The following is a 56,937-nucleotide window of genomic DNA, read 5'->3' on the forward strand; positions in this document are numbered from 1 at the left end:
GGCGGCAGCGCCTCAGCCGCGCCTGCACCGTATTGGCGGTCGTGCTGTTCTTTGCGGTGGGCTGCGGCCCCGTGCCGTTCTGGCTGATGCGCGGATTGCAAAGTGATTACAGCGCCACGCCGGCGGTGTCATGGGGCGAGCGCAACGCCATCGTGCTGCTCGGCGCCGGCACTTTCCGCGACCCCGCGCATGGCACGGTGGAACCGAGTTTCTTTTCCAACGGCCGCATCCTCGCTGCGGTAGCGCAGTACCAGGCCTGCCATGCCGCCGGCCACGATTGCAAAGTGCTGGCCAGCGGCGGCGACGCGCTGCATAACGGCGTGCCGGAAGCTACCGTCTACCGCGAAGCGATGGTGCGCGCGGGCGTGCCCACGGCCGACGTGATCGTGGAAGACCGCAGCCTCAGCACCTGGCACAACGCCCAGTACAGCAAACCGTTGCTCGATGCCTACGCGCCGCAGCGCGAGCTGCTGGTCACCTCGGGCCTGCATATGCGCCGCAGCCTGCTGTATTTCGCCCACTTCGGCATCGAGCCGACCCCAGTGCGCGGCGACCTGGTGGAGCCGCTGTGGTCGTTCTACCCGCTGTCGTGGAATTTCACGGTGGCCGACGCGGCGCTGCACGAATACGTGGGCGTCGCGCGTTACCACGTGTACAACGCGCTGGGGCTGAATGCGCCGAAAGTAAAACCCTGAGCCGGACACCGCCTGTCGCAGGCATGGCGACAGGCCTGCCGCAGCATGACTGCACCTGCCGCCGGATGCGGCTCCCCTCGGAGAAACGCGGCCCATGACCACTCTCGTTTTCGTCCATGGCTGGAGCGTCACCGATACCTCGACCTACGGCGCCCTGCCTCAGCGCCTGCAGCAGCAGGCCGCGGCGCAAGGCTCGGGCTTGCAGGTAGCCGACCTGTGGCTATCCAAGTACGTCAGTTTCGACGATGCCGTCACCATGGCCGATCTGGTGCGCGCCTTCGACCATGCACTGCGTGACCTGCATCTGAGCGGGCCCAGCTTCGCCTGCATCACCCATTCCACCGGCGGTCCGCTGGTGCGCGAATGGCTGCGCGCGCAGCGCGATCGTCCCGGTGCCTACAGCACCATCCGGCTCACTCATCTGGTCATGCTGGCGCCGGCCAACTTCGGCTCCGCGCTGGCGCAGCTGGGCAAGGGCCTGCTGGGCCGGCTGCGCTCGGCGTTCGACGGCGTCGAACCCGGACGGCGCATCCTCGATTGGCTGGAGCTGGGCAGCCCCGAATCGCTCTCGCTCAATGTCGATCACATCCATGGCGCGGACCCGGCGGCCAAGGGGCAGTTCCTGTTCGTGCTCGCCGGCGATCGGCCGGACCGCAAGCTCTACGACCATATCAACAGCTACACCGGCGAAGACGGCTCCGACGGCGTGGTACGCATCGCCGCGGCCAATCTCAATGCTGCGCACGCGGTGCTGGCGCGCAAGGGCGACGGCGCCGACGCCGACGTGCTGGCGTTGACCCTGGCGCGCGCGCCGCGCACGGCGTTCAAGCTGATCCCCGGCGCATCACACTCCGGCACCGACCAAGGCATCATGACCGCATCGCCACCGGCCACCGTCGATGCGGTGCTGCGCTGCCTGCGCGTCGCCGATGGCGCCGGCTATGCCGCTCTGTGCGACGCCTTCGACGCGGAGAACGCACAGCGCGACGCGAACAAGGTGGAGCTCGAACCGGCCGGCCCATTCTCCCCGCGCGTGCACATCCACGACCCGCGCAGCCTGTTGATCGTGCGCCTGGCCGACGAAGCCGGCGAGCCGCTGCTGGATACGCGCTTTCTGTTCGCCGCCGGCACGCCGCCCAATCCGGACTGGATGCCGCAGGGCTTCATGCAGGACCGGCAGGCCAACAGCCGCACACCCAACGTGATTTCGTTCTTCCTCAATCACGCGCTGCTCGGCGGCGACGATCGCGTCGCAGATCCCAGCAACAGCCGGCGCACCTTGCGCGCGGCGACGGCGGGCCACCGTCCCTATGCCGCGCAGGTGCAGCCCACGGCCATCACCGGCCTGGTGCATCACGCCCTGGCGGCGACCGACCCGGCGGACGACTTGTTCGCGCTGTTCGGCCCGCACCGCACCACGGTGCTGGACGTCGTGCTGCCGCGCAAAGTGCACGAGGGCGTGTTCCGGCTCACGCGCAACCTGGCGCCGGAGGATTTCCGCAAGCCCGACCCAGGCCCGGTGATCGGCTGACGCGGGCAAAGCGCAACCCCGCGCATGCCTCGTCTGCGTTGCATGGACCATGCACGCCGCCCCCGCACCTCGCGTTTACCCCCGCATGGCATTTCGCTTACCCTCGCCCGCCATGGATACCGCGGTGGATGAGGACGCGACGCTGATGCTGGCCTACGCGCAGGGCGACCTGGCCGCGTTCGAGGCCCTGTACGCGCGCCATCGCGGCACGCTGTACCGCTTTCTGTTGCGCACCGGGCGCGACCAGGCCCTCGCCGACGATCTGTTCCAGGAAACCTGGAGCCGCGTGATCGCGGCGCGCGAGCGCTATCAGCCGCAGGCCAAGTTCACCACCTGGCTGCTGCAGATCGCGCACAACCTGCTGGTCGACAGCTTCCGTCGCAAGCGGCCCACGCTCGATGGCGAGGCGGGCGAGCTGGCGCTGGCGCAGGTGGAAGCGCCGGCGCAGGAACAGCCCGAGCACGCCTTGTCGGATTTCGAACAGCGCCGCCGCCTGCAACGCGCCATCGAACAGTTGCCGGACGAGCAGCGCACCGCCGTGCTGCTGAGGCTGGAACAGGAACTGAGCCTGGAGGAAATCGCCGACATCACCGGCGTGGGGCGCGAGACCGTGAAGTCCCGCCTGCGCTACGCCATGAACAAACTGCGCGAGCAGCTGGCCGAATGAATACGCATCGCCCCGACGACGAACATCTGCCTGGCGAGGATGAGCTGGCGGCGCTGTACCGCAAGCTCCCGCGCAAGGAGCCCGGTCCCGCGCTGGATGCCGCCGTGCTGCGCGCCGCTGCGCAGGCGGTGAAAACCGCCGAGCCTGCGGCGACGAAACGCCGGCCGCGCTGGCCGATCGCCCTGAGCAGCGCCGCCGTGCTGGTGCTGGCCGCCGGGCTGGGCTGGCGTATGCGCGACATGCCGGCGAGCACGCCGCCCGTGACGCCCGGCGCTGTCTCGGTGCAGGCCAGCGCACCGGCGGTCGAAGCCGCACCCGCTGCCGACCAGGCCCAACGGGCCGCGCCCGCGCCGCCGCCGCCCACGGAACCGATGCATCCGGCCGCGCCCAAGCTGCAACAGGCTAACGTTCCCATGGCCAAGCCGGCGGCGTCTGCGATGGCCAGGGTCATGCAGCCGCAGGCGAAGCAGGCACCAGCGCTGGCCGCGAAGCGGGCCGTTACCGACCAGGCCACGCCTGTCGCGGCGAACGAGCCGTCGACATTCGCTCAGCAGCGTACGGAAGCCACGGCCGGAAACCAGCCGCTCGAGGAAAAGGCCGCGCCCACGGCCCCCGCGCCACGCCTGATGGCGGCACCGACGATCGCCCCCGCCCCTCCCGCACCGCCCGCCGATACCGCGCGCGACGCGCATGACACGCCCGCACAGGAGCTGGACAAGATCCGCCTTCTGTTCGCGACGCAGCGCCGCGATGAAGCGCGTCAGCGTCTGGCCGATTTCCATCGCGACCATCCGGACTATCCCCTGCCCGACGATCTGCGCGAGCAACTGCTCACGCCATGAGCGCACCGGCCTACACCCTCGCGGGGCCGTGCCAGCATGTCGAGGAGATCAAGAAAAGCCGCTTCCTCGCGCACGCCGCCCCGGTCGAATCGCCCGAACAGGCGCTGGCTTTCGTGCGGCAGGTGGCCGATCCGACCGCCACGCACAATTGCTGGGCCTATCGCATCGGCCAGGACTATCGCTTCAACGACGACGGCGAACCCGGCGGCACCGCGGGCCGGCCGATCCTGCAGGCAATCGAGGGCCAAGGCATCGACCGCGCGGTGGTGGTGGTCACGCGCTGGTTCGGCGGTGTGAAGCTCGGCGCCGGCGGCCTGGTGCGCGCCTATGGCGGCGCGGCGGCCGAGTGCCTGCGCGTAGCCGCACGCGTGCCGATCATCGCGATGGCACGGCTGGCTCTGCATTGCGAGTTCGCGGAGTTGGCGCTGCTGAAGGCCCGGCTCAAGGAGTTCGACGCGCAACTGGACGACGAGCACTTCGGCGCCGACGGTGTCGAGCTCGTGCTGCGCCTGCCCGAAAGCCGCGTCGTGGAGGCGCAGGCGCGCATCGTCGACATCACACGCGGCCGCACTGAAGCACGCCGGCTGGACTGAGCCCGCTTCGCCACCCCGCGCGCACGGCTCGCCGACTGCCCGCGAAACGCCAGCAAAACCTGCTTGCGGCAGCCATGACGCCTACCGAGAATCGCGCGCTTGCGCTACCGCGCCATCTCGCCAAGGACGCACCCATGCATCGCCTGCCCGGCCTCGACCTGCTGCGCGCCATCGCCATCGTATGGGTGATGCTGTTCCACTCCTTCATCGTCGGCGGACTGGGCGAATCATGGCGCTGGCTGCAAGACAATGGCTGGGCCGGCGTGGACCTGTTCTTCGTGCTCAGCGGTTATCTGATCGGCTCGCAATGGCTCAAGCCGCTGAGCGAAGGCCGGCCCCCGGCGTTCGGCCGCTTCTACGCGCGGCGCCTGCTGCGCACCGTGCCGGCCTTCCTCGCGGTGCTCGCGGTGTATTTCGCCCTGCCGTCGGCGCGCGAGGCGCCGGGCATCCAGCCGCTGTGGCAGTTCCTCACCTATACGGTCAACTTCCTGATCGACTACCAGCACAACCAGGCGTTCTCGCACGTGTGGTCGCTATGCGTGGAAGAACACTTCTATCTGCTGTTCCCGCTGCTGGCCTGGTGGGTGGCACGGTACGGCTCGGCACGCGCGTTCGCCGTGCTGTGCCTGGTCGTGATCGTCGGCGGCATGGCGCTGCGCGGCTGGCTGACGCTGCACATGGATGGTCGGCCGTTCGTCGAGGTGATCTATTACCCGACCTGGAACCGCCTCGATGGTCTGCTTGCCGGCGTCGTGCTGGCCGCGACGCAGGCCTATCGGCCGGCCATGTGGACCTGGTTGCAGGCGCGAGCGAATGCCATGCTGGCGATGGGCCTCGCACTCACCGCCATCGCACTGTCGGTCTTCCAGGATCGCGCCGGCCTGATCGCCTCGGTGTTCGGCTACCCGATGCTGTCGTGGGGATTGGCGCTGGTCGTGGCAGCCGCCACCAGCCCGGCCTGCTGGCTGGGCCGGCACCGCGTGCCGGGCGCGGGCTGGCTGGCGCTGATCTCCTATAGCCTCTATCTCGATCACAAGCTGGTCTTTCACGCCGTGCAGACATGGCTCGCCGAGCATCCGCAGATCCAAGGGGTGGCAGCGTTCGCGCTGTACGCGGCCTGCACGCTGGCCGGCGGCGCGCTGCTTCACTACACGGTGGAAGCGCCATTCCTGCGCCTGCGCGACCGCCTGCAGGGCGGCCGCGCGCGTAGGCCGGCGCTGGCGCCCACCTCCGCCGGCGCATGAGCGTCACTCTTTTCGCCATCGCCATGTGATTGAATCGCCGGTTTAGACCCCAATGTCCCACGGGTCCCGACCGCGGCGAACCTCATGAGCTCACCCCAGGCGAACGAATCCTCTCCCAAGCGCCGCCTCGGTGCGCTGCGCCAGCTCTGGCCTTTCCTGAAACCGCATCGCGCCCTGGCGATCGGCTGGCTGATCTTCCTGGCCATCTCTTCCGGTTCCACCCTGGTGCTGCCGATGGCAGTACGGCACATGATCGACCAGGGTTTCGGCGCCGCCAGCGCGGCGACCATCAACCTCACCTTCCTCGGCCTGTTCGGCGTGGCGCTGGTGCTGGCCGCTTCCACCGCCGCGCGCTATTTCTGCATCACGCTGCTGGGCGAGCGGGCGCTGGCCTCGATGCGCGCCAAGCTGTATGCACACGTGATCCGTCTGGACGTCGGCTTTTTTGAGCGCAGCCGCGTGGGCGAGCTGATTTCCCGCCTGGGCACCGACACCGAAGTGGTGCAGGCGCTGATCGGTTCGGGCATCTCGGTGGCACTGCGCAGTACGGTCACACTGATCGGCGCAGTGGTGGCCATGGTCTGGACCATTCCGCGCCTGGCTGGTTTCACCGCGCTGGTGATTCCCGCGATGATGCTGCCGATCCTCGTGTTCGGCCGCCGCGTGCGGAAGCTCTCGCGCGCCAGCCAGGACCGCCTGGCCGACGCGGCCGCGATCGCCAACGAGACGCTCAACGCCGCCCCCGCCGTGAAGGCGTATGCGCGCGAGGACATCGAGAGCACGCGCTACGGCAGCGCCATCACCCGCGCGCTGGCCACCGCGCGCAAGCGCATCGGCACCCGTTCCCTGCTCACCGCGGCGGTCATCGTGCTGATGTTCGGCGCGATCACGCTGGTGCTGTGGATCGGCGCGCGCGACGTGCTGGCGGGCCATCTCACGCCAGGTCTGCTCAGCCAGTTCGTGCTTTACGCGATCTTCGCCGCCGGCTCGGTCGCGGGCCTGTCCGAAGTGTGGGGCGACGTGCTGCGCGCAGCCGGCGCGATGGAACGCATCGGCGAACTGTTCGCCGAACGCGCCGACGTGGCGAGCCCGTCCCAGCCTGCGCCGCTGCCCAAGCCGGTGAGCGGCGCGCTGCGCTTCGAGAATGTCGCCTTCCACTACCCGACACGCCCCGATGCTCCCGCGCTGCACGATTTCGACCTGCGCATCGAACCGGGCGAGACGGTCGCCCTGGTCGGACCCTCCGGTGCCGGCAAGAGCACCGTGTTCGCGCTGCTATTGCGTTTCTACGATCCGCAGCGCGGCCGCATCACGCTCGACGGCATCGACCTGCGCACGCTGGCACTGCCCGACCTGCGCGGCGCCATCGCGCTAGTGCCACAGGAGACCGTGATCTTCAGTGGCACCGCGGCGGACAACATCCGCTTCGGCCGCCAGGATGCCAGCGATGACGAAGTGCACGACGCCGCGCGCGCGGCCGAAGCGCACGAATTCATCGGCGCCCTGGACGGCGGCTACGGCGCTGAACTGGGCGAACGCGGCGTCCGCCTCTCCGGCGGCCAGCGCCAGCGCGTAGCCATTGCCCGCGCGATCCTGCGCGATGCGCCGCTGCTGCTGCTTGACGAAGCGACCTCGGCGCTCGACGCGCAGTCGGAGGCGGCGATCCAGCAGGCGCTGGAGCGGCTGGAAAAGGGCCGCACTACCCTGGTCATCGCCCATCGCCTGGCGACCGTACAACGCGCCGACCGCATTGTCGTGATGGACGGCGGGCGGATCGTGGCGCAAGGAACGCACGAGAGCTTGCTGGCCGAGGGCGGGCTGTATGCAGAACTGGCGCGGTTGCAGTTTGTCGCGTAGCCGCCGGGTTCGAACCTTTCTCTTCTCGGGGAAGTACGCGGGGAAAGCTCAGGCACGTGCTGTGCTTTCCTCGCTCATCGGAGCCAGGCACATCTCCGTGCCTTCTTCGCGTGAGCTGCCGGGCTCTCGCTTCTACGCTCCTTAAGCCCCACACACCCCAGCACTCCCCCGAAGAGGATAGATAGAAAGCTGGTGGCGCTAAAGCTGCAGTGCTGCGATCAGCGCCCGCACCTGCTCCACGTCGCTGCGGATTTCGCCGCCTTCCATGTCATGCAGCTCCGGACGACGATGCCGCATGCCGGACGGCAACGATCGCTTGGCCGACGCATGCAGCTCGGTCGCACCAGTCGCTTCGGCCAGGGCGGCGATGTTCTGCGGCGTGACGCCGGCACCGGGCATCACCACGATGCATCCGTCCGACCGTTCGACCAGCCGCCGGATCAACGGCGCGCCGTCCATCGCACTGGCTCGCGCGCCCGAAGTGAGCACGCGCTCGCAACCGAGCGCGATCACATCCTCCAGCGCCTGTTCGGGATCGACGGTGAGATCGAAGGCACGATGGAAGGTCACGCCCATGCCGCCGGCCGCGCGCACCAGCGGCTTGCAGCGCTCGCTGTCCACGCGTCCCTCGGCGTCGAGCACGCCGATCACCACGCCGTCGCATCCCAACGCGGCACAGGTTTCGATATCCCGCTGCATCGTTTCGCATTCGAGATCGCTATACAGAAAATCGCCGGCGCGCGGACGCACCAGCACGTACAACGGGATGTGCAGGCGTTCGCGCACCATCGCGATCAACGCCGCCGATGGCGTGAGACCGCCCAGTTCGAGGCCAGTGCAAAGCTCTACGCGACCGGCACCGCCATCCTGCGCAGCCTGCGCGGAGGCTACGGAGTTGGCCGCCACTTCGAGCAGATAGCGGCTACTCATCCATACACGCTCTTGGAGGGGAACAGACCGTCCTGCTTTGCGCCGTCGCATACCGCGTAGCTGAAACCGGATTGGATCGCGAACGCACCGATGTCGCCTTCGCGATTGATGGCGAGAAAGCCGACTTGCAGATCCTTCGATGCCTGCGGCCGCTTCTTGACGATGCGCATCACCGCCTCTTCGCAGGCCTGCTGCGGCGAGCGTCCCTGCCGCATCAGCTCGACCACCAGAAAGCTGCCAGCGTTGCGGATCACTTCCTCGCCCACGCCGGTGGAGGTGGCGCCGCCGACATCGCCGTCGACGTACAGACCCGCGCCGATGATCGGACTGTCGCCTACGCGGCCACGCAGCTTCCATGCCATGCCGCTGGTGGTGCATGCGCCGGCCAGCCGGCCTTGCGCGTCGATGGCGAGCATGCCGATGGTGTCGTGGTTGTCCTTGCCGCCCGCACCCTTGCCGTAATCGCGCACCTCGCTGTTGGCGCTGGGCTGGTAATGGGCGGTCTTCAACCACTCGTGCCAGGCTTTTTCCGACTCCGGCGTCAGCAGCTTCTCTTTCTTGAAGCCCTGCTCGAGCGCGAACTGCTGGGCGCCCTCGCCCACCAGCAGCACATGGGGGGTGCGCTCCATGACGCGGCGCGCGACCTGGATGGGATGGGCGATGTTTTCCAGCGCGGCGACCGCGCCGCAGCTGCCATCGCCGTCCATGATGCTGGCGTCCAGGCTGACGTGGCCGTCGCGGTCGGGATAACCCGCGCGGCCTACGCTGTGATTCTTCAGATCCGCTTCCGGGATCATCACGCCGGCCTCTACCGCGTCCAGCGCACGGCCGCCCTTGGCGAGGATGGCCCAGGCCGCGATATTGGCGGGCACGCCGAAGTCCCAGGTGGAAATGACGCGCGGCTTGCGTCCGCCGGACGGCGCGGCGTTCTTGCCCTCGGCCCACGCCGGCGCGAGGCGGGAGGAAAGCGCCGCGGCGGTCACGCCCAGTGCGGCGGTCTTGAGAAAGCGACGGCGATCGGCCATCGGGCGTCTCCTGGCAGGTAGGTGGGAACGGCGTTCGCCCGAGAGTACAGGCGAACGCCCGCGGCCGGCATGGGCCGACCGCGGGCAAGGGCGGATCAGAAGTCGTAGCTGACGCCGAAGCGCACGTAGCGCGGCGACTCCATCACCTTCACCGTGTCGTACAGGTCGTTGAGCTTGTCCGGCGTGTTGGTGCTGTTGTAGCGGGTGTACAGCACCAGCGGCCGCTGCTGATTGAGCACATTGAACACGCTCAGGTTGAAGGCCAGCTTGTGGTCCGCGAAGGCCGGGCGGTAGGTCAGGTTGAGGTCCACGCGGTAGGTCCACGGCAGGTCACCCTTCGAGCCGGGCACCGATGGCTTGCCGTTGCACCAGTGGTAATACGAGCCGTAGCCGTCGGGCTGGGTCTGGTCCGGGCCGAAGAAGCCCAGGCAGTTATGCGGCCCGCCCGAGGCCAGGTTGGCCACGCCGGAGACCATCCATTCCGGCGATATGCGGTAAACGCCGTAGGCCTTGATCTGGTGCGTGCGGTTGTTGCCGAGCACGCCGTTGGCGCGGTCCATCACATACGCGTTGTCCCAGTCCTGCGTCACACCCACCGAATCGTTGCCGCGCGACACCTGCAGCAGGCCCTCGGAGTTGCCGTAGCTGCGCGAGTACGCGTAGCTCACGCGGCCGCCCCAGTCATCCTTGCCCAGCGGATGTTCCAGGAACATCTCCAGCGCGTAGTACTTGCGCTTGGGTCCCTGCGCGAAGCCCCAGTCGGCGTTGCTCATCGGCACGCGCAGGTAGCCCTGGGTGGTGAGCACGTCGAAGTTGTTGGTCTTGCCCGGGTTGAAGATGTAGCAGGCGCCGCGGTTGGCGGTGATCTGGTCGTCGGTGAGGTTGTACATCGCCTTGGTCTTGGCGATGAGCAGGTTGGCGCTGTCGCACACGTCGTCGGAGATCTGCCGCAGCACGCGGAAGGTGCCTTTCACCCCGGCGATCCACTCCGGCGTGATCGCCTTGGTGGCGCCCAGGATGAACTCGTCCTGGTATTCCGCGCCCAGGTTCTTGGAGGCCACCGTGCGCGGATCGGGCGCCTGGCCGGTATGGCCGTTGACGTCGTAATAGCCGAAGGGCGTCAGGCCGGTGGGCATGCCGTTGGCATCGATGCCGGTGTAGGTGTAGTAGGTGCGGTTCCAGGCGTAGCCGGTGGCGCCGTCATAGGCCGTATTGTTGTTGATCGCCAGGTAGTAGCGGCCGGCGTTGCCGTACACCTTCAGGCTGGCGTCGCCGTACACATCCCAGCTGAAGCCCAGGCGCGGCGACCAGTTGTGGTTCTGCGAAGTGAATTTCTGCCCGCTGTTGTTGTAATTGGCGAAAGCATCGTTGCGCAGGCCGACGTTGAGCAGGAAACGATCGCTCACCTGCCAGGTGTCTTCGATGTACTGCGCATGCTCCACGGTTTTCACGCCCGCCGCACCGGTCACCACTTCCTTCATCACGTAGTAGCCGTTGCCGCCCGGCGCGCCGATGCCGTTGTCCGGATCGACCGGCGCGGTGGCGTCGTTGTTGTGCGCATAGGTCCAGGTCAGGCTGTTGCTGCCCTGGTCGATGGTGCGCGGCGTCTGGTCGTCGATGCCGAGGTTGATCTTGTGATCGCCCAGGCGCCATTCCAGATCGATGCGCAGATTGGTGTTCTGCGAACCCTGCGTCGGCGCCGGCACCGAAAAGGTGGATTGGCTGTTGCCGATCGGCCGGCCACCGGTGAGCGCGAGGTTCTGGTCCTGGATGTTCTGCAGGTACGGCAGGTTCGGGTCGTAGCTGACCGGCGCCGAGTAATCGTGCAGGCGCATCTTGCCGTACATCGCACTCAACGTGATGTTGTCGGTGAGATAGCCGGTGTACTTGACGATGTAAGCATCGCCTCCGGTCTTGGTCCGGTCGGAATACGACTGGAACGCACCGGCGCGGCGAGTGGTGTAATCGAACGCGTAGTTGCTGCCCGAACCGTGCTGCTCGCTCTGGATGCCGGTGAGTTCGAGCAGGTGGTTGTCGGTAATGTTCCAGTTGAGCTTGGCGTACCACTTAGGCGTGGTGTAGGTGTAGTTGTTGCGCGAGGGGCTGCTGGCGTCGCTCTTGGAGGTCTCCGTGCCCTGCTCCTTGTCCGCCTCGGCGGCGACGAAGAAGTACAGGCGATCCTTGATCAGCGGGCCGCCGACATAAGCGCTATAGGTGGTGCGCCACGACTTGTCGTCCTGGCGGTACTGGTACAGCTTGCCCGCATAACGGTTGCGCGCGTAGACGATGTCGTCCGGCGAGGACATCAGCGAGCGCGGCGTCCACTGCGCCTGCGCGCCGAAATGCCATTCGTTGGTGCCGCTCTTGCCTACCTGGCTGATCACGCCGCCATCGGAGCGGCCATACATCGAGCTATAGCCGCCGGTGAGCACTTCCTGCTGGTCGATCGCGCCGTACGGCAGTTGCAGCGCGCCCTGCCCCTTGTACGGATCGGTCGTGTTGAAGCCGTTGATGTAGTACGCGTTCTCCGCACCGGACGCGCCGCCGAAGGAGACCAGGTCGCCACCGCCGCCGATACGGCTGGTGAAGTTGGAGCCGGAGGTGACCGTGCCCGGCGCGAGCAGCGCGATGTCTTCGGCGGTGCGTGCCAGCGGCAGCGCGTCGAGTTGCTGCGCGGTGATCACCGTGCGCGAATCCACGCTGCTGACGTCGATCGGCGGCAACGCGCTGGCGGTCACCTGCACGCCCTGCAGGTTGGTGGCACCGGCGCTCGCGCCCGTGCCGGCGAAATCGATCTGGGTGCCGCTGCTGACGCGCAGCGAGACCTGCTCGCGCGTCGCCACCACCGCGCCCTGCCGCTCCAGCATCACCTTGTACACACCCACCGGCAGCGCACCGGCCTGGTAACGACCGTCGGCGCCGACAGGGATGCGGCGCGACACGCCATTGTCGCCCTGCACCAGCACGGTAGTGCCGGCGGCGTCGCCGCTCACGGTGCCGAAGATCGAGCCGGTGGTCGCCTGCGCGAATACGGCACCGCTCAGCGACAACCCCAGGACGACCGCCAATGCCTTGCGGGACAGCTCAGGCCCGCACTGTTTCGTTGCCCACATGTCTGCTCACCTCGCCAATGGATGTGTTGTCATGCCCCTCTCCAACGATCCGCCTGCACCGTCTCGGCGCCTGGCCGCTCGCTCGTCCGGATTGGTACCGGTCCTTCTGCGTGGATGGCGCCTGACGGCACCATTGCGTTGCTTCATGCGTACTCGAGCGCCAGCAGCCCCGCCGCGCCGAGCAGGCCGAGCTGGCCGTGCTCGATCAGGCGCACGGGGATGCCCGCGAGAAATTCGCGCATCACGCCTTTATTGAAGAAGCGCTCGCGGAACTCGCTGCGAGGCAGGAAATCGCGCAGCTGCGGCAAGATCCCGCCGGCGAGATAGACGCCGCCGGACGCCTTGAACAACACCGCCAGGTCGCCGACGAAACCACCGAGCATCGCGCAGAACACACGCAGCGTTTCCAGCGCCAGCGGATCGTTGCCGCTCAACGCGGCCGCGCTGATCTGTTCGGGCTTCGCATGGACTGCCGGCAAGCCGTCCAGCTCGCCTAGCGCGCGGTAGAGATTCACCAGGCCCGGCCCGGATAGCACATGGCCGGTATGCACGTAATCGCGGCCACGCGAGAGCAGCCGCAGCAGATCCATTTCGCGCTCGTCGCCCGGTGCCAGCGCGACATGACCGCCTTCGCTGGGCAGCACGATCGCGCTGGTGTCGCCGGGCAGCAGCAAGGCGCAGCCCAGGCCGGTACCGGGGCCGACCACCGCGACCGGGCCGGCCGCGATGGGCGCTTCGATCACCGCGAGACTTTCGTACTCGCTCAGGTACTGGGTAGCGAAAGCCAGGGCTTCGAAGTCATTGACTACGCTCAGCTGCGCAAGCCCGAGCCGGTCGCGCAGTTCGGCCAGGCGCACCGGCCAGCGCAGGTTCTCGGCTACCAGTTCGCCATCGCGTACGTAGCCGGCTACGGCGAGCGCAGCCGCGTCGATGGTTCGCCCGCCACTGTGGCGCGCCACGAAGTCGACGAGGATCTCGGCCAGGCCAGGCCAGTCGGCACAGAGATAGCGTGCGTGGGCCAGAGTCCGCGGCGCGGCGCCCGCGGCAGGCACGGCCGTCAGGCCCACACGCGCATGCGTGCCCCCCACATCCGCCGCCAGCATCACCCGCGGCGATGCCGCCACGGCTCCCCACGCACGATCTTGCATCGACTCTCCCCAGTCACGTGATGGACATTCTGATGTCGTGCCCCTGTCACTCGGATCGATGCTAAACGGTCATGGTAACGTTATCAACGGTTGCCGCAAGAAACTATTGGAGGGGTGCGACGCGTCCATCGCGGGGCAGGGGACGCGCCAACAGACTTATATATAAGGAGTAGATAGCGGCTCCGGCGGCCATGGCGAAGCTGCCGCTCAACGTCCTCTCGACGGCAAGGCGAACCCATCGTTCTCTTCATCGCCGCATTGCTGGTAACGCTACCTGTTCAAGCCTGATCGCGCGCACGCGTTATTCGCGAATGATAAAAACGCTTCCGCGTGCCGTTTCTTCGGCTAGGATGAAGCACCGCCGCCAGGGGAGAGCGTCGCGTTGCGCAGGCCCACCATCAAAGACGTCGCCAGTCTCGCCGGCGTATCGCCGATGACGGTATCGCGGGTCATCAATCTCGAGCCGACCGTGCATGCCGACACCGTGCAGAAGGTGCGCAAGGCGATCGAGACTCTGCACTACCGTCCCGATGCCACGGCACGCAGCCTGCGCGGCACCCGCTCGTTCACCATCGCCCTGGTCTACGACGACAACCCCAACGCCAATTACATCCTCAGCCTGCAGAACGGCGTGCTGGCAGCCTGCCGCGAACGCGGCTACGAGCTGCTGATCTATCCCTGCGACCCGCGCTCGCCGCGACTGGTGGATGAGCTGTCTCTGCTGGCCAAGAACGCGCGACTCGCGGGACTGGTGTTGACACCGCCGATGTCGGAGAACGCGCGGCTGCTGGCCAAGCTCAAAGCGCAGGACGTGGCCTATGCGCGGATCATCGCGGCGCGCGGCGATCCACGTGATGGCGCGCCCTGCGTCTACGTGGACGACCATCGCGCGGCCTATGCGATCACCGCGTACCTGATCCAGCTGGGCCACACCGAAATCGCCTTCCTGTGGGGCGACCCGCATTACCGTTCCAGTCCCGAACGCTATGAGGGTTATGCGGATGCGATGAAAGAACACGGCATCCCCGTACGCAAGAAATTCGTGCTGGAAGGCACCTATACCTTCGAGGACGGCTTCCGCCGCGCGCGCAAGCTGCTGGCCGGCAAGGACGCGCCCACCGCGATCTTCGGCAGCAATGACGAAATCGCCGCCGGCGCGCTGGCCGCAGCGCGCTCGGCCGGACTGGACGTGCCGTGGGACCTGTCCATCGCCGGCTTCGAAGACAATCCGTTCTCGCGCCAGGCCTGGCCCGCGCTTACCACAGCCAGCCAGTCCACCCTCGAGATCGGACGGCATGCCGCATCGCGCCTGCTGGAGCAGTTGCAGAAGGGAAGCCTGCCGGGCAGCGAGCGCTTCGTGCCGGAGCTGGTGATCCGCGGGTCGACCGCACCGCCGCGCGCGGACCGCAGGGAGCGCCGCGCGCCCTCGCCCTCCGCCGCATAGAAAAAGCCTCGCATCTTCCGATGCGAGGCTTTTCGTTTTTCAACCGGTGGCCGACGCAACGCCGGCGCGGCTTATTAGGCGATTTCGACGCCCGAAGCCTGGGCACCCTTCGGGCCCGTCGTCACTTCGAACTTCACGCGCTGGCCTTCCTGCAGACTGCGGAAACCCTTGGCGTTGATCGCCGAAAAGTGGACGAACACGTCCTCCCCACCGTCCTCGGGCGCGATGAAACCAAAGCCCTTGGCGTCGTTGAACCACTTGACCGTACCGAAACGCATTGCGTGAACCTCTGAATCATGGATTGGATGCACCATGGCTTCCTGCAGAACCACCACGACCCCTTGGTTCGCCGCCCCTGGCACGGGCGGAAGTATCAACATGTTTCATAGGAAAGCGCAATATGCGGGAGCGTATAGCCGGGGCGGGATGGGCAGAGATGCTCAGCTTTTGAGCAGCGCGTCGAGAATAAGCGGCACTTCCGCGGTGGCTGCCTTAAGGTGCGCGAAAATTTCGTCAATGCTGATCTCCGCTTCGTCGCCACAGCCGGCGGCGAAATTCGCCACCAAGGCAAGGCAGGCGTAAGCGAGGTCGAGCTCGCGCGCCAAGGCGGCCTCAGGCATGCCGGTCATGCCGACCAGGTCGCAGCCGTCGCGCTTCATGCGGGCGATCTCGGCGCGGGTTTCCAGTCGCGGTCCCTGGGTGGCGCCGTAGCAGCCGCCATCGATCACCGCGACGCCCGCCTTGCCTGCCGCATCGATCAATCGGCGGCGCAATGCTTCCGTATAGGGCTCACTGAAGTCGATATGCCGCACCTCGGCGCCTTCGACGTCGCAGAAGCTCGTGTACCGGCCATGGGTGTAATCGATGACCTGGTCGGGCACCACGATCACGCGCGGCCCCATGTCGTCGCGGATGCCGCCGACTGCGTTCACGCCGATCACGGTGCGCGCGCCCAGCGAATGCAGCGCCCACAGGTTGGCGCGGTAGTTGACCCGGTGCGGCGGCACGCCGTGGCTCTCGCCGTGCCGGGCCAGGAAGGCCACCCGCTTGCCGGCGAAGTCGCCGATCACCACGTCGGCCGAGGTCTTGCCGAACGGCGTGTCGACGCTGTGCCGCGCCGTGTTCTCGAGGCCGGGAAAGCTGTAGAGGCCGCTGCCGCCGATGACGGCCAGGTCGATGGTCACGATGGGTCTTCCTTCGTTCGTAGGTGGGGACGTCCGCTCAGCCGCGCGATGCGGCGAGCCGGGCGGCGAAGCCTTGCAGGTGCCGGGCCAGCGCGTCGCGCGTGCGCGCGTCGGCCAGGCGGCCGTCTTCGATTTTGGTATGCGCCTGAAACACCAGCACCTCTCCCTGCGGTTCGGCGCGCGCGCCAGCGCGGCGCAGCACCAGGCGCAACGCATCCTGCGCGCGTACGGTGCCGGTGATACCCGGGCTCGCGCCGACAATGCAAACTGTCTTGCCGGCCAGCGGCGCGGCTTCACGATCGCGTCCCGCGCGCGAAACCCAGTCGATCGCATTCTTCAGCACGCCGCTGATGCCGCCGTTGTATTCCGGACAGGCGAACAGCAGGCCGTCGGCGGCCTCGACCGCATCCTTGAGCGCCTTGACCGGCGCCGGGTCGCCCTGCTCTTCCACGTCCTGATCGAACAGGGGCAGGTCGTGCAGGCGATGGATCGCGATGTCCATGCCGGCCGGCGCCAGTTCCTGCGCCGCGTGCAGCAGCGCCGTGTTGAACGACGCGGCGCGCAGGCTGCCGGAGATGCCGAGAATGTTCATGCGTTCCCCCGTCGCGGCTGCTCAACGCAATGCATAGATGCCGGGGAGGTTGCGCCCCTGCTCGTAGTAATCCATGCCGAAGCCGAACACGTAGCGGTCAGGCAGCTCGACACCGTTGAAGTCCGCGGTGATGCCCTCGACGAGACGGTCGTGCTTCTTGCAGCACAGCGTGACCACCAGGACCCGGCGGGCGCCGCGACGCAGGCAGTCGTCGCGCACGGCCTTGAGGGTGTGGCCTTCGTCCAGGATGTCGTCGACCAGCAGCACGACGCGATCCTCGAGCGATACCTGAGGCTCGCGCAACCAGTGCAGTTCGCTGCCGGAAGTAGCGCCGCGGTAACGCGTGGCGTGCACGTAGTCGAATTCCATGTCGGTGCGGATGGCCAGGGCCAGGTGGCCGCCGAATATCAGCGCACCGTTCATGACGGTGAGGAACACAGGATGCTCGCCGGCCAGGGCTGCATCGATGCCACGCCCCATGTCGGCGATCACGCCTTCCAGGGTGGCGCGATCGAACAGCAGGTCGGCGTTCGCCAGCGCCGCGGCCAAGGGGGGAACGGTGGCGGAAACGTCGGTCGTGCTCATGCCTTGCCTTCCTCGGCGTCCAGCGCCGTGATGCGCGCGACGAAACGGTCGCGCTGCGGGTTGTCGGTCAATCCTTCCCAGGTGGCGCCCAGCGCGCCGCGCAGCGCGACCAGACGTTCCGGCGCGGTCGCGGCACGGCCCTGCACGGCGGCGATGGCCTCGTCCACCACGTCGGGGAAACAAGCCAACACCAAATCGCAGCCGGCGTCGAGGTGCGCGGCCACACGCGCAGCCACGCCTCCGGCGGCGCCAGCCGCGGCCATGCTGATGTCGTCGCTGATCACCGCCCCGTTGAAGCCAAGCTCGCCGCGCAGGATCCGTTGGATCCATACCCGGGAGAAGCCTGCCGGCTGCGGGTCGACGGCCGGATACACCACGTGGGCCATCATCACCGCCTCGACGCGCGCCTCGATGCATTCGGCGAACGGATGCAGGTCGTTGCGGCGGATCTCCTCCAGCGGACGCGGATCGACTGCCGCTGCCTTGTGCGTATCCACCGCCACCGAACCATGGCCGGGGAAGTGCTTGAGCACCGCGGCCATGCCGCCCAGGTGCATGCCACGCACATAAGCCTGCCCCAGCTCGGCGGCAGCCGCCGGATCGGCGTGGAATGCGCGCAGGCCGATCGCGGCATTGCCGCGCGCCAGATCCACCACGGGGGCAAAGCTGAAGTCGACGCCGATGGCGCGCATCTCGCTGGCCATCACCCAGGCGTGCTCCTCGGCGAGCCGGATGGCCTCCTGCGGATCGCGATCGTAGACCGCCCCCACCTTGGCCAGTGCCGGCAGACGCGTGAAGCCTTCGCGGAAGCGCTGCACCGGACCGCCTTCCTGGTCGACGGCGACGAGGATGTCCTCGCCCGCCGCCTCGCGGATCGATTCGATCAGCGCGCTTACCTGCTCGCGCGAGGCGAAGTTGCGCGCGAACAACAGCACGCCCGACACTCCCGGTGCCGCCAGCTGGCGGCGTTCGGCATCCGTCAATTCCAGTCCGGCCAGGCCGATCATCAGCATGGGGCTTGCTCCTGCGCATCGTCGGCATTCCGCTCGGCGGCGCTCCAGCGCGCATACGGATGCTCGATCAGGTTGACGTTGTAATAGCGTGCCAGCGTGCTTACCTCGCGGCCCAGCCAGGCGGGGCGCGGGTACGGCGCATCCGGCGCATCGAGCTCCACTTCGGCGACCACCAGGCCGGCGTTGTCGCCGAGGAACTCATCGACCTCGAACGTTACCCCGTCGACGGTGACAAGGTAACGAAACTTCTCCAGCACGCCGTCGCACAGGCCAGCCAGCATCGCTTCGGCGTCGGCCACCGGGATGGCGTATTCGAACTCCGCCCGCTCGATGCCCAGCTGCGCCGACTTGATGTTGAGCCAGGCGCGCTCGCCCGCGATGCGCGCGCGCACCGAGGCGCGGGCCATCCCCGCGCGCAACGCTTCGGCGCCGACCAGGTAGCCCTGCGCGATGCGCTCACGCTGATGCGCGAGGGCGCGCCAGCTGTCGTCGCGCAGGAGGAACTTGCGTTCGATCTCTACGCCCATGGCTCAGTCGCGCTCGAACAGCGCGATGGATTCGACGTGCGCGGTATGCGGGAACATGTCCATCACGCCGGCCGCGCTCAAGCGGAAGCCGTGCTTCTGCACCAGGATGCCGGCGTCGCGCGCGAGCGAGCCGGGATGGCAGGACACGTAGACTATGCGTCTGGTCTGGCGGTGCGGAAGGTATTCCAGCACCTTGTCGGCGCCGGCACGCGGCGGATCGAGCAGCAGCTTGTCCCAGGGCTCACGGGCCCAGGCGGCGGCGCGCTGGTCCTCGAACAGGTTGGCCACTTCGAAGCGCGCATTGGCGATGCCGTTGCGCATCGCGTTCTCGGCCGCGCGCTCGACCAGGCCATGTTCGCCTTCCACGCCCACCACCTCGGCCACGCGGCGCGCGATCGGCAAGGTGAAATTGCCCAGGCCGCAGAACAGGTCGAGCACGCGGTCGGTCGGCTGCGGATCGAGCAGCTCCAGCGCGCGCGCCATCATGCGGCGATTCATGCCGGCGTTGACCTGCACGAAATCCAGCGGGCGGAACTCCAGCTCGACATCCGCCGCATCGCCACCGGCGGGGATGCGGAACGCCAGGCGCGGCTGCTCGGGCCACAGCGGATGCACGCTGCTGATGCCGCCCGGCTGGAGGTAGATGGCGAAGGCGTGCTCCTGGCCGAAGGCCTTGAGCTTGGCCAGGTCACCCTCGCTCAGCGGCTTGAGGTGGCGGAACACCAGCGCCAGCGTGTCGTCGCCCGCGGCGAATTCGATCTGCGCGATCTCGCCGGCGGCGTCCAGCGCGCTGACCAGCTCGCCCAGCAGGCCGATCTTCGGCCCCAGCGAAGGATGCACCACTTCGCACTGCGTGATGTCGGCGACGAACCGCGGGTTGTCTTCCTCGCGGAAACCGACCAGCACGCGTCCTTTCTTTACGACGTTGCGCACCGACAGGCGACCCTTGCGGCGATAACCCCACGGTTCGTCGGTGAGCGGCGGCAGCCAGGTGGCCGGCGTGACCTTGCCGATGCGTTCGAAATTCTCGGCCAGCACGCGCTGCTTGGCGGCGATCTGGGATTCGGCATCCAGGTGCTGCAGCGCGCAGCCGCTGCACTGGCCGTAATGGCGGCAGCGCGGCTCGACCCGGTGCGGTGAGCGGCTGCGAAGCTCCACCATCTCGGCCTCGTCGAAGTTGCGGTGGCGGCGCCGGATGCGCAACAGCACCTCTTCGCCCGGCAGCGCATCGGAGACGAAGACGGCCTTGCCGTCGACGCGGGCCACGCCGCGACCGTCGTGACTAAGATCGATGATGGTGGCTTCGAATTCTTTCATGGGACCCGTCAAAAGGCGCACGCCCGGATACAGGGTCCGGGCGGCGTGGAAAAGGGAGAAAAGCGCGCTGGGGGTTACTTCTGCTTCCAGGCGCCCGAAGGGTCCTGATAATACCAGCCGGGCCGCGCCCGCTCGATCCAGCCCTTGGCGAAGGTGGCACGGATCTGCGCCTCCCACTCCGGGTGGCTGTTGGCGTTGGCCACTTCGCGGTACAGCGCGTTGCGATCGCGGTTCTCATCGGCCACGGTGGCGCTGATCTCCGCACGCTGGTTCAGCGGCACCTTGGAGGCGTCGCGCAACACCACCAGGCCATCCTTGCCGAAGCCCACCGCGCCGCTGTCGAACAGCGCGCCCAGGCCACCCTGGAAACGCTGCTGCATGCGCGCGCGGATCGCCTCGGTGGTGGCGGTCTGGATACGGATGTCCGGCGTGTCGGCCGCATAGGCGGCCGGAATCAGCAAGTCCAGCAGCATCGCGGACGGCTGTTTGCCGGGCTTGGACGGCGCCGGCTTCGGCGTCTCCTTGTCGTCGCCTGGCTTGGTCGCGGGAGTGGCGTTATCCAGCACGGTGCCGATGAACTGGTCGGCCGCCTTCTGTGCGGCGGCCTCCGGGAAATACACGTTGATGGTGACGCAGCCGACCAGCGCGACGAACAACGCAGTCAGCAGGAAATAGGCGAGCTTGCGCATGATCGGCACTCCTTGATGTGGTCGGGATCTTCTCAGTGGACTTCCGGTGAACCGCCTTCCATGGCCGCCTTGAGGCGGCGCACCAGGGTCGGCCAGTCCACCTGGGTCTGGTGGCCGACGACCTGCAAGCGCGGGAGGCCGCTGCCTTCGACGATAGTGTAGCCATCGCCATCGCTATCGAGCCCACCCATCCGACATACCGTGCCCTGCAGCACGCAGTTGAGCCCGATGCGCTTGTAGCTGAAGTTCTTGAACAGGCGCAGCATCGCACCCTGCAGGCCGGCCGCGATACCACCGCCGCCCACCGAGACCAGGCTGTTCACCGCGCGCTGGCTGATGCGGCCGCCGCTGCCAGCGAGCAGACGCGCATCGAACGCCACCGGGCTCCAGTTGACCAGACGCAGATTCTGCACGGTGCCATCCATGCGGCCCGTGATGCTGCCGATATCGAAGACGCTGGTCATCGCGCCAAGATCGAGCTGGCGCAGCGTGATGTCGCCGGCCAGCACGGGACTCGTGCCGAATGGATCTTGCAGCGACATGCGAGTGACATCGACGAAGCCGTCGAACACGTTGACCGAGAGGCCACCCTCCAGTTCGAAGCGGTCGTCTACCCAGCGCAGCGCGGGAATCGCGCCGCCCAGCGTGCCGGGGAATTCCGGCCAGCCCATCGCGCGGCTGAAAGCGGCCATGTCGACGCCGGTGAGCACCAGCGAGGTGGACAGGCGCCGGCCCCTGGCGGCGGCCGGCCGCCAGTCGAGGTCGGCGATGTGCAGGCGGCCATTGAGCAGCGGTACGTCCACCGCCTTCTGCAGCCCCAGGCTGCCCTCGCGGCTCTGCCACGAGGTCTGCGCCGCACCATTGGTCAGCCGGTAGACCTGTACGCCGCGCCAGCTCAGGGCGGTCGCCGGGCGGGTGCCGTGCAGGGCCCAGTCCATCCCGCCGCGCAGGCCGCTCACGGCCAGGCGGCCCTCACTGTCGGCCAGGTCCATGCCTTCGGTATCGAAGGAGAAGCTGTGCAGCCCGTCCGCGCCCAGGTCCAGCGCCGCCGTCAGCTGCCCGGACATGCGCATGTTGCGCAGACCCAGCGTGGCCAGCCAGGACTGGCCGTAGCGCTGGTAGGCCGCAGGGAAGCTGGCCTGGAAACGGTCGAGCTTGAGCTTCTGCAGTTCCCCCTTGGCATCGAAGGCCAGAGAGCCATCCAGCTGCAGCGCATCGGCGTCACCCACGCGCAGCCGGTTGAAATCCAAGGCGCCGTTGTGAGCGCTCGCATCCAGGCCCAGCTGTACCGGGTGATCCGGCAGGCGCGCATAGATCGGCCCCAGCAGCAGCTCGCCGCCGCGCAAGCTGGCGTCGAGGCCGATGCGCGCCGGCCCATTGGTGGTGTCCACGTTGAGCCGGCCCGAGCCATTGAGGCGCTGCCCGGCGAGGGTGCCCGAGGGCGAATCGAAGCCGACATCGGCCAGACCGAACTGACCGGAAGCCTGGACGCCGCGGTCCTGCACATCCAGGGCCAGGTCCGCGTCGAGGCGTCCGCCGGTGGTGCGTCCGGACCACATCGTGCCGAGCAGCCCCTGCAGCCATCCGGCCGGCAGTCCCTTGAGGCTGATCTGCGCGTGAGTGGGCTGGTCCAGCGGCATGAAGGCGCTGGCCAGCGACTTGCCCTGGCTCAGGTCGATCTGCAGCGTGTTGGCGGCCTCGTCCAGCACCATCGCGACCTTGCCGTCGCTCAAGGCGCCGCCGGGCGCGCCGGCCAGCCGCATGTCGCCATCGAACAGCCAGCGCAGATGCGGATCGCGCGAAAGCTCGCCACGCATGTCCACGCCGACGCGACGCCAACCGATGGTGGGCAACTCGGCCTTGCCCGCCTTCAGGGCCAGGGTCAGGCCGCCCTGGCCATTCTCGCCGACGCGCACCTGCACGTCCTGCAGCTTCAGGCCCGGCATGGCCACCAGCCGCGCGTTAAGCACGATATCGGCACGCGCCGGAAGCGCCGTGGCGAAACCGAACATGATGCACAGATAGAACAAAAGATGGCTTGATGTTGAGCGCATGTCGCGCCATTCTGCCAAAACCTGCTGAACGACATGGACTCGTCATGTTCAACACTCCGTCCAACGGCTCGCCCGCCGTCCCTTCCGACCGGCACGCCCTGCGCGTACTGGTCGCCGACGACGACCCCGCCAGCCGGCTTTTCCTGGTCGAAGCGATGCGCACGCTGGGACTGGACGCGGAAGCCTGCGATGACGGCACGGCGGCCATCGCCCGTGGCCGCCAGCAGGCCTATGACTTGCTCCTGCTCGACTGCCGCATGCCCGGCGCCGGCGCGCAACAGGTGCTGACCGAACTGCGCGGCGATCCGGCCGCACCCTCCGCGGAAAGCACGGCTGTGGCGACCAGCGCAGAAATGGACGCGCTCGAACGCCAGCGCCTGCTCTCCGGCGGCTTCAGCGACGTGCTGCAGAAGCCCTGTGACCTGTCGGACCTGCGCCGCATCGTGGCGCTGGTGGAACCAGACGCGGCGCCCTTGCTCGACGATACCCAGGGCCTGGCCAGCACCGGCAGCGATCAGATCATGCAGGCCATGCGCGCGCTGCTGCGCGACGAACTGGTCGGCCTCTATCAGGAGCTGGACGCCGCGCTGGCGGACAGCACTTTCGTCGACCGCCTGCACAAGCTGCGCGCATCGTGCGGCTTCTGCGGCGCCACCGCGCTGGCGGCGCGCGTGGTGCAGCTGCAAGAGCGGCTGCGCCAGGGCCGCGTCATCCCGCCTGCGCAGGGCGAGCGGTTCCGCGCCACCTTGCTGGAAACCATCGAGGCGCTCGGCGCCCGCGTCTGAAACGTATCGCGCTGCCTTGGGCTAGCGGCGCGCCAGCGCCGCGGACAGCACACGCCAGGCGCGCAATTCGGCGCCGCCCAGATGGAAACGGATCACCTCGCGCATCATCGCGCGCAGCGCGGCGAGGCCGGCGGCATCGGGCGACGTGTCGGCGGCCAGCGCCAGCAGATCGCTTCCGCGCAAGGCATGCGGCAGGTCCGGCCGGCACGCGGTCGGCCCCCGTTCCACCTGGTAGCGGTAGTACCGCGCCGGATCGACCGGCTCGCCGGACTCGCCTTCGATGTCGAGCTGCAGGCCATAGCCGATCGTATCGAGCAGGTCACGCTCAAATCGTCGCAAAGTCCAGGCCAGCGCTTCGCCGCCGGCCAGGCGTGCCAGTGTGCGCGCATAGGCGTCGAACAGTTCCGGATGCGGATCCTCACGCCCGGTGAGGCGCACCACCAGTTCGTTGAGATAGAGCCCGGCCAGACCAGCGTCACCACCAAGGCGCCGCGGCGGCCCTACGTTTTCGGCCGCCTGCAAGGTGGCCAGTTCGCCGCGCAGCAGCAAGTCCAGCGCCAGCGGAAGAAATGGCTCCAGCTGAGAACGCTGCAGACGCGCCTTCTCCCGGCGCACCCCGCGCGCGACCACGCCGAGCCGGCCGTGATCGCGAGTCAGGCATTCCAGCAGCAGCGAGGTCTCCCGATAGGGCCGCGCATGCAGGACGTAGGCGGGCTGCTGGAGAAGTTGCATGGTTTGAAGACGGGAAGCGGGAACCGGGAGACGTCAGGCGTCGAGGATTACCGCATGTTTTCGTTCCCTCGTTCCGATCAATCCGTGTAACCGAATTTCTTGAGCATGTTTTCGTCGTCCACCCAGCCTTCCCGCACTTTCACCCACAGGCGCAGGAACACCTTGCGTTCGAACAGATGCTCCATCTTGCGGCGCGCAGCGCTGCCGATGGCCTTGAGTTGCTGGCCGCCATTGCCGATCACGATGGCCTTCTGGCCATCGCGCTCCACCCAGATCACCGCGTGGATTTCGGCAACGCCGTCCTCGCGATCCTTGAACTGTTCGATCTCCACCGTGGTGGCGTACGGCAGCTCCTGGTCGAGGCGCAGCATCAGCTGCTCGCGCACCATCTCGGCGGCGAGGAAGCGTTCGCTGCGATCGGTGATCTCGTCCTCGCCGTACATCGGCGCACGCACCGGCAGGCGCTTGAGGATGCCCTGCTCCAGCTCCTTCAGCCCTTTCTCCTTGAGCGCACTGACGTAGTACACCTCATCGAAACTGTGCTGCTCCATCAGGCTGGCGACGAACGGCAGCATGGCCGACTTGTCCTTGCTCAGATCGACCTTGTTGATCGCCAGCAAGCGCGGGATCTTCTGCTCGACCAGTGCGTCGTACAGCGCCTGGTCCTCGTCGGTCCAGCGGCCGGCTTCGATCACCTGCACGGCCAGGTCGACTTCGCTGATCGCCGAACGCGCCGCGCGATTGAGGCTGCGATTCATCGCGCGCTTGGCACCGCGATGCAGGCCTGGCGTATCGACGTACAGGATCTGCCCGGCCTCGCTGGTGGCGATGCCGAGGATGCGGTGGCGGGTGGTCTGCGGGCGCGGACTGACGATGGACAGGCGGAAGCCGATCATCGCGTTCAGCAGCGTGGACTTGCCCACGTTGGGGCGGCCCAGCAGCGCGACCGCGCCGCAGCGGAAATCCTCGTGCGGCAGCTCGGCAGGCGCGGGAGTGTCGAATTCGTCGTGGTCGCTCATGATCGGGTGTCCTGCAGTTGGCGCAGCACGGCTTCGGCTGCATCCTGTTCGGCGGCACGCCGGCTACCGCCTCGGCCTTCCGCGCTCAGTGGCAAGGGCTCGGCGATCGCACAGGAGACATCGAATGTCTTGGCGTGCTCTTCGCCGTAGCTGTCTTTCAGTTCGTAGTGCGGCAACGGCCAGCCGCGCGCCTGCAGCCATTCCTGCAGGCGGGTCTTGGCATCCTTTGAGGAGCGCGGGATAGCCGCGACGCGCTCGGCGAACAGGCCGCGCACCGTCTCGCGACAATGCGCGAAATCGCTGTCGAGATAGACCGCCGCCATCAGCGCCTCGAAGGCATCGGCGAGGATCGAATCGCGCCGGAAGCCTCCGCTTTTCAACTCGCCGGAGCCCAGCTTCAGCTCATCACCCAATTCCAGTTCGCGCGCAATCTGCGCCAGCGCCTGACCGTTCACCAGCTGCGCGCGCAGACGCGACAGCTCGCCTTCGCTGGCATTGGGATGGGCTTCGTAAAGCAGCTCGGCGACCACCACGCCAAGCAGTGCGTCGCCGAGGAATTCCAGCCGCTCGTTGTTCGGCTTGCCGGCGCTGCGATGGGTCAGTGCCAGTTGCGCCAGCGCCGGATCGCGGAAGCGGTAAGTCAGCTTGGTCAAATAAACCTCAAGTACCCACGTTGCCCTGCAGTTGCACGCTCTTCTGGAAGTGCAGCAGGAAGTCGATGTTGTACATGAACGGCACGCGCTTCTCGTACGACACATTGAGCTGCGCGGCGTTGTTGGCGCGCGTGATGGTGATGTCCTTGGGCTTGATGGTGGCGTCGTCGACGTACTGGAAGCCCATCTTGAACATCAGGTCGCGGCGGATGTCGTCCAGACTCTTGCCTTCAACGCCCGCGCTGGCCACCTGGTTCATCGCCTTGTTCACGCCCATGAACTCGGTATAGGCCGGCACCAGCTTCATCGCCATGTAGCCGAAGAAGGCCACCACCATCAGCACCAACAGAAACCCGATCAGGGTGATACCCGATTGCTTCGCTTTCATAGTCCCCTCGCTATGCCGGTGACGGCAGTCCCGCAACGTATGTGTGGAATGGTGCCACGTTGCCGGCCGCCCGGCATCGCGCCCGCGGATTTTGGCGCTGCGGCGGGCCGGCGTCACGCCGCCCGATCCGACCGCCGTCACGCTTTGCTTAATGGATCACCTTACCCATGCGCGAGAAGTCCACCCAGCCCGCATCCGGCCCCTTCCAGCTCAGCCATACCAGGAACGCCTTGCCGGCCAGATTCTGCTCCGGCAGACAGCCCCACCAGCGGCTGTCCGTGCTGTTGTAGCGATTGTCGCCCATCACCAGGTAGCAGCCCTGCGGCACCACCGAGGGCACCCGCTCGTTCGGAATCGGCGGTGGGCGGTTGTAGGCAGGCATGCGCGCGGTGAGGTGGTTCACGGCAACGCCGTCTTCGGTGCGCAGGTGCTCGTTCCACACCGTGGCGCCCATTTCCAGCATCAGGCGGTCTTCGTCGCGCTTGGGGTTGCCCATGTAGGGGCCCACTTCGTCGGCGGCGACCAGCTCGCCGTTGATCATCAGCTGATCGCCATGCATCTCGATGCGGTCACCCGGCAGGCCGATCACGCGCTTGATCCAGTTCTGGCTCTGCAGCGGTGCCTGCGGATTGGCGCAGGTCTGGTCCCCGCTGCGCACCAGTTTGCCATCCATTTCGCACAGGTAGCCGGGGAAGCGGAATACCACCACGTCGCCGCGCTTGGGCTCGCCCAGGCTGACGAACTTGTTGTTAAAGGCCGGCATGCGCAAGCCATAGGCAAACTTGTTGACCAGGATGAAGTCGCCCACGTCCAGGGTCGGCATCATCGAGCCGGAAGGAATGCGAAACGGCTCGGCCACGAACGAGCGCAGCAACAGCACCACCAGCACCACCGGGAACAGCGAGCGCGCCCAGTCCACCGGCATCGGATCCTGCGGTTCCTGCCCGGCTGCCTCGGCCCTGGCCTTGCGGCCTTTGTAGAAGAACAGGCGGTCCAGGCCCCAGATCACACCGAACAGCACGGTGAGGCCAAGCAGAATCGCCGAAAAATCGAAATCCATGAGGGCTCCTTCAGAGCGTGTATCGCGGAGGGAGATGGGTGAGCCGGCCGGTCGCGCCGGCGGATTCGCGGTAGCCCCCTGTCCGTTCCATGCCTATCCGCGCCTTATTTATCCACCTTGAGCACGGCAAGGAAGGCCTCCTGCGGGATCTCCACGCGGCCCACCTGCTTCATGCGCTTCTTGCCTTCCTTCTGCTTCTCCAGCAGCTTCTTCTTGCGGCTGACGTCACCGCCATAACACTTGGCCAGAACGTTCTTGCGCAGAGCTTTCACGGTGGAGCGCGCGATGACCTGCGCGCCGATCGCGGCCTGGATGGCCACGTCGAACTGCTGGCGCGGGATCAGGTCCTTCATGCGCTCGACCAGGTCGCGACCGCGACGGTCGGCATGACTGCGGTGCACGATCAACGACAGGGCATCGACGCGGTCGCCATTGATCAGCACGTCCACGCGCACGAACGGGCCGGCATCGAAGCGCTCGAAGTGGTAGTCCATCGAGGCGTAGCCGCGCGACACCGACTTCAGGCGGTCGAAGAAGTCCAGCACCACCTCGGCCAGCGGCAGCTCGTAGCTGATCTGTACCTGGGTAGCCAGATACTGGATGGAGCGCTGAACGCCGCGCTTCTCCTCGCACAGCGTGATGATGTTGCCGATGTAGTCCGGCGGCGTGAGGATGTTGGCGACGATGATCGGCTCGCGGATTTCCTCCACCTGCGGCGACGCCGGCAGCTTGGCCGGGTTGTCCAGCTGCATGACGGTGCCGTCGTTCTTGAGGATCTCGTAGACCACGGTAGGCGCGGTGGTGACCAGGTCCAGGTCGTATTCGCGCTCCAGGCGCTCCTGCACGATCTCCATGTGCAGCATGCCGAGGAAGCCGCAGCGGAAACCGAAGCCCATCGCCTCGGAACTCTCCGGCTCGAAGAACAGCGCCGCATCGTTGAGGCGCAGCTTTTCCAGCGCCTCGCGCAGTGCGGGATAGTCATCGGCGGAAACCGGAAACAGGCCGGCGAACACGCGCGGCTGCATGGTCTGGAAACCGGGAAGCGGCTTCTCGGCCGGCTTGCCGGCATGGGTGAGCGTGTCGCCGACCGGCGCGCCGTGCACGTCCTTGATCGACGCGGTGATCCAGCCCACTTCGCCCGCTGCGAGCTTGTCCAGCTTCTTGCGCTTGGGCGTGAACACGCCCACTTCGCCCACTTCGTGCGTGCGGCCGGTGGACATCACCAGCAGCTTCTCGCCGGGGCGGATCTCGCCCTGCATCACGCGCACCAGCGAGACCACGCCGAGATAGTTGTCGAACCAGGAGTCGATGATCAGCGCCTGCAGGCGGTCGGTGCCGCGCGGCTTCGGCGGCGGAATGCGCGCGACGATGGCTTCCAGCACTTCCACCACGTTCTGGCCGGTCTTCGCGCTCACCGCGACGGCGTCGGTCGCATCGATGCCGATCACTGCCTCGATCTCGCCCTTGACCTTCTCCGGATCGGCGGTCGGCAGGTCGATCTTGTTGAGCACCGGCACCACTTCCAGGCCCATCTCCACCGCCGTGTAGCAATTGGCGACGGACTGCGCCTCCACGCCCTGGGCGGCGTCCACCACCAGCAGCGCGCCTTCGCAGGCGGCGAGCGAGCGGCTCACCTCATAGGAGAAGTCGACGTGGCCGGGCGTGTCGATGAAATTCAGCTGATAGGTCTTGCCGTCGCGCGCCTTGTAGGGCAGCGATACGGACTGGGCCTTGATGGTAATGCCACGCTCGCGCTCGATCGGGTTGCTGTCGAGCACCTGGGCCTCCATTTCGCGCTCGGCCAGGCCACCGCAGATCTGGATGATGCGGTCGGCAAGCGTCGACTTGCCGTGGTCGATGTGGGCGATGATGGAAAAATTGCGGATCAGTTCCATGGAGCACGCTGGCTGCGGTCATCGCCTGCGGCGATGCGCAGGCAGCGTATCGCCGGGATGGCGATACGAACCCGGCATTATCGCATGGAATATGAAGACTCCGGGCAGTGCCTTTCGGCGGAGCCTGAACGAAGCGGGGCGGCCCGAAGACCGCCCCATACAAGGACTTACTCGGCATCCCCGCTTTTGGGGATAGTCAATCCGACAAAGCCGCTCTGTTCGCCGTGGCGCACCAGCAGAAGCGCCGTGTCGCCCGGCTTGAGACCCTTGGTGGCCTCGCGGAAGGCTGCCGCAGTGCCGATGCGCTGCTGGTTGACCATCAGGATCACGTCGCCCGGCTGCAATCCGGCGCGGGCCGCGACGGGACCGGTGACGTCACCGATCAGCACGCCCTCCCCCGCTTTCAGCCCGAGCTGTTGGCGGGTATCGCTGTCCACGTCTTCGACCGAAAGACCCAGCGCCGCCGAACCGCTGTGCGCCGCGGGCGCCTCGCCACCGCCGGCGGAAGCGGTCGCGGCCTTGCCGTCGCGCTTCATCTCGCCGATGGTCACCGGCACGTCCTGCTTCTTGCCGTCGCGCAGGATGCTGAGCGTCGCTTTGCTGCCCGGCGGCGTCATGCCCACCAGCGGCGGCAGATCGGCCGCCTGGGTGATGGGCTGGCCGTTGTAGCCGACGATGATGTCGCCCGGCTTCAGCCCGGCCTTCTCGGCACCGCTGCCGGCCATGACCTGGGTCACCGCCGCGCCGGAATTGGAGCCGAGCTTGAGGCCCTTAGCGATATCGTCGGTGATCGGCTGCATGGCCACGCCGAGCTGACCACGCGTGACGTAGCCCTTCTCCTTGATCTGCTTGACCACGTTCATGGCCACGTCGATCGGGATCGAGAACGCCACGCCCAGATAACCGCCGGTGTTGGAATAGATCTGCGAGTTCACGCCGACCACTCGCCCTTGCAGGTCGAACAGCGGGCCGCCGGAGTTGCCGCGATTGATCGGCACGTCGGTCTGGATGAAGGAGGTATAGGGCTGGTCCTGGCTGCCCAGGTTGCGGCCTACCGCACTGACGATGCCCTGGGTCACCGTGTAGTCGAAACCGAACGGCGAGCCGATCGCCAGCACCCACTGGCCCGGCTTGAGGCTGCGCGAATCGCCGATGCTCACCATCGGCAAGTTGCCGCCCGCGTCCACTTTCAGCAGCGCGATATCGTACTGGGGATCGCTGCCGACCACCTTGGCGGTGAGCGTGCGGCGATCCTGCAGGCGCACGGTGACCTGATCGGCGTCCTCCACCACATGGGTGTTCGTGAGGATGTAACCGTCATTGGAGATGATGAAGCCCGAACCGAGCGAGGTGCGCTGCTGCTCTTCCGGCGAGGGCACCATCGGCATGCCGAAGAAACGGCGGAAGATATCCATCTGCGGGTCGTCAGGCATCGCGCCGCGGCCACGCACCATGGGCGTGGCCTTGCGGCTCTTGCCGGTGTACTTGGCCTCGACGTGCACCACCGCAGGAGCGTTCTTCTGCACGATGCCGGTGAAATCCGGCAGGCTCGCCGTCGGCGCGGGCGCCGTGCTTGCCGCTTGTGCCTGCGCTCCGCTCGCCACGGCAAGCGACACCAGCGCGCAGCCCACTGCGCGACGCAGGTTCGATCGACTCATGAATTCCTCCTTAGGTTCTTTCAGGCATGGAAAGGAAGGGATGCAGGAACGCCCTCCCGCCGGATGTGCATCGGCCGGCCCTGGAGCGGGACCGGCCGATGCGGACGAGAGGAAAAACCGGAGTGGCGGGCGCATGGACCGCCGGATCACTGCGCGGGCGCTTCCTGCGGCGGAGTCACGTGCTGTGTCCGCTGCGCCTGCGGCGCGAGCAGCAGATAGCTGCCATCGCCGTTATTGATCGCCCGGTAGCGATCCACCTGATAGGGATTCAGGCGATTGCGCGAATAAAGAAAGGTGTCCTCGCCGCCATCGACGGTAGCCGAGGCCTGTTGGGTCAGAGCCGATGGCAGGCCGGCATAGTTATTCAGCCAGGCCGGCGCGGCCGCGGGCGTATCCACGCGCGCCGTGGCGGTGGCGGCCCGGGGGGCAATGGGCTGGCTCGAACCGCGCAGCGTCGCCACCTGCGGCGTCGCGCTGTCGCTGCCACGGCCAGCCGGCTGGGTCACCATCAGAGCGGCGACCGCGACCGTGGCCGCGATCGCGCCACCCGCCGACCAGCGCAGCCAGTGCCGGCGCCGGCCAATACCGGCCGCAGCCGATTCCTGATCGATCGCCAGCATCACGCGCGCCGAGAATCCCGTCGACGCCAACGGCGGCAACTGGCGGCGCAGGCCATCGCGTGCCACGTGGTAACACGACCATGCCTGTTGCAGGGAGGCATCGTGGTCCAGCCGCCGCAGCAGGAAGCGAAGTTCCTCTCGGGTCAGCTCGCCATCCATGCCGGCGGACAGGTTTTCGCGATGATTGTCAGTCATGGAGTCAGGTCCTCGCGGTCCGAAAGCAGGGGCCGCAACTTCTCGTCGATTGCCTCGCGTGCCCGAAAGATGCGTGAACGCACCGTACCGATCGGGCAGCCCATCGCCTCGGCGATTTCTTCGTAACTGAGGCCATCCACCTCGCGCAGCGTGATGGCGGTCCGCAGTTCCTCGGGCAGGGCTTGGACCGTGGAAAACACCGTTTGTTCAATTTCCTGGCGCAGGAGTTCGCGCTCGGGCGTGGCTGTCTCCTGCATGCGGTCCGATCCGGGGACGAAAACCGCATCATCCACCGAGATATCGTCCGCCGGAGGACGCCGCCCCATCGCGACCAGGTGGTTCTTGGCCGTGTTCACCGCGATCTTGTACATCCAGGTATAGAAAGCGCTCTCTCCCCGAAAGGAACCGATCGCCCGCCAGGCGCGGACGAAGGCCTCTTGGGCCACGTCCTCGCACTCGGCATAGTTGTTCACATAGCGGGAAATCAACGCGATGACCTTGTGCTGATACTTGCGCACCAGCAGGTCAAAAGCCCGCTTGTCCCCTTTTTGGACCCGCTCGACCAGGGCGCTGTCCAGTTCGTTTTCGCCCATCCGGGCCGTCTCCTTCTGACTGCTGCCACCCGCTGATAAAGGATGCCGCCGGTTTGGGACGGTCCGCTATGACAAGCACCGGGCCGCCAAGTTCAGTCGCGCCACCGTCCACAGCATCTCGCCACGCCAGCTTGGGGCCCAGTGCGGAATGGCACTTACCCCGGCCGGCCGGGGGCGCATCGTAGCGAACGCGGCAGCCACCGTTCCCGCCGACCATCCGCGGATCAGATATAAGGCCGCCCGGGAGCGAGGCAAGCATCGTCAGGCATCGCCTTCGACGGTGGCCAGCAGCTTCTGGCGCTCCTGCAGCAGCTTCTCGAAGCTGGGTGTGGGCAGCGGACGGCAGAACAGATAGCCCTGCAGCTCGTCGCAGCGATTGGCGCGCAGGAAATGCAGGTGTTGCTCGATCTCCACGCCTTCGGCCACCACACCGCGCTTCAAGCGATGGGCCATCTCGATAGTGGCTCGTACGATGGCTTCGTCGTCGGGATCCACGCCGATGTTGCGTACGAAGCTCTGATCGATCTTGATGCGGTCGGCCGGCAGCTTGCGCAGGTAGTCGAGCGAGGCAGCACCGGTGCCGAAATCGTCAATGGCGATGCGGCAGCCCAGCCGATGCAGCCCGTGCAGGTTTTCCACCAGGTTCGGCGCGGCCTTGATGCTGATGCTCTCGGTCACTTCCAGTTCCAGCAGGCCAGGATCGAGGCCGCTCTCTTCAAGTGCGGAAGCCACCACCTCCAGCAGGCTCGGCTGCATCAGCTGCACGGCCGAGAGATTCACGCCCAGGCGCAGCCGCAGGCCGAACTTGCGCTCCCATTCCTGGGCCTGTCGGCAGGCAGTGCGCAGCACCCATTCGCCGATCGAGACGATCAGCCCGGTTTCCTCGGCCAGCGGGATGAAGAAACCTGGGCCGATGTAGCCCAGCTCCGGATGCTCCCAGCGCACCAGCGCCTCCATGCCCACGATGTCTTCGCTGGCCGCATCCACTTGCGGTTGATAGAACACCCGCAGCTCGCCGTTGTGCTCGGCGTGGCGCAGGCCCGACTTCAGGGCCATGTTCTGCTGCTGCGCCTGCTCGGCGCTGATCTCGTAGATCTGGTAGTTGTTGCGGCCCAGGCTCTTGGCCGCATACATCGCCTCGTCGGCGTGCTTGAGCAGCGTCTCGGCGTCTGGCGCATCGTCCGGGAAGAAGCTCACGCCGATCGATGCGGTGACCTGCAGTTCGGTGCCGTCGTCGATGCGGAACGGCGCCTCCATCACCTGCACGATCTTCTCCGCGACGCGCAGCACGTCCTCGCTCTTGACGATGTGACGCAGGATCACGACAAACTCGTCACCCGCATACCGCGCCACCGTGTCCGATGCGCGCACGCTGGTGCGCAGGCGTTGCGTGGTGGTGACGAGCACCTGGTCGCCTACCGCATGACCAAGGGTATCGTTGATGGTCTTGAAGCGATCCAGGTCGACGAACAGCATCGCGAAGCATTCGCCGGTGCGGTTGGCCTCGCGGATGATGGTGTCCAGCCGGTCATTGAAGAGCAGGCGATTGGGCAAGCCGGTAAGTGCGTCCAGCAGGCCCTCGGCGCGCCCCTGCTCGCGGGTGCGGCGCAACTCCAGGGCATGAGCGAAGCGCGCGGCGGCACAGCGCAGTACCGGCTCGATGATCGCCAGCTCACCGAACGGCTGACGCGTACCGGCCAGCAGCGCGCCCAGTACGCTGTTGCGCTCGTCCAGCAACGGCAGACCTGCGAAACCGCTCAGACCCAGTTGCTCCAGCAGCGGGTCCATTGCCGCCAGGCGACGCGCGTCCCCCGGATGCAGCATCGCTTGGCCGGACAGCACCAGGCGCAAGGAACTTTGCAGCTGCGGACTCGGCCAGAGCTGATCTTCGCCGGACCAGCACTGCGCCAGCTGCACCGGCGCACCGCCATCTTCCGGACGTGCCGACCACACGGCCAGGTAATCCAGCCCGACCTGTTCGAACAGCATCTGTGCCGCCACTGCGATGCTGTCGTCGCCGCTGCCGCTGGCGAACAGTCGCGCAAGCAGCGACAGCGCCACTTCGGCGCGTGCGCCGGCCTTGTCACTGCGGAACACGAATGCCACGGCGTCACGACCGCCGTGGCGCACCTGCCGCGCGCCGGCCTCGCCGCTTTCGAAGCCCTGGCGCGATCGGCGCCGGCAAGGGTGCCAGCGCCGGGAGTCGTCGAGCATCGCCCGCTCCGGTGCGATGCCCTGGAAATCCAGCATTTCGGTCATCGGCAGGCCGATCAAGCGGTCGCCGGGCAAGCCGCTGCGCCGCACCAGAGCCGGACTCAATTCGAGAATGCGTCCGCGCGCGGCGTCGACGATCAGCCATTCGCCATCCATCTCGTCGAAGGCGAAACGGTAATCGCCCTGCCCCTGATCCGAGCCGCCTGCCTGAGGAAGGCCTGCGCTTCCCGTACGTTGCAGGCGTCGCCAACGGGCGATCAACTCGCTTTCGATCTGCGATGCGTACAGCCAGTCGGAGACCCCTGCGGGCAACTGCACCGGCCGCACGGCGGCATCGGCGGTGAGCACGGCGATCAACGGCGCTTCCGCGCATGCCGGAAGGCGGCGCAACTGCTCGACGGCGGCCAGCGCGTCGCGTGCGTCGCCGTCCAGCACGATCACCACCAGCCCCAGCGCCGCGCGTCCTTCCAGCAGGATGCCCGCATGGGTCGTGTCGCGGGCGGAGTGCACCGCCAGGTGACCCTCGCGGTCCAGGGCGTCGAACACGGCACGGCGCAGCTCGCGCTGCGCGGCCACCACCATGATGCCGGCATGCATGGGCATGGCGTCAGAGCAGCCAGCGGCCGTCGCGCAGGCGAGGCCGTTGCGCTGGCTTGACCTGGCAGCTCAGGCGCACGATGACGTCGCTCAATCCTTCGACCAATGATGCCGGGGCGTCCAGCAGCACGATCCGGCGTACGTGGCCCGTCGGGGTGCGAGCCAGCTGGCGCAGCAGGGCCACGTCCGGCGCGGCGAGCGGCAACGGCAGCCGGCGCAGCAAATAGACGCCAAAATGGTTGCTTTGCTGGATGTAGCGCAGCACATGGCCGAGCCGCGGATTCGCCACCACGTCGGCATGCTCCTCGCGCAGATTGCCCAGCCCTTCTTCAGGACTCCACAGGTAGATGGTCTGGCCGGTGCGCCGCACCAGCGTGCGGAACTGGCCGATCAAGGCCTCGCTGTCTGCGTCCTCCAGAGCCACCAGGCAGCCGCGCGCGGACAGGAGGCGCTCGAGGATATCGGCGCCGGGCTGGACGGCAGAAGCGGCAATGGAGGTATTCATCTGGGCGGTAAGTTACGCGGTCCCGATGGCTTCGCCTAGCAGGCTCGCCGGAATGGCAACCGCGTTCCATGCGTCAGCGCACAAGCCGCGCTTTTACGCCATTTTCATGGACTTGGACGCTCCGCCGGGGCATCTCGCAATCCTCGCTACGGGAGGGTATGGTGCGAGCCTTTCCAAGCTGGACCTGACCATGTTCGAAGGATTGCGCTTCAACCACTGGAAGACGAGCCTGGATGACAGCGGCATCGTCACCCTCACGCTCGACCGGGCCAACAGCAGCGTCAACGCGCTTTCGCGCGAGGTACTGGACGAACTCGGGCAAATCGTTGAGCGCCTTTCGATCGAAAAGCCGGCCGGCGTACTGATCCACTCGGCCAAGCCCGGCGGCTTCGCCGTGGGTGCGGACATCAAGGAGTTTGTCGAGTACGCCAAGCAAGGCACGGTGTTGCAGAACATCGAGAATGGCCAGCGGGTCTTCGAATCCCTGGCCCGCTTGCCCTGCCCGACGGTGGCCGCCGTGCATGGCGCCTGCATGGGCGGTGGCACGGAACTGATCCTGGCCTGTCGCCAGCGCGTCGCCGCGGACGACGACAAGACCAAGATCGGCCTGCCCGAAGTGATGCTCGGCATCCATCCCGGCTGGGGTGGCACCGCGCGCCTGCCGCGCCTGATCGGCGCACCGGATGCCTTGCCGGTAATGCTGACCGGCAAGGCGCTCTCGGCCAAGCGCGCCCTGGGCCTGGGCGTGGTCGATCGGCTGGCTCCGCCGAACGAACTGCTGGCTGAGGCGCGCGCCTTGCTGCGACGGCCGAGTGCGCGCCCCATGACGCGACGCCTGAAGGCATGGGCCACCAACACCTGGGTGGCCCGCCAGCTGCTGGCGCCGATGGTGATCAAGCAGACCGCGGCCAAGGTACGCAAGGAGCACTACCCGGCGCCCTTCGCGCTGATCAGCGTGTGGCAGCGTGGCGGCGCGAGCATCCAGCAGCGACTCAAGCTGGAAGCGCGCTCGGTGGCCAAGCTGGCCGAGACCGATACGGCGCGCAACCTGATCCGCATCTTCCTGCTGCAGGAGCGCCTGAAGGGCCAGGGCGGCGGCGTGGAACACGGCATCGAACACGTCCACGTGGTCGGCGCCGGCGTGATGGGCGGCGACATCGCGGCCTGGGCCGCGTTCAAGGGTTTCCAGGTCACCCTGCAGGACCGCGAGATGAAGTTCATCCAGCCGGCGCTGGATCGCGCGCGCCAGCTATACGAAAAGAAGCTCAAGACGCCCGAGAAGATCGAGGAAGTTACACGCCGCCTGCGCGCCGACGTGGAAGGCAAAGGCGTCGCCTCGGCGGACTTGGCGATCGAAGCGATCTATGAAAATCCGGAAGCGAAGAAGGCTCTGTACGCAACCATCGAACCGCAGTTCCAGGCAGACGAGATCCTCGCCACCAACACCTCGAGCATTCCGCTGGACGAACTGCGTCAGGGGCTGAGCGCTCCGCAGCGTTTCCTCGGCCTGCATTTCTTCAATCCCGTGGCGCAGATGCCGCTGGTTGAAGTGGTACGCCATGACGGCCTCGATCCCGCCGTGGAAAAGCGCGCCCTCGCCTTCTGCAAGGCGATCGGCAAGCTGCCGGTAGCGGTGAAGGGCACGCCCGGCTTCCTGGTCAATCGCATCCTGATGCCCTATCTGCTGGAGGCGATGCGCCTGTACAACGAAGGCGTGCCCGGCCCCGTGCTGGACAAGGAAGCGAAGAAGTTCGGCATGCCGATGGGCCCGATCGAGCTGGCCGATACGGTGGGCCTGGACGTGTCTGCCTCGGTCGGCAAGGAGCTGGCCCCGTTCCTGGGCCTGGAACTGCCACCCGGCCTCGAGGACAAGCTCGGTGCCGGCAAGCGCGGCAAGAAGGATGGCCAAGGTTTCTATGTGTGGCAGGACGGCAAGCCGCAGAAGCCGGAAGTCGACCCCGATTACGCCGCACCGGCCGACCTGCAGGACCGGATGATCCTGCCGATGGTCAACGAAGCGGTGGCCTGCCTGGCCGACGGCGTGGTGGACGATGCGGATCTGCTCGATGCCGGCGTGATCTTCGGCACCGGTTTCGCGCCCTTCCGCGGCGGCCCGATCCAGTATGTGCGCAGCGAGGGCGCCGCCATCGTCAAGGGCAAGCTGGAAAGGCTGGCCCAACGGCATGGCGAACGCTTCGCACCGAAGAAAGGCTGGGATCTGCCGATTCTCGCGCAGCCGCCCGAAGCCTGAAGATCCGCAATAAAAAAGGCCGGCGTTGCCGGCCTTTTTTATTGCGCCACGCAGAAACCCCGCGGCGCGTCATTCACCACATCAGATCGTCGGGTACGCCGTCCTCGCCCACGCCGCCGGCACCGGGGTCCACCAGCAAGGCCAGCAGATGCGCATCGATCTCGCGCACCTGCTCGGCGATGGTACGCGCCACCACCAGATAGCGACCGCCTTGCTGCACCACGCCAAGCTCGCCCACATTGAGCGCCGCCAGCTGCGCTTCATCCACGTAAACCCGACGAATCTTGCCGCCGTATTCGAAATGACGCGGATGCTCAGCATCAGGCTTGTTCAGCGCCTGCCCCTGCAGCAGCTGGTGAATCTTCTGCTTGCGCTCGCGCTTGAGGCGCGCCTCTTCGGCGGCGGCCTGTTCAGCCTGACGGCGTTCGGTGGCGTCGGCCTGCTTACGGATGGCGTAGGCCTTGGCCAAATCGATCTCGCCCTCTTCGCGCGGCTTGCGCTGCGGCGACTGCCCCTTGGGCGTCCCGCCCTTGTGCGACGGCCTGCCTTGCGGCATGGCCTGGCGCTTCTCTTCACGGACCTGTTTGACGATGCCGCTCTTGAGCAGCTGATCGCGCAGGGATTCGGCCATGGTCGGAAAACCTGTCTTGCGTGGGTTGATCGGTAAACGGTGAATCAGTAATGCGGCGGCGGCGGTTCGCTGTGCGGATCGTGCGATTGCGCGACGCGCAGCGAGGCCATTTCCTGGCGCAGATCGCGCAGCATCTGCTCCAGCGCCAGGATGCGCTGGGCCTGCTCGGTCTCTACGGACACCAGTCCATTGACGGCATCGTCCAGGAAGGTAAGCCGTACTTCCAGTTCGGTCAGACGCTGTTCGAGCGAAAGTGACACGTCACACCCTCAAGCTGCGGCCGCGACCGATACCGTAATACGCCAGCCCAGCCTCTTCGACCGCGGCGGGATCGTACAGGTTGCGGCCGTCGAAGACCGCCGGGCTCCCCAAGGCGCCGCGGATGCGCGCGAAGTCGGGACTGCGGAACGCCTTCCACTCGGTGACGATCGCCAAAACATCGGCGCCTTCCAGTGCCTGGTAGGCGCCGTCGCACAGCACGAGGTCCGTGCGATCGCCATAGATGCGGTGGGTTTCCTCGCGTGCCTCGGGATCGAAGGCGCGTACCGTCACGCCCGCCTGCCACAGCGCTTCCATCAGCTGCCGGCTTGAGGCTTCACGCATGTCGTCCGTGTTGGGCTTGAAGGCCAGCCCCCACAGCGCCACGGTGCGCCCCTTGAGCTCGCCGTCGAAGTGTCGCGAGATCAGCTCGAACAGCTTGCTCTTCTGATCGTGGTTGACTGCTTCCACCGCGCCGAGCAGGCGCGCCTCGTAGCCGACGCCGCGCGCGGTGCGTTCCAGCGCCTGCACGTCCTTGGGGAAGCAGGAGCCGCCATAACCCGCACCGGGATAGATGAAGTGGTAGCCGATGCGCGGATCCGAGCCGATCCCCTGGCGCACCAGCTCCACGTCGGCGCCGACGCGCTCGGCGATATTGGCGATCTCGTTCATGAAACTGATCTTCGTCGCCAGCATCGCATTCGCTGCGTACTTGGTGAGCTCGGCCGAGCGCTCGTCCATCACCACGGTGCGGTCGTGGTTGCGGTTGAACGGCGCATACAGCTTGCGCAGTACGCCGATCGCGCGCTCGCTGGAACTGCCGATGATGATGCGGTCCGGACGCAGGCAGTCCTCGACCGCGTCGCCCTCCTTCAGGAATTCGGGATTGGAGACCACATCGAATTCCACGCTGACGCCACGCGCATCGAGCTCGGCGGCGATCGCCTCGCGCACGCGGTCCGCGGTGCCCACGGGCACGGTGGACTTGTTCACCACCACGGCATAGCGATCGAGATGGCGGCCGATAGTCCGCGCCACGCCCAGCACGTATTTGAGATCCGCGCTTCCGTCCTCGTCCGGCGGCGTACCCACCGCGATGAAGATGACCTGGCCATGCGCGACGCCCGGCGCCGGCTCCACGGTGAAATCCAGCTGGCCACTGGCATGGTTGCGCTTGACGATCGGCTCCAGGCCCGGCTCGTAGATCGGAATCTCGCCGCGCTTCAGGCGCTCGACCTTGGCCGCGTCGATATCCACGCAGACTACGTGGTTGCCCATTTCGGCCAGGCAGGCACCGGTGACCAGACCCACATAGCCGGTGCCGAAAATGGTGACTTTCATCGTCGGGACGTTCCGCGCAAAAACTCAAGACCGCGAATTCTAGCAGGCCCTTGCGACACCTCACTCACCGGGCCCGCAAAAAGCAACGGGGCGCGAATCGCTTCGCGCCCCGTGCCGTGTAACGGCAAAAAAGCCGACGCTTACTTCGCGCCGCCCTGGTCGCCACCGGCCGGCGTCGGGCCGGTCTTCACCAGGGTCACGTCGAAGATGATCGTCGCGTTCGGCGGGAAGCCGTTCTGCGGCTGCGCGCCATAGGCGATGTTCGACGGAATGAACAGCTTGTAGTGGCCGCCCACCTGCATCAGCTGCAGGCCTTCGCGGAAGCCCGGGATCACGCCGGCCAGCGGGATGGAAGCCGGACCCGTGCTGCCCTCGTGCTTGGACGAATCGTCGAACACTTCGCCGCTGACGAAGCTGCCGACATAGTTGATCTGCACGGTGTCGTTCGGACCCGGGCGGGCGCCGGTACCCTGGCTGATCACCTGATACTGCAGGCCCGAAGCGGTGGTCTTCACGCCAGCGGCGGTCTTGTTCTTGGCCAGGAAGGCGTCGCCTTCGGACTTGTTCTTGGCGGCGACCTTCTCGTACTCGGCCTTGGCCTTGGTCTGCAGATTGGCGACGAAAGCGTCGCGCACCTGCTTGGCCTCGGCCTCGCTCATGGTCGGCTTCTGGCCCGACAGGGCGGACTGGACCGCGCGTGCCACGGTGGCCGGATCCACTTCCTCGCGCACGAGCGGGGGAAGCTGGCTGGCCAGATCCCAACCGACCACGTAGCTGGCCTTGGTCTTGTCGACCGCACCGGCCGCGGGAGCGGCGGACTTGGCGGCCTGGGCGTGCGCGCCGGCGGTGAGGCCCAGCGCAACCGCCAGCGCGGCGGCCGTCAGCGTGGGACGCAAGAATTGCTTCATTTGAAACTCCCTCGTTTTTGGATGTCCCGGTGCTCACCGGACGGGCCTCCCCGATGGAGGCAGCGCCCCGCATTGTGAGGCGCCTTACCGGTCTTAGCAACGAGTTCGAACTGCGACCATCAGGCCAGATAAAGGTTCAAGCCGTATGACGTCGTGGCAATTTGCGATTTCCTTCACGAATGCCCACCAGGACGCCCGTCGCGCTCCAACGTATCTCTGAGCGCCGCCTGCAGGCGCGCGTGAACTTGGACCAGCACGCGCCATAGCAGCCAGGTGAGCGCCAGCCCCACCAGGAGAAGCACAAGCGCCACTTCCCGCGGCGGCAGGATGGTCGACGCCAGCGCCGCCACGAGCAGGCCCAGCACCCACATCGCGGCCAGGGGCACAAGACGGGCCAGCACCGAGCGGATCTTCACGTTGAGCGCGCCGCCCAGGCGCTCCGGAATGCCAAGTTCCGCCAGCAGCATCCCCAGCGCCGACGCCTTGCGGTATGCCGCCACGATCATCGGCAGCGACAGCAGTGCCGCCACGGACCAGGCCAGGGAGCGCTCCACCAGCGGGCGCTGCGCGAGGAGCTCCCAATGGAAGAAATTCCGCCGATACAGATAGGCCATGATCAGGAAGACGGCCACGACGAGCATCATGTTGATGATCACGTGCCATACCAGGCGACGGATCATCTTCATCACCATCGCCCCCTGCCCACTCAGGCTGAGGCTCCCCATCCAGTCCGTGTACGCATTGAACATGCCGCTGACGCCAGCCGGCAGGCGCCGCGCCGACCATCCCGCCAGCGGATCGGCGGCGCGGATCAGATAAGGCGTCAGAAAAGTGGTGATGGCCGACACTGCAACGGCGACCGGATACAGGAAGCTGCTCGTCACCTTCAGGGTGAGGCCCAGCGAGGCGATCACGAATGAAAATTCGCCGATCTGCGCCAGCCCCATGCCCACCCTCAGCGACGTCCGCCCGCCGTTGCCGGCGACGAACGTGCCGAAGCTGCAGGTGATCACCTTGCCCAGCACGACGACGAAGGTCACCACCGTGATCGGCAACGCGTACTGCGCCAGCAGTTTCGGGTCGATCAACATGCCTATGGCGACGAAGAAGATCGCACTGAACATATCGCGCACCGGCCCGATGATGCGTTCCACGCGCGCCACGCTGTCGGACTCGCCCACGATGGCGCCGATCAGGAAAGCACCGAGCGCGATGCTATAGCCCATCTCGGTAACCAGCAGGCAGAAGCCGAAGCAAAGCCCCAGCACCGCCACCAGCAGCACATCGTCGCGGGCAACCCGCGCGATGTAGTCCACCACCCGTGGCACCAGCAGCAGACCGACCACCAGCGACACCACCATGAAAAGCATCAGGCGCCCGATGGCCTCCATCGCCGGCCCCGCCTCCAGGTCGCCCGTACTGGCGATGCCCGTCAGCAGCGCCATCAGCACGACAGCGAGCACGTCTTCGATGATCAGGATGCCGAAAATCAGCTGGGCGAAACGTTCCTTCTTGAGGTCGAGGTCGTCCAGCGCCTTCATGATGATGGTGGTCGAGGAAATCGACAGCATCGCGCCGAGGAACATCGAATCCATCGAACTCCAGCCGAAGAACCGGCCGATCTCGTAGCCGATCCACACCATCAGCACGATCTCGCACACCGCCGCCACGAGCGCTGCGCCGCCGACCGCCTTCAGTTTCTTGAGGCTGAATTCCAGACCCAGCGCGAACAGCAACAGGATCATGCCGAGCTCGGAAAGCGTGCGGATGGTGTCTTCGTCGTGGATGAAGATCACCGGCGAGGTGTACGGCCCGACCAGCACGCCGGCAATGATGTAGCCGAGCACCACCGGCTGCCGCAGCCGCTGAAAGATCACCGTAGTGAGGCCGGCGATCAGCATCACCGTGGCGAGATCCTGGATGAAGTGCAGATCGTGCATGAAGGCTTCCGTGTCGAGTCACCGCAAGACTACACGGCACGGCCGGCGAGCACCCGCGCGATGCTCCTGAGCGCTCCCCTCCATCCGCCCGACGCACCACCGACACGCGACGCCAACATTTCTGAAAAATTTTCTTCGCGGATGCTTGACGAAATCCGGAACCCTATTTATTCTTTCGGGCTCCACAGCAGTGGGGCCATAGCTCAGCTGGGAGAGCGCCTGCATGGCATGCAGGAGGTCGGCGGTTCGATCCCGCCTGGCTCCACCAAAGTTTTTTTTGTACGTCCCCATCGTCTAGAGGCCTAGGACATCACCCTTTCACGGTGGCGACCGGGGTTCGAATCCCCGTGGGGACGCCAGTTTAAACCGAACGCTTCATTTTGAAGCGACGGCAAAAGACTGGAAGCCAGGGGCCTCTTGGTTTCAGTTGTTCGAAAATGCGGAGCGGTAGTTCAGTCGGTTAGAATGCTGGCCTGTCACGCCGGAGGTCGCGGGTTCGAGTCCCGTCCGCTCCGCCACTTTTCCAAGGAACCCGCCTCGTGCGGGTTTTTTGTTGCCCGGCATTCGACCTCCCGCCCGCCTTTCTCGAAATAAACCTACAGCTCGTGGCCCGGCGGCAGTTCGGCCGGCCGGCGCTGCTCCATCGGCTCGAGCGTGCCGCGTGAATGCCCCTGCTCGGCCAGGTATTCGAGCCAGCGGGAAAGAAACCCGTTCATGCGCAGTCGATGCTGCAGCACTGTGTGCGCGGGCGGAAAGGGCCCAAGCACCTGCCACAGGTGCCTGCCCGGATGACAATGCAGCGCCTCGGCGACGTGCGCATCGGTGTACATCCTCAACTGTGCCGACGGCGAGGGATGTCCGGTGTTGGCATCGAGAAAGTCGTAGGTCAGTTCCAGTTCCAGCGTATAGGGATGACGCTCCTGGACCTGCAGGCGGACATCCAATCCGTCATCCACGCTGGAGACGTAGAACCCTGGCGCCAGTTCGTGCGGTGCGAACAGGTGCGCCAGGCGATGGTAGTTCTCCGCATACAGCCCCATCAGGAAGCCGAAGCGATCCGGCAAGAGGGACTGGCGACTGTCCAGCACGGCACTCATAAAAGCGGTGGGTACTCCTCTTAAGTCAGAACATGGTCCGCTCGATACCGAAGCGGTCCAGGATTTTGCTCGCAATCTCTTCGATCGACACGTGCGTCGTATTGAGACTGGAAATACTCTCGCGCCGCATCAGCTTTTCGGCCTGCTCCAACTCCCAGCGGCATTGCTGCAAGGTGGCATAACGACTGCCGGCGCGCCGCTGCTCGCGGATCTGCGCCAGGCGTTGAGGGTCGATGGTGAGGCCGAACAGGCGATCCCGGTAGGGGCGCAGGCGGGCCGGAAGCTCCAGTTTGTCGAGATCTTCTTCCGTAAGCGGGTAATTGGCGGCGCTGACCCCGTAATGCAAGGCCATGTAGAGGCAGGTGGGCGTCTTGCCCGAGCGGGATACGCCAACCAGGATCAGGTCGGCCTGGGCATAGTCAACGTCGATGCCGTCGTCATGAGACAACGCGTAATTGGTCGCAGCGATGCGCGCCTCATACTTGTCGAAGTCCACCAGGCCGTGAGAACGGTTCACCGCCCCGGAACGCTTGGCGCCCAGCTCTTCTTCCAGTGGCCCGATGAACGGCGCGAACACGTCCAGCATCAGGGCGCCGCTTCCGGCCACGATTTCGCACAGATCCCGCGAAGCCATGGTGTTGACCACGATCGGCCGCTCGCCACTCTGGGCGTAGCGAGTCTTGATGCGCAGCGCGGCCGCCTCCGCTTTTTGCGGATCGTCCACGAACGGCAGGCGATGCTTATCGAACTGCACGCCCTCGAACTGGGCCAGGATGCTGTTGCCGATCGTCTCCGCCGTAATACCAGTGGAATCGGAGATGTAGAAAACGGTTCGCCGCATACCTGTCCCGTGGGCCACGCAAAAGAATGGCCGTCACCTTAGCGCATGCGCGAATGCCTGTCTTTGCTTGACCCTCACCTGACTGGTATGCAGTTGGCGCGGCAGTGGGCGTCAATGGTCTTCTTGTGCCCCGCACCATCGGCGACGGACAATACCAGTTCTTTGCGGCTCGATTTGTGGCCGTCAACGCCCTACCCCTACAGAGCTCTTGAGGAGACTCCCTTGAACGATCTGGTGCTTTGGCTCGACTCGCTGCGCATGACCGACCTGGGCAAGGTTGGCGGCAAGAATGCGTCGCTCGGCGAGATGATCGGCAATCTGGCCAAGCTCGGGGTCTCCGTGCCCGGCGGCTTTGCCACGACCGCCGACGCGTTCCAGCAGTACCTGGACAAGAGCGGCGTGGCCAAGCGCATCCAGGCGCGCCTGGCCGACCTGAACGTCGACGATGTCGATGCCCTCACGACCGCCGGCAAGGAGATCCGCGAGTGGGTCACCGAGACCCCGCTGCCGGCGGACCTGGACCAGGCCATCCGCGACGCCTATGCGAAGCTCTGCAAAGACGCCGGCGCGGACAACATCGCCGTCGCCGTGCGCTCCTCGGCCACGGCCGAAGACCTTCCCGACGCCTCGTTCGCCGGCCAGCAGGAAACCTTCCTCAACGTGGTCGGCATCGACGACGTGCTGCACAAGGTCAAGGAGGTCTTCGCCTCGCTCTATAACGACCGCGCGATCGCCTACCGCGTGCATCAGGGCTTCAAGCACGAGGACGTGTTCCTCTCCGCCGGGGTGCAGCTGATGGTGCGCTCGGATGTGGGCGCCTCCGGCGTGCTGTTCACGCTGGACACTGAGTCGGGCTTCCGCGACGTCGTATTCGTCACCGGTTCTTATGGCCTGGGCGAGATGGTCGTGCAAGGCGCGGTCAATCCCGACGAGTTCTATGTGTTCAAGCCCACGCTCAAGCAGGGCAAGCCGGCCGTGCTGCGTCGCCAGCTCGGCGCCAAGCAGCTGCGCATGGTCTATTCCTCCACGCCGGGCGAACGCGTGAAGACCGAACCGACGCCGGCCGAACTGCGCAACCGCTTCTGCATCACCGACGAGGACGTGCAGGAGCTGGCCAGGCAGGCGCTGATCATCGAACAGCACTACGGCCGTCCGATGGACATCGAGTGGGCGAAGGACGGCAACACCGGCAAGCTCTACATCGTGCAGGCCCGCCCGGAGACGGTGAAGTCGCGCGCCCATGCCACTCAGCTGGAGCGCTTCCACCTGGGCGAGAAGGGCAAGGTGCTCGCCGAGGGCCGCGCCATCGGCCAGAAGATCGGCGCCGGCAAGGCCCGCGTGGTGCGCTCGCTGGCCGACATGAACAAGGTACAGCCTGGCGACGTGCTGGTCGCCGACATGACCGACCCCGACTGGGAGCCGGTGATGAAGCGTGCTTCCGCCATCGTCACCAACCGCGGCGGTCGCACCTGCCACGCCGCGATCATCGCGCGCGAGCTGGGTGTACCCGCCGTGGTGGGAACGGGCAACGCGCTTGAGCGGATTCCCGATGGCACGGACGTCACCGTGTCCTGCGCCGAAGGCGACACCGGCACCATTTACGAAGGCACGCTGAAGTTCGATCGCATCACCGCCGACCTGGGCGACATGCCCGAGGCGCCGCTGAAGATCATGATGAACGTCGCCAACCCTGAGCGCGCGTTCGACTTCGGCATGCTGCCGAATGCCGGCATCGGCCTGGCTCGCCTGGAGATGATCATCGCCAGCCACATCGGCGTGCATCCGAAGGCCCTGCTCGATTACGCCAAGCAGGACGCCGACACCAAAGCGAGGATCGACGAACGTATCGCGGGCTACGCCGATCCTGTGTCGTTTTACATCGACCGCCTCGCCGAAGGCATCGCCACCATCGCCGCATCGGTGTTTCCCAAGCCGGTGATCGTGCGCCTGTCCGACTTCAAGTCCAACGAATACGCCAATCTGCTCGGCGGCTCGCGCTATGAGCCGCACGAAGAGAACCCGATGATCGGCTACCGCGGCGCCAGCCGCTATGTCGATGCCGGCTTCGCCGAATCGTTCGGCCTGGAATGCAAGGCCGTCAAGCGCGTGCGCGAAGTGATGGGCCTGGACAACGTGTGGGTGATGATCCCGTTCGTACGCACCCTGGGCGAAGGCCGCAAGGTGATCGAGGTATTGGCCAAGAACGGCCTCAAGCAGGGCGAGCACGACCTGAAGATCATCATGATGTGTGAGGTGCCGTCCAACGCGCTGCTCGCCGACGAGTTTCTGGACATCTTCGATGGCTTCTCCATCGGCTCCAACGATCTCACCCAGCTCACCCTGGGCCTGGACCGCGATTCCAGCATCGTCGCCAACCTGTTCGACGAACGCGATCCGGCGGTCAAGAAACTGCTCGCCATGGCGATCAAGACCGCTCGCGAGAAGGGCAAGTACGTGGGCATCTGCGGCCAGGGCCCGTCGGACCATCCGGACCTCGCCGAATGGCTGATGGACCAGGGCATCGAATCGGTGTCGCTCAACCCCGATACGGTGGTCGATACCTGGCTGCGGCTGGCCAAGAAAAAAGCCGGCTGAATCTGCTGCAAGCCAATGCTAAGGGGCGGTGGCAACCACCGCCTCACAATTTTCCGCACGGAGCTTCATTATCGAGCGCGAGCTGGCACCACTTTGCGCTCGGTTAAAAAACAACACGGCGAGCATCACGGCTGCCGGGATCATGGGCAACACATAGCGCCCCTGACCCTCGAATACACAAATCGCTCCAACGCCGCCAAGCACGATCAATGCGGGGAACAGACCCACCCTCCAATAATCACCGTGCTGCCATACCATGACGCACATGCTGAAGGCGGCGACAGCAAACAAGAACAGGTCAAAGGCGATTACTGTCCAAGACAGCAGAGGCTGGCCGCCAACGTCACGCAGTGGCCAGAAAAGCATATCTCCGCCAGGGCTATAAAATGCCACCGCGAGTCGCTTTCCCGCCAAGCTCGCAAACTCGCGCGGATGAGTCCCGATCCAACGAAGCGCCAGCGACAGGGCAATCCGATCGTTGTATGGCGGCCATCGCACCACCTTCGCGCCCTCGTCCCCTGGCGCGAAGAACGTCTCCGTACCATCGCGTAGAAACAGGAGTTTGTCATGCTCACTCAGCGGAACCTGGGACAGCGGCATCCAATGACCGGTAGCGTTACCGTTATTGTTGACGAGGCTCACGTAACCGGCGCTGGCACTCACCGGGATGAACTCACCAAACACGTTGGCATTCCTGATCACCCATGGCGCCATGACCAGGCAGAACGGCAACAAGCAGAACACTGCGCGGCGAACGATCGCCTTCCCCCCACCCCCCAGGAAACATACAAGCAGGATCACCACAGGCAGGTATTGCGGTCGATTCAAGCAGAGCGCCGCCAAGGAAACTCCGAGGACAATGAGGGACCACAGGCTGCGCCCCATCGCAGCCAGCGCGCCCACCGTCACCAGGAAAATGGACAAACACTCCGTTCCCAGTACGTTGACGTAAAGGACCAATCCAGGATGCAGCGCCATGACGCCTGCCATCGACAAGCGCAACCAGTTCGGCGAGCCCATCAAGACAGCTATGCGGTCCATCAGGGCAATGGCCGCGAATGAAAGCAGAATATTGAGTATTTTCCCCTGCCATATCCCTATGCCGAAGATCTTGAAAAACAGCCCAAGCACAAAAGGATAGGCTGGCCCCTGGATGATGTAGGGATGTCCAGAGTTCGATAGCTCGCCCTCCAATGCCAGGGAAGTCGCTGCTTCGAAGTACCGCCTGAAGTCGAACACCGGCTCGAGCGGCACATGGAAAACCACCCAGATTCTAAGAACCAGACCGAGCAGAAATAGCAACGACAGGCACCAGCGCGTCTTCAGCACCGAATCGTTTGCCCCTGGCGCCAGATCATGAGGAATATTCAAGTGCATTGCTTCCCCTAGGCAAATTGCTCAGCCAGTGCCTCATGCGGTCGCCGCCCCTGCAAAGGGTCCGTCGACCTAAGAAACAACTTGCGAAACCGGATAGAATTGTTACGCTTTGGGGTTGTGAATGGCTCAATGCCAATCCAGGGGACCCAGTCATTCGTTTTCTGCCCACGCTCCAAACATAGCTTGGATGCGCGCCATGAAGCTTGGTTGGCGCCAGCACAAAAGTTTGTTCTGAACGCTACTGACACGCACGCCCAAGTCCAAGAAGAACACTAGCATATGATGCAAACCGTCACGTTTGAAAAGGTTCTCGGCGACAAGAGAATCTTTGTTACCGGCCATACGGGCTTCACCGGAGGGTGGGCGTGCCTTTGGCTCAAATCACTTGGCGCGACGGTCCACGGTTTTTCGCTTCCGCCCGAAACTACACCCTCACTCTTCGATGCTTTGCATCTGGAAGATGACATCCCTACGACCTTCGGGGATATTCGGGATGCGCAAGCGCTACGGCGGGCTGTCGAAGCATTTCAGCCCGACCTCATCCTCCACCTTGCAGCCCAACCTTTGGTGAGGCGCTCCTACCGGATACCGGTCGAGACCTTCGAAGTGAATGCCCAGGGCACTGCACATGTGCTTGAAGCCGCTCGGCACGTCAAGACGGTCAAGGGTGTGCTTTGTATAACGACCGACAAAGTCTACAAGAACAACGAATGGGCTTGGCCGTATCGCGAGAACGATCCACTCGGTGGCAAGGATCCGTACAGCGCATCCAAATCCGCCGCTGAAATGGTGATCCAGAGTTATGCCGCGTCCTACCCCTGGCAACAGGGCGAAGGACCGGCCATTGCCACAGCCCGTGGTGGCAACATTATCGGCGGTGGCGACTGGTCCGAGGACCGCCTGGTGCCCGATTTCGTGCGCGCAGTGATGACCGGTGACTCGATGACCCTGCGCTATCCAGACGCCACTCGTCCTTGGCAGCATGTACTGGCCCTGGTGCACGGTTACCTGCTCATCCTCGCCGGCCTGATCGATCGCCCCGGCAAAGTAGCCAAGGCCTGGAACCTCGGGCCACACGAAATTAAACAGCACTCGGTTCGTGACGTACTTGAGCTGATGGCCGAAAACTGGCAACGCCCACGGCTCGAATACATGGACAATCCGTTGCCCGAAGCTCAAGCGCTCGCGCTGGACAGCTCCATGTCTCGGAATGAGCTTGGCTGGGTCCCTAGCTGGGATACTGAGCGGGTAGTACGCGAAACCGCGGCATGGTATCGCGATTACTACGACACCCCCGCTTCTGCCCGCGCAATATCGCTGCGCCAAATCCACGCTTGGCGGGAAGGCATCCTTGAATGAACTTCCTTCTTGGGGGACGTGGCCGCCTCGGGCAAGCGATCAGGGATAGTTATTCCGAAGACCAGATGGTGGCGCTGGAGCGCGATGCCTATGCCGCATGGAGCACCCCTGACGCCACCGATGCCGTGACGGACTATCTTGTGCAAGCAGGTGCCGATGAGGAATCGATCATCTTCGTTGCCTCCGGATTGCTCGACCCGCGGTCTCCGGAAGATGATCTGCGGGGCGTCAACTACCTGCTCCCGCGCAACGTCATCGAAGCCTCGCGCAAGCTGGGCTCCAAGGTTGTCACCTTCGGCACCGTCATGGAGGCGCTGCTCCACGAAGGCAATCCATACGTAAGGAGCAAGGCGGAACTGGGCCAGTACGTCGCCACAATGGACGCACCTGGCGTCGTGCATGTGCGGATCCACACCTTGTACGGCGGCAGCCCACCTAGTCCCTTCATGTTTCTCGGGCTAATACGAGCCGCCCTTCTCGACAATGCACCTTTCGCAATGACACATGGGCGCCAGCTTCGCGAATATCATCATGTAATGGACGACGCCCGCGCAGTGCGCGCCATTCTCGAGAGCGGTGCATCAGGGTGCGTAGACCTAAGCCACGGTAACCCAGTAAGCCTGAGGGACCTGGCCGAGCACATCTTCGCCTCAATGGGGGCGAGCGAACTCCTGGCGCTCGGCGCACTTCCCGAACCGCGGGAAGAGAACTACACACGCGTATTTCCTCGTCCGGCCATGTTAGATGGAGTGTTTTTTCGCGAAACGTTGCCGGCGGTCGCTCAGTACATGAAGGCACACTTGCCCGCGGAGAGCCAGGAAATCCGTAAGACTGGAGCAGCCCGTGACGGAAAATAAGCGCCCGCTCGTATCGATTTCTATTCCCGTCTTGAATGAAGAAGGAAACATTCAAGCGCTGTACAAGCGCCTCGTCGCTGTCGCATCGACCATGCAGGACAAGTGCGACCTGGAATTCGTGTTCTCCGACAACCATTCGGACGATGCCACTTGGACCATGCTGTCCGAGCTGTCGCGCCAGGATCCGCGCGTGCGCGCGATCCGCTTTTCCAAGAACGTCGGCTTCCAACGCTCCATTCTGGCGAACTACCTGCATACCAGAGGTGACGCGGTCATGCAGATCGATGCCGATCTGCAGGATCCTCCTGAGCTCTTGTCGACCTTTTTTGAACACTGGCAGGCAGGCAGCCAAGTTGTCTATGGTGTGCGAAGGAAGCGGCGAGAAAATGCCATTCTCAATGCATTTCGTCGGTTCGGGTATTGGGTAATCGATAAAGTCAGCGAGCATCCGGTGCCGCGCGACGCAGGCGATTTTCGCCTGATAGACCGCAAGGTGATTGACGCTCTTGTGCAAATCAAAACACCCAGTCCCTACCTGCGCGGCATGATTGCGGGACTTGGCTTCAAGCAGACCGGCCTTTCATACGATCGTAATGCGCGCCAAGCCGGTGAAAGCAAGTTCAACATGGCGCGCTTGATCCGGCTAGGCCTTACCGCTGTCTTCAACCACTCGACTGTGCCGCTTCGAATGGCATCGTTCCTGGGTATCGTCATCCTGGTTGGCAGCTTTCTCGGCGCCCTGTACTACCTTCTTTTGCGCTGGATCCAGCCTTCTCTGCCTCAGGGCATGGCGAGCATTCATATCCTCGTATTGTTCGGCATCGGACTTAATGCATTTCTGCTTGGCATCATTGGCGAATATCTGCTTCGCATCTATCTGGTGCTACGCGACGAGCCGCTAGCCATTGTCGAGCAGAGTCTCAACTTCAATAGCGCAGAACTCAAACTCTGAAAGGGAATTGCATGAAAGCAGTCATTCTCGCCGGCGGACTCGGCACGCGCATCGCTGAGGAGTCGGACACCAAGCCCAAGCCCATGGTTGAAATCGGCGGAAAACCGCTGCTCTGGCACATCATGAAGAGCTACAACCATCACGGTATCAAGGACTTCATCGTCTGCCTGGGCTATAAGGGCTATGTGATCAAAGAGTTCTTCTTTAATTACTACCGTCATATGTCCGATATGACGATCGACCTAAAGAATGGCGAGCACCAGATCCGCAATAACCATGCGGAAGATTGGCGCGTGACTTTGATCGACACGGGCCCGGATACGATGACCGGTGGACGGCTCAAGCGAGTCGCCTCCTACATCGGCAACGAAACCTTCTGCCTGACTTACGGTGACGGTCTAGCTGACATCGACATCACGGCCGAGCTGGCCTTTCACCGTAGCCATGGAAAGCTGGCTACAGTTGCAGCGGTGCAACCTCCCGGCCGTTTCGGTGTGCTGAACATCAATCGCGATCAGCACGTCACAAGCTTCGAGGAGAAGCCGAGCGACGAAATCGGCTGGATCAACGGCGGATTCTTCGTGCTGGAACCCGGCGTCATCGACTATATCGAGGGTGACGGTACCTCCTGGGAACGAGCGCCGCTCGCCAACCTTGCCAAAGATGGTCAGCTCGCCGCATTCCATCACACCGGCTTCTGGCAACCGTGCGACACACTGCGCGACAAACGCGAGCTCGAGTCGTTGTGGGCCACGGGAAACGCACCGTGGCAGATTCGAGGCGAGGCATGACCATTTCGCCCCTCTCTCAGAGGCGCGGCAAGTGGGGCAAACAGGTGTTGGGCATTATCGCCACACTTGCATGCCTGCTCTTCGTGGGATCGCGCATCGACTTTGCTGAGGTGGGTCAGGCCATCAAGCAGTTCCGCTGGCCATTCCTGGCACTTGGCATCGCATCTCTCGCCTTTGATTACGCGCTACGCATCGCGCGCTGGGCCATGATGCTTCGCGCGGCCTCGGCCAAGGCCGCCACTTTTCGCAATTGCAGCGCGCCCTTCCTGGCTTCCATCGCTCTGAACAATGTGCTGCCCTTGCGACTTGGGGACGTTGTTCGTGCTCTGGTGTTTCCCAAGGCGATGGGTATCAACCGAACGACGGCGACCAGTAGCCTGGTGATGGAACGCCTCGTGGATCTGATGACCTTGCTGGCATGCCTCGCCATAGGCCTATTTGCGGTAACGACCATCAGTATCCCCCCCTCAATTCGCGATACGGCCGTCAGCTTGACGATCGCAGGCGGTATCTCGCTTGCACTCGGCCTGGCATTCAGCGGCTTGCTGGCCAAGTACTTTCAGCGCCTGGCGGAACATCGCCTCACGACCCACGGCCAGCAGGACCGCATCGCAAAGGCGTTCGCCACGATCCGTGAACTACTGGAAGGCTTCCAGGCCATGGCGCGCGCCCGTACCCTGCTACCGCTGTTCCTGATCTCCATGCTGATCTGGGCGTGCGAATCCGGCCTGTTCTATTTCACCCTGCAAGGCCTCGGTATGCAGGCGAGCCCGGTAATGGCGCTAATGGTAATGTCCATGGCAACGCTCGCAACGCTCGCGCCTTCCTCTCCTGGCTATGTTGGACCATTTCATCTTGCCGCGTTTGCCGCAATTTCGCTGATGGGTGGAACTTCTGCGCAAGCAGGCAGCTATGCAGTCATCGCCCATCTCGCACTGTGGGCACCCACCACTATCGCTGGCGCCATCGCCATCGGCTTTCGCCCCGAACTCTTCCGCGCAGTACGCGGGCAACCCGCTTTGACCTGACGAACGATGATGAATAAATATGACGTTGTGATCGTTGGCGCTGGCTTCACTGGCCTGACCGCCGCATATGAGCTGACCAAGCAAGGCAAGCGCGTACTTGTCGTCGAGGCAGACGAGCATCCCGGCGGGCTTGCTGGCGTCTTCGAGTTTGAAGACGGAGTCAAAGTCGAAAAGTTCTACCACCACTGGTTCAATAACGACGTCTATGTACCGGAGCTCGTGAAGGAACTTGGCATGGAGGGCGACGTCATCCTCCTGCCCACGCGTACCGGCATGTATTTCAACGGGCGGATCTGGAAGCTCTCCACACCGCTTGACCTGTTGCGTTTCAAAGCATTGTCCCTACTGGACCGAGTACGCCTTGGCCTGCTAGTGCTGCAGGTCCGCCGCATCAAAGACTGGAAGACCATCGAGCACCTGAGCATCCGCGAGTGGCTTGAGCCCTTGTGTGGCAAGAAAGTCTACAAAGTCGTGTGGGAACCGCTCATCAACGCCAAGTTCTCGGTATTCGCCGAAGCGGTGAACGCTGTATGGATGTGGAAGAAGCTTGTGCTGCGTGGGAGCACGCGCAATAGCAAGGGCGGCGAAGAGTTGGCGTACTTCAAGGGAGGCTTTGGCCGCCTCGCCGAAGCGCTGGTCCAGGCCATACGCCGGCAAGGCGGCGAGGTCATGTTCCGCGCGCGTGCCACCGGCGTCGAAACGGAGGGCGGCAAGGTCAGCGCCTTGAACACTGATCATGGCACCATTCGTGGCGATAAGTTCCTGCTCACCCCGTCTTTTCCCCTGGTGGCGGACGTGCTAGAGGGGAGCGTTGCGCCGAGCTGGCTCGACGGCCTGCGCCGCGTGCGCTACTTGGGAAATCTGTGCCTGGTCCTTCGTCTGAAACAGAGTCTATCGGAGACCTACTGGCTCAACGTCAATGACCCTGGATTCCCCTTCGTCGGCGTCATCGAGCACACCAATTTCGACGCGCCCTCGAATTACAAGGGATCGCACATCGCGTATTTGTCGCGCTACCTCGCTACCGAGGATGAGGTGTGGAGTTACACCGATGAGCAGTATCTGGCCTATGCGTTTGATCATCTCAAGCGCATGTTCCCGCAAATCGATCGCTCCTGGATCATCGACTATAAAGTCTGGCGCTCCGAATATGCTCAGCCAGTCACTGAACGCAATTACTCTAAGTACGTGCCTGGCCGAGGGACGCCATTAAGTAATTTGCACATCTCGACCATGGCGCAGATTTATCCCGAAGACCGTGGCACCAACTACGCCATACGCGAAGGCCGCGAACTCGCGGAGATGCTTTCGGGCGCATGATGAATCCACCGCTCCAGAGAAACGTCCCGCTCCCTCTGGATGCAATGAACTCCTTTATGGACAAACGACTTCTTCTAGTATTTCGCATCGGACTGCTATGCGTAGGTCTTTTCCTGCTGCTCATAGTCGACCGTGAGTTCGGAGTGGCAGATAACGGCGATTTCACTCGCTATGTGCAGTCTTACCTCGTCAAACCAGCAGGTCAGGAGGTCAACTGGCCCGCGCGAGAAGCGACCAAAGCCTGGCACGACCGCTTCGTCGTTCAGCCTCTGATGTATTGGGATACCGGTAGCCACCCCGAAAGTCCGACATGGTCAACGTCGGCAAACGTGTTCTGGAGGTCCGGCCGTGCGCTTAACGCCATGTTCTTCAGCAAAGACACGCTCAGCATCAGATACATAGGCACCTTCTTCTTTTTGCTGCAAGCCGTAGCTCTGGTCATTGCGGTATGGACCATCAAGGGGCGCACTGCCCACGTGGTGACCGCTCTGCTTGTGATTTTCCTTGCGCTTACTAATGCAAAGATCGCAGCTTTCTATAACTCGTTCTATGCAGAATCCGTTCCGCTACTGGCCATGCTATGCATGCTCGCTTACTTCTTCACCCGAATGCTGTCGGATACGGACTCGCAGCTGTCGCAACGACTTTCATCGCTGCTGGGGCTTGCTACGCTTGCGATGCTTTACTTGGCTATTTTCTCCAAACGGCAATATGTCTATTTTGCCGTTCCCGCAACATTCATGACGTATCATCTGCTTTTCTCAAGACGTCCACATCGCACTGCCGTAAAGACCGCACGCCTTGTAGCTTGTGGATTAGTGATTACTGGCGCCACCGCCATGCTGACGTATACAAGCCGGGTCGGCAACGAATCGGAAGTGGCGCTTTCACGCGTTACCAGCTATCACGCTCTTTACTACGGCCTGCTCCCCCAATCCCATAAGCAGGATAAGTTGCTATTCAAGCTCGGGTTGCCGAGTTCGTCGTCCGCCCTCATCGGTAAATCCGCGTGGGATGCCTCGACACTTCAGTTCATAAGGGACACGCCGCAGATCACGGTTAAGGCCTATTTGAAAGCCATTTATATCGATCCCCAGGCCTTCGTTAAATCCTTATTCTTCAATATCCAGCAAATAGGGAACTTCGATATCGAACTGGGTATGGTGCCCGGTGCCGAGATGCGGCAGCCACGCTCACTGATCAGCATGTTCACCAAAGTTCCGACCAAGCTAGCTGGCCAAGGGCTATTTATCGCGGCAATCCTTCTCGCTGCCGCAATGACCTTGTTCCGCTGCGGCCTCGACGCGACTCAGTTCGCAGCCAATCGCCTTTTCGCGCTGATGCTGCTGGCGATATTGTGCTGTGACGCAGTGATCTCCACCTTCGATGGCCAGCAAGAGGCGCGAAAGCACCTTTTGATTGGCAGC

The 56,937-nt window shown here is 65.0% G+C and carries 50 protein-coding genes and 3 tRNA genes (2 of these 53 cut by a window edge); 21 read left to right on the forward strand and 32 right to left on the reverse strand.

Annotated elements, in window-relative coordinates:
• The 7 genes from ACNR9O_RS12030 to ACNR9O_RS12060 form a co-directional block, all read left to right on the forward strand.
• On the forward strand, positions 1–695 hold the 3' portion of the coding sequence (locus tag ACNR9O_RS12030) for a YdcF family protein (RefSeq protein ID WP_473680215.1). Its footprint begins 58 nt before the window's first position; 695 of the gene's 753 nt are visible here — the last part of the coding sequence; its start codon lies beyond the left edge, outside the window; it ends in the stop codon at positions 693–695.
• Positions 696–789: 94 nt separating this feature from the next.
• Positions 790–2,226 (forward strand): lipase family protein, encoded by a 1,437-nt coding sequence (locus ACNR9O_RS12035; RefSeq protein WP_473680213.1) that lies wholly within the window; start codon positions 790–792, stop codon positions 2,224–2,226.
• Between the two features lie 112 nt (positions 2,227–2,338).
• Positions 2,339–2,893 carry an RNA polymerase sigma factor gene (locus ACNR9O_RS12040; RefSeq protein WP_473700776.1) on the forward strand — a complete coding sequence of 185 codons (555 nt, stop codon included), beginning with the start codon at positions 2,339–2,341 and terminating at the stop codon, positions 2,891–2,893.
• Positions 2,890–3,735, forward strand: coding sequence for a hypothetical protein (locus ACNR9O_RS12045; protein WP_473680209.1), 846 nt, complete (start codon positions 2,890–2,892; stop codon positions 3,733–3,735). Before ACNR9O_RS12040 ends, ACNR9O_RS12045 begins: the two co-directional genes overlap by 4 nt.
• Positions 3,732–4,328, forward strand: a complete 597-nt coding sequence (locus ACNR9O_RS12050; protein ID WP_473680206.1) for an IMPACT family protein — start codon at positions 3,732–3,734, stop codon at positions 4,326–4,328. The genes ACNR9O_RS12045 and ACNR9O_RS12050 overlap by 4 nt, the downstream gene beginning before the upstream one ends.
• Positions 4,329–4,462: 134 nt before the next feature.
• The gene (locus tag ACNR9O_RS12055; protein WP_473680204.1) at positions 4,463–5,572 is read left to right on the forward strand and encodes an acyltransferase family protein; all 1,110 of its coding nucleotides are present in this window, start codon (positions 4,463–4,465) and stop codon (positions 5,570–5,572) included.
• Between the two features lie 84 nt (positions 5,573–5,656).
• Positions 5,657–7,429 carry an ABC transporter transmembrane domain-containing protein gene (locus ACNR9O_RS12060; RefSeq protein WP_473680202.1) on the forward strand — a complete coding sequence of 591 codons (1,773 nt, stop codon included), beginning with the start codon at positions 5,657–5,659 and terminating at the stop codon, positions 7,427–7,429.
• A gap of 198 nt (positions 7,430–7,627) precedes the next feature.
• Here the strand turns inward: ACNR9O_RS12060 and ACNR9O_RS12065 are convergent, their stop codons facing one another.
• From ACNR9O_RS12065 to glk, 4 genes are all read right to left on the reverse strand, one after another.
• Complete coding sequence (locus ACNR9O_RS12065) at positions 7,628–8,359, reverse strand: copper homeostasis protein CutC (RefSeq protein WP_473680200.1); 732 nt, start codon at positions 8,357–8,359, stop codon at positions 7,628–7,630.
• Entirely contained in the window at positions 8,356–9,384 is a 1,029-nt protein-coding gene (locus ACNR9O_RS12070) for a glycosylasparaginase (RefSeq protein WP_473680198.1), read from the reverse strand. The genes ACNR9O_RS12065 and ACNR9O_RS12070 overlap by 4 nt, the downstream gene beginning before the upstream one ends.
• Before the next feature lie 95 nt (positions 9,385–9,479).
• Complete coding sequence (locus tag ACNR9O_RS12075) at positions 9,480–12,497, reverse strand: TonB-dependent receptor (protein ID WP_473680196.1); 3,018 nt, start codon at positions 12,495–12,497, stop codon at positions 9,480–9,482.
• 143 nt (positions 12,498–12,640) lie between these two features.
• Positions 12,641–13,645, reverse strand: coding sequence for a glucokinase (gene glk, locus ACNR9O_RS12080; RefSeq protein ID WP_473680194.1), 1,005 nt, complete (start codon positions 13,643–13,645; stop codon positions 12,641–12,643).
• A gap of 382 nt (positions 13,646–14,027) precedes the next feature.
• Here glk and ACNR9O_RS12085 point away from each other — a divergent pair, with 382 nt between their 5' ends.
• Positions 14,028–15,089 (forward strand): LacI family DNA-binding transcriptional regulator, encoded by a 1,062-nt coding sequence (locus ACNR9O_RS12085; protein WP_473680192.1) that lies wholly within the window; start codon positions 14,028–14,030, stop codon positions 15,087–15,089.
• Positions 15,090–15,163: 74 nt separating this feature from the next.
• Here the strand turns inward: ACNR9O_RS12085 and ACNR9O_RS12090 are convergent, their stop codons facing one another.
• From ACNR9O_RS12090 to ACNR9O_RS12130, 9 genes are all read right to left on the reverse strand, one after another.
• Complete coding sequence (locus tag ACNR9O_RS12090) at positions 15,164–15,367, reverse strand: cold-shock protein (RefSeq protein WP_114826723.1); 204 nt, start codon at positions 15,365–15,367, stop codon at positions 15,164–15,166.
• A gap of 162 nt (positions 15,368–15,529) precedes the next feature.
• On the reverse strand, positions 15,530–16,273 hold the full coding sequence (locus ACNR9O_RS12095; RefSeq protein WP_473680190.1) for an S-methyl-5'-thioinosine phosphorylase: 744 nt from the start codon (positions 16,271–16,273) through the stop codon (positions 15,530–15,532).
• Positions 16,274–16,310: 37 nt separating this feature from the next.
• Positions 16,311–16,865 (reverse strand): NADPH-dependent FMN reductase, encoded by a 555-nt coding sequence (locus tag ACNR9O_RS12100; RefSeq protein WP_473680188.1) that lies wholly within the window; start codon positions 16,863–16,865, stop codon positions 16,311–16,313.
• A gap of 21 nt (positions 16,866–16,886) precedes the next feature.
• On the reverse strand, positions 16,887–17,450 hold the full coding sequence (locus ACNR9O_RS12105) for a hypoxanthine-guanine phosphoribosyltransferase (protein WP_473680186.1): 564 nt from the start codon (positions 17,448–17,450) through the stop codon (positions 16,887–16,889).
• Positions 17,447–18,463, reverse strand: coding sequence for a beta-N-acetylhexosaminidase (gene nagZ, locus ACNR9O_RS12110; RefSeq protein WP_473680184.1), 1,017 nt, complete (start codon positions 18,461–18,463; stop codon positions 17,447–17,449). Before nagZ ends, ACNR9O_RS12105 begins: the two co-directional genes overlap by 4 nt.
• Positions 18,457–18,990, reverse strand: a complete 534-nt coding sequence (locus ACNR9O_RS12115) for a CYTH domain-containing protein (RefSeq protein WP_473680182.1) — start codon at positions 18,988–18,990, stop codon at positions 18,457–18,459. The genes nagZ and ACNR9O_RS12115 overlap by 7 nt, the downstream gene beginning before the upstream one ends.
• Before the next feature lie 3 nt (positions 18,991–18,993).
• Positions 18,994–20,307 carry a 23S rRNA (uracil(1939)-C(5))-methyltransferase RlmD gene (gene rlmD / locus ACNR9O_RS12120; RefSeq protein ID WP_473680180.1) on the reverse strand — a complete coding sequence of 438 codons (1,314 nt, stop codon included), beginning with the start codon at positions 20,305–20,307 and terminating at the stop codon, positions 18,994–18,996.
• A gap of 74 nt (positions 20,308–20,381) precedes the next feature.
• A complete protein-coding gene (locus tag ACNR9O_RS12125; RefSeq protein ID WP_473680178.1) occupies positions 20,382–20,996 on the reverse strand; it encodes a YdbL family probable chaperone protein in 615 nt (204 codons plus the stop codon).
• 32 nt (positions 20,997–21,028) lie between these two features.
• Positions 21,029–23,050 (reverse strand): hypothetical protein, encoded by a 2,022-nt coding sequence (locus ACNR9O_RS12130; protein ID WP_473680176.1) that lies wholly within the window; start codon positions 23,048–23,050, stop codon positions 21,029–21,031.
• 44 nt (positions 23,051–23,094) lie between these two features.
• Between ACNR9O_RS12130 and ACNR9O_RS12135 the strand changes: the two genes are divergently transcribed.
• Positions 23,095–23,835, forward strand: a complete 741-nt coding sequence (locus ACNR9O_RS12135; protein ID WP_473680174.1) for a response regulator — start codon at positions 23,095–23,097, stop codon at positions 23,833–23,835.
• Positions 23,836–23,856: 21 nt separating this feature from the next.
• On the opposite strand, the gene recO is transcribed toward ACNR9O_RS12135, so the two are convergent.
• The 11 genes from recO to ACNR9O_RS12190 form a co-directional block, all read right to left on the reverse strand.
• Positions 23,857–24,567, reverse strand: coding sequence for a DNA repair protein RecO (gene recO / locus ACNR9O_RS12140; protein WP_473680172.1), 711 nt, complete (start codon positions 24,565–24,567; stop codon positions 23,857–23,859).
• Positions 24,568–24,644: 77 nt separating this feature from the next.
• On the reverse strand, positions 24,645–25,586 hold the full coding sequence (era, locus tag ACNR9O_RS12145) for a GTPase Era (protein WP_473680170.1): 942 nt from the start codon (positions 25,584–25,586) through the stop codon (positions 24,645–24,647).
• Positions 25,583–26,239 (reverse strand): ribonuclease III, encoded by a 657-nt coding sequence (gene rnc / locus ACNR9O_RS12150; RefSeq protein WP_473680168.1) that lies wholly within the window; start codon positions 26,237–26,239, stop codon positions 25,583–25,585. The genes era and rnc overlap by 4 nt, the downstream gene beginning before the upstream one ends.
• Positions 26,240–26,246: 7 nt before the next feature.
• Complete coding sequence (locus ACNR9O_RS12155) at positions 26,247–26,627, reverse strand: DUF4845 domain-containing protein (protein ID WP_473680166.1); 381 nt, start codon at positions 26,625–26,627, stop codon at positions 26,247–26,249.
• Between the two features lie 148 nt (positions 26,628–26,775).
• Entirely contained in the window at positions 26,776–27,687 is a 912-nt protein-coding gene (lepB, locus tag ACNR9O_RS12160; protein WP_473680164.1) for a signal peptidase I, read from the reverse strand.
• Between the two features lie 104 nt (positions 27,688–27,791).
• Positions 27,792–29,582, reverse strand: coding sequence for a translation elongation factor 4 (gene lepA / locus ACNR9O_RS12165; RefSeq protein WP_473680162.1), 1,791 nt, complete (start codon positions 29,580–29,582; stop codon positions 27,792–27,794).
• A 167-nt stretch (positions 29,583–29,749) separates the two neighbouring features.
• Positions 29,750–31,240 carry a DegQ family serine endoprotease gene (locus ACNR9O_RS12170; RefSeq protein ID WP_473680160.1) on the reverse strand — a complete coding sequence of 497 codons (1,491 nt, stop codon included), beginning with the start codon at positions 31,238–31,240 and terminating at the stop codon, positions 29,750–29,752.
• 146 nt (positions 31,241–31,386) lie between these two features.
• Positions 31,387–32,055: a sigma-E factor negative regulatory protein gene (locus ACNR9O_RS12175; protein ID WP_473680158.1), complete on the reverse strand. Its 669-nt coding sequence runs from the start codon at positions 32,053–32,055 to the stop codon at positions 31,387–31,389.
• A complete protein-coding gene (gene rpoE / locus ACNR9O_RS12180) occupies positions 32,052–32,648 on the reverse strand; it encodes an RNA polymerase sigma factor RpoE (RefSeq protein WP_473680156.1) in 597 nt (198 codons plus the stop codon). The genes ACNR9O_RS12175 and rpoE overlap by 4 nt, the downstream gene beginning before the upstream one ends.
• 261 nt (positions 32,649–32,909) lie before the next feature.
• The gene (locus ACNR9O_RS12185; protein ID WP_473700777.1) at positions 32,910–35,459 is read right to left on the reverse strand and encodes a putative bifunctional diguanylate cyclase/phosphodiesterase; all 2,550 of its coding nucleotides are present in this window, start codon (positions 35,457–35,459) and stop codon (positions 32,910–32,912) included.
• Between the two features lie 10 nt (positions 35,460–35,469).
• Entirely contained in the window at positions 35,470–35,964 is a 495-nt protein-coding gene (locus tag ACNR9O_RS12190) for a hypothetical protein (RefSeq protein WP_473680152.1), read from the reverse strand.
• Between the two features lie 190 nt (positions 35,965–36,154).
• Between ACNR9O_RS12190 and ACNR9O_RS12195 the strand changes: the two genes are divergently transcribed.
• Positions 36,155–38,215, forward strand: coding sequence for a 3-hydroxyacyl-CoA dehydrogenase NAD-binding domain-containing protein (locus tag ACNR9O_RS12195; RefSeq protein WP_473680150.1), 2,061 nt, complete (start codon positions 36,155–36,157; stop codon positions 38,213–38,215).
• Between the two features lie 73 nt (positions 38,216–38,288).
• On the opposite strand, the gene ACNR9O_RS12200 is transcribed toward ACNR9O_RS12195, so the two are convergent.
• The 5 genes from ACNR9O_RS12200 to ACNR9O_RS12220 form a co-directional block, all read right to left on the reverse strand.
• Entirely contained in the window at positions 38,289–38,846 is a 558-nt protein-coding gene (locus tag ACNR9O_RS12200; RefSeq protein WP_473680148.1) for a DUF2058 domain-containing protein, read from the reverse strand.
• Between the two features lie 44 nt (positions 38,847–38,890).
• Positions 38,891–39,106, reverse strand: coding sequence for a SlyX family protein (locus ACNR9O_RS12205; RefSeq protein WP_473680146.1), 216 nt, complete (start codon positions 39,104–39,106; stop codon positions 38,891–38,893).
• Between the two features lies 1 nt (position 39,107).
• Positions 39,108–40,445: a UDP-glucose dehydrogenase family protein gene (locus tag ACNR9O_RS12210; protein WP_473680144.1), complete on the reverse strand. Its 1,338-nt coding sequence runs from the start codon at positions 40,443–40,445 to the stop codon at positions 39,108–39,110.
• A 140-nt stretch (positions 40,446–40,585) separates the two neighbouring features.
• Positions 40,586–41,353, reverse strand: a complete 768-nt coding sequence (locus ACNR9O_RS12215) for an FKBP-type peptidyl-prolyl cis-trans isomerase N-terminal domain-containing protein (RefSeq protein WP_473680142.1) — start codon at positions 41,351–41,353, stop codon at positions 40,586–40,588.
• Positions 41,354–41,526: 173 nt separating this feature from the next.
• Positions 41,527–43,293, reverse strand: coding sequence for a cation:proton antiporter (locus ACNR9O_RS12220; protein WP_473680140.1), 1,767 nt, complete (start codon positions 43,291–43,293; stop codon positions 41,527–41,529).
• 192 nt (positions 43,294–43,485) lie between these two features.
• Here ACNR9O_RS12220 and ACNR9O_RS12225 point away from each other — a divergent pair.
• The 3 genes from ACNR9O_RS12225 (at position 43,486) to ACNR9O_RS12235 (ending at position 43,811) form a co-directional block, all read left to right on the forward strand.
• Positions 43,486–43,561, forward strand: a tRNA-Ala gene (locus ACNR9O_RS12225).
• Between the two features lie 15 nt (positions 43,562–43,576).
• Positions 43,577–43,652: transfer RNA gene (locus tag ACNR9O_RS12230), tRNA-Glu, on the forward strand.
• Positions 43,653–43,734: 82 nt separating this feature from the next.
• A tRNA-Asp gene (locus ACNR9O_RS12235) sits at positions 43,735–43,811 on the forward strand.
• Positions 43,812–43,889: 78 nt separating this feature from the next.
• On the opposite strand, the gene ACNR9O_RS12240 is transcribed toward ACNR9O_RS12235, so the two are convergent.
• Positions 43,890–44,390: a DUF1249 domain-containing protein gene (locus ACNR9O_RS12240; RefSeq protein ID WP_473680138.1), complete on the reverse strand. Its 501-nt coding sequence runs from the start codon at positions 44,388–44,390 to the stop codon at positions 43,890–43,892.
• A gap of 25 nt (positions 44,391–44,415) precedes the next feature.
• Entirely contained in the window at positions 44,416–45,231 is an 816-nt protein-coding gene (gene ppsR, locus ACNR9O_RS12245; protein ID WP_473700778.1) for a posphoenolpyruvate synthetase regulatory kinase/phosphorylase PpsR, read from the reverse strand.
• A gap of 222 nt (positions 45,232–45,453) precedes the next feature.
• Here ppsR and ppsA point away from each other — a divergent pair, with 222 nt between their 5' ends.
• Positions 45,454–47,826: a phosphoenolpyruvate synthase gene (ppsA, locus tag ACNR9O_RS12250; RefSeq protein ID WP_473680134.1), complete on the forward strand. Its 2,373-nt coding sequence runs from the start codon at positions 45,454–45,456 to the stop codon at positions 47,824–47,826.
• Between the two features lie 18 nt (positions 47,827–47,844).
• Here the strand turns inward: ppsA and ACNR9O_RS12255 are convergent, their stop codons facing one another.
• On the reverse strand, positions 47,845–49,197 hold the full coding sequence (locus ACNR9O_RS12255; RefSeq protein ID WP_473680132.1) for a hypothetical protein: 1,353 nt from the start codon (positions 49,195–49,197) through the stop codon (positions 47,845–47,847).
• A gap of 285 nt (positions 49,198–49,482) precedes the next feature.
• Here ACNR9O_RS12255 and rfbG point away from each other — a divergent pair, with 285 nt between their 5' ends.
• The 7 genes in view from rfbG to wsfD are tightly spaced (at most 56 nt apart) and all read left to right on the forward strand, a layout consistent with a single transcriptional unit that may run on beyond the window.
• On the forward strand, positions 49,483–50,562 hold the full coding sequence (gene rfbG / locus ACNR9O_RS12260) for a CDP-glucose 4,6-dehydratase (RefSeq protein ID WP_473680130.1): 1,080 nt from the start codon (positions 49,483–49,485) through the stop codon (positions 50,560–50,562).
• Positions 50,559–51,419 carry an NAD-dependent epimerase/dehydratase family protein gene (locus tag ACNR9O_RS12265; RefSeq protein ID WP_473680128.1) on the forward strand — a complete coding sequence of 287 codons (861 nt, stop codon included), beginning with the start codon at positions 50,559–50,561 and terminating at the stop codon, positions 51,417–51,419. The genes rfbG and ACNR9O_RS12265 overlap by 4 nt, the downstream gene beginning before the upstream one ends.
• Positions 51,406–52,371, forward strand: coding sequence for a glycosyltransferase family 2 protein (locus tag ACNR9O_RS12270; protein WP_473680126.1), 966 nt, complete (start codon positions 51,406–51,408; stop codon positions 52,369–52,371). The genes ACNR9O_RS12265 and ACNR9O_RS12270 overlap by 14 nt, the downstream gene beginning before the upstream one ends.
• An 11-nt stretch (positions 52,372–52,382) precedes the next feature.
• Positions 52,383–53,162: a glucose-1-phosphate cytidylyltransferase gene (gene rfbF / locus ACNR9O_RS12275; RefSeq protein WP_473680124.1), complete on the forward strand. Its 780-nt coding sequence runs from the start codon at positions 52,383–52,385 to the stop codon at positions 53,160–53,162.
• Positions 53,159–54,190 (forward strand): lysylphosphatidylglycerol synthase transmembrane domain-containing protein, encoded by a 1,032-nt coding sequence (locus ACNR9O_RS12280; protein ID WP_473680122.1) that lies wholly within the window; start codon positions 53,159–53,161, stop codon positions 54,188–54,190. Before rfbF ends, ACNR9O_RS12280 begins: the two co-directional genes overlap by 4 nt.
• A gap of 9 nt (positions 54,191–54,199) precedes the next feature.
• Positions 54,200–55,510 (forward strand): NAD(P)/FAD-dependent oxidoreductase, encoded by a 1,311-nt coding sequence (locus tag ACNR9O_RS12285; RefSeq protein WP_473680120.1) that lies wholly within the window; start codon positions 54,200–54,202, stop codon positions 55,508–55,510.
• A gap of 56 nt (positions 55,511–55,566) precedes the next feature.
• Positions 55,567–56,937 carry the 5' portion of a glycan biosynthesis hexose transferase WsfD gene (gene wsfD, locus ACNR9O_RS12290; protein ID WP_473680118.1) on the forward strand. It continues 96 nt past the right edge of the window, so the window shows 1,371 of its 1,467 coding nt (coding positions 1–1,371); its start codon is at positions 55,567–55,569; the stop codon falls past the right edge of the window.

This window comes from Dyella sp. CR10, from assembly GCF_055814425.1.

Excerpts from the sequence above, each read along its gene's own strand:
- ACNR9O_RS12265 (WP_473680128.1), top strand. The coding sequence starts at position 50,559 with ATGAACTTCCTTCTTGGGGGACGTGGCCGCCTCGGGCAAGCGATCAGG.
- recO (WP_473680172.1), bottom strand. The coding sequence starts at position 24,567 with ATGCAACTTCTCCAGCAGCCCGCCTACGTCCTGCATGCGCGGCCCTAT.
- lepB (WP_473680164.1), bottom strand. The coding sequence starts at position 27,687 with ATGGATTTCGATTTTTCGGCGATTCTGCTTGGCCTCACCGTGCTGTTC.
- ACNR9O_RS12240 (WP_473680138.1), bottom strand. The coding sequence starts at position 44,390 with ATGAGTGCCGTGCTGGACAGTCGCCAGTCCCTCTTGCCGGATCGCTTC.
- ACNR9O_RS12170 (WP_473680160.1), bottom strand. The coding sequence starts at position 31,240 with ATGAGTCGATCGAACCTGCGTCGCGCAGTGGGCTGCGCGCTGGTGTCG.
- glk (WP_473680194.1), bottom strand. The coding sequence starts at position 13,645 with ATGCAAGATCGTGCGTGGGGAGCCGTGGCGGCATCGCCGCGGGTGATG.
- ACNR9O_RS12100 (WP_473680188.1), bottom strand. The coding sequence starts at position 16,865 with ATGAACATTCTCGGCATCTCCGGCAGCCTGCGCGCCGCGTCGTTCAAC.
- ACNR9O_RS12285 (WP_473680120.1), top strand. The coding sequence starts at position 54,200 with ATGAATAAATATGACGTTGTGATCGTTGGCGCTGGCTTCACTGGCCTG.
- ACNR9O_RS12200 (WP_473680148.1), bottom strand. The coding sequence starts at position 38,846 with ATGGCCGAATCCCTGCGCGATCAGCTGCTCAAGAGCGGCATCGTCAAA.
- ACNR9O_RS12050 (WP_473680206.1), top strand. The coding sequence starts at position 3,732 with ATGAGCGCACCGGCCTACACCCTCGCGGGGCCGTGCCAGCATGTCGAG.
- lepA (WP_473680162.1), bottom strand. The coding sequence starts at position 29,582 with ATGGAACTGATCCGCAATTTTTCCATCATCGCCCACATCGACCACGGC.
- rfbF (WP_473680124.1), top strand. The coding sequence starts at position 52,383 with ATGAAAGCAGTCATTCTCGCCGGCGGACTCGGCACGCGCATCGCTGAG.
- ACNR9O_RS12060 (WP_473680202.1), top strand. The coding sequence starts at position 5,657 with ATGAGCTCACCCCAGGCGAACGAATCCTCTCCCAAGCGCCGCCTCGGT.
- ACNR9O_RS12210 (WP_473680144.1), bottom strand. The coding sequence starts at position 40,445 with ATGAAAGTCACCATTTTCGGCACCGGCTATGTGGGTCTGGTCACCGGT.
- ACNR9O_RS12075 (WP_473680196.1), bottom strand. The coding sequence starts at position 12,497 with ATGTGGGCAACGAAACAGTGCGGGCCTGAGCTGTCCCGCAAGGCATTG.
- ACNR9O_RS12130 (WP_473680176.1), bottom strand. The coding sequence starts at position 23,050 with ATGCGCTCAACATCAAGCCATCTTTTGTTCTATCTGTGCATCATGTTC.
- ACNR9O_RS12185 (WP_473700777.1), bottom strand. The coding sequence starts at position 35,459 with ATGCATGCCGGCATCATGGTGGTGGCCGCGCAGCGCGAGCTGCGCCGT.
- ACNR9O_RS12090 (WP_114826723.1), bottom strand. The coding sequence starts at position 15,367 with ATGCGTTTCGGTACGGTCAAGTGGTTCAACGACGCCAAGGGCTTTGGT.
- ACNR9O_RS12035 (WP_473680213.1), top strand. The coding sequence starts at position 790 with ATGACCACTCTCGTTTTCGTCCATGGCTGGAGCGTCACCGATACCTCG.
- ACNR9O_RS12055 (WP_473680204.1), top strand. The coding sequence starts at position 4,463 with ATGCATCGCCTGCCCGGCCTCGACCTGCTGCGCGCCATCGCCATCGTA.
- ACNR9O_RS12280 (WP_473680122.1), top strand. The coding sequence starts at position 53,159 with ATGACCATTTCGCCCCTCTCTCAGAGGCGCGGCAAGTGGGGCAAACAG.
- ACNR9O_RS12155 (WP_473680166.1), bottom strand. The coding sequence starts at position 26,627 with ATGAAAGCGAAGCAATCGGGTATCACCCTGATCGGGTTTCTGTTGGTG.
- ACNR9O_RS12070 (WP_473680198.1), bottom strand. The coding sequence starts at position 9,384 with ATGGCCGATCGCCGTCGCTTTCTCAAGACCGCCGCACTGGGCGTGACC.
- ACNR9O_RS12105 (WP_473680186.1), bottom strand. The coding sequence starts at position 17,450 with ATGAGCACGACCGACGTTTCCGCCACCGTTCCCCCCTTGGCCGCGGCG.
- ACNR9O_RS12135 (WP_473680174.1), top strand. The coding sequence starts at position 23,095 with ATGTTCAACACTCCGTCCAACGGCTCGCCCGCCGTCCCTTCCGACCGG.
- ACNR9O_RS12065 (WP_473680200.1), bottom strand. The coding sequence starts at position 8,359 with ATGAGTAGCCGCTATCTGCTCGAAGTGGCGGCCAACTCCGTAGCCTCC.
- ACNR9O_RS12125 (WP_473680178.1), bottom strand. The coding sequence starts at position 20,996 with ATGCGCAAGCTCGCCTATTTCCTGCTGACTGCGTTGTTCGTCGCGCTG.
- ACNR9O_RS12220 (WP_473680140.1), bottom strand. The coding sequence starts at position 43,293 with ATGCACGATCTGCACTTCATCCAGGATCTCGCCACGGTGATGCTGATC.
- ACNR9O_RS12040 (WP_473700776.1), top strand. The coding sequence starts at position 2,339 with ATGGATACCGCGGTGGATGAGGACGCGACGCTGATGCTGGCCTACGCG.
- rpoE (WP_473680156.1), bottom strand. The coding sequence starts at position 32,648 with ATGGGCGAAAACGAACTGGACAGCGCCCTGGTCGAGCGGGTCCAAAAA.
- ACNR9O_RS12175 (WP_473680158.1), bottom strand. The coding sequence starts at position 32,055 with ATGACTGACAATCATCGCGAAAACCTGTCCGCCGGCATGGATGGCGAG.
- rlmD (WP_473680180.1), bottom strand. The coding sequence starts at position 20,307 with ATGAAAGAATTCGAAGCCACCATCATCGATCTTAGTCACGACGGTCGC.
- ACNR9O_RS12215 (WP_473680142.1), bottom strand. The coding sequence starts at position 41,353 with ATGAAGCAATTCTTGCGTCCCACGCTGACGGCCGCCGCGCTGGCGGTT.
- rfbG (WP_473680130.1), top strand. The coding sequence starts at position 49,483 with ATGATGCAAACCGTCACGTTTGAAAAGGTTCTCGGCGACAAGAGAATC.
- ACNR9O_RS12115 (WP_473680182.1), bottom strand. The coding sequence starts at position 18,990 with ATGGGCGTAGAGATCGAACGCAAGTTCCTCCTGCGCGACGACAGCTGG.
- ACNR9O_RS12045 (WP_473680209.1), top strand. The coding sequence starts at position 2,890 with ATGAATACGCATCGCCCCGACGACGAACATCTGCCTGGCGAGGATGAG.
- ACNR9O_RS12195 (WP_473680150.1), top strand. The coding sequence starts at position 36,155 with ATGTTCGAAGGATTGCGCTTCAACCACTGGAAGACGAGCCTGGATGAC.
- ppsR (WP_473700778.1), bottom strand. The coding sequence starts at position 45,231 with ATGCGGCGAACCGTTTTCTACATCTCCGATTCCACTGGTATTACGGCG.
- era (WP_473680170.1), bottom strand. The coding sequence starts at position 25,586 with ATGAGCGACCACGACGAATTCGACACTCCCGCGCCTGCCGAGCTGCCG.
- nagZ (WP_473680184.1), bottom strand. The coding sequence starts at position 18,463 with ATGCTGATGATCGGCCTGGCCGGACTGGAATTGACGGATGCCGAACGC.
- ACNR9O_RS12190 (WP_473680152.1), bottom strand. The coding sequence starts at position 35,964 with ATGAATACCTCCATTGCCGCTTCTGCCGTCCAGCCCGGCGCCGATATC.